This window comes from Streptomyces sp. NPDC044106 (genome assembly GCF_056433985.1).
The window spans coordinates 1-55419 of the sequence record NZ_JBWKFZ010000022.1 but is presented as its reverse complement, the minus strand read 5'-3'; the positions used below and the strand labels follow the sequence as shown (position 1 = coordinate 55419).

Below are 55419 nucleotides of genomic sequence, written 5' to 3'. Positions count from 1 at the left end.
GGGTGATGCCGCCCTTCTTCAGGCGCGCGCAGGCGGTGAGGAAGTCGTCCCAGGTCCTGGGGGTTTCGAGGCGGTGTTCGCGGAAGACCTCGGGGTTGTGGAAGAACACCCAGTACGCGAGGTTCATCGGCAGGCCGTAGACGCGCCGCCGGTGGGTGAAGGCGGTGCGCAGGGAGGCGTCGACCCAGCCCTTGGCGACGGCGTCGTCCCACTGGCGGGTCAGGTCGACGATGCCGCCGGTGCGTGCGAGGTCCTGGAGGCGGTAGCCCGACCAGTACTTGAGCATGTCGGGGGTCTTCCTGGTCCGCAGCGAGGACCGCACGATCTGCTCGAACGACTCCAGGAACGGAATGGCCTGCGGGATCAGCTGCGGCGCCCCCACCGACCTCATGGCCGTGCCCGCCGCGGCCATCGGCTTCTCCCACTGCGCGCTGTCACCGAGGACGGCCACCTTGCCCGCGGGCTGCCCCTCGGCGGCGCCGCAGGCGGTGGCGAGCCCGCCGACCGCGGCGGCCAGGAGCAGGGCGCGGCGGTCGAGGGCCGGTCCTTGCGGCGTCGGCCGTGCGAGCGGTGCCGGTGGTGCGAGCGGTGCCGGTGGCGCTGGGCGCGCTGGGTGACGACTACCTGACATGGATGACTCCCTCAGGTGTGCCTCAGCCCGTTGTTAGCGTTAACACGGACGCCTTGGAGCTTCACCTCGGGCACCGTCGATGTCAATGGGTCGCGAGCAGGCCGGTCCCCAACCTCCTTGCCACCCCGAAGGACCGGCCCGACGCGCCCGCGCGCCGGGGCGGCCGTAGCGTTGCCGCCATGTGCTGGAGCGCGACGGCCGACCTGGTCGCGGGAGCGGGCATCTCGGCCGTGGGGGTCGCCTCGGTGACGCTGGCGGCCCGCCGCCCCCGTGACCTGCCGTTGGCCGCGCTGCCGCTGCTCCTGGGCGCCCACCAGATCATCGAGGCCGCGGTCTGGCACCACGACGGCGGCACCGGACCCGCCACCGTCGCCTGGGCCGTCGTCGCACTCCCCCTGTTGGCGGTGTGGGTACCGGCGGCCGTGCTGTGCGCCGCGCCGCGAAACGCGCGCCGCCGGCTGCTCGTCCCGCTGGCGGCGGGGGTCCTGACGGCGACCGCGCTCGCGTACGCGCTGGCGACCCGCACCGTGACGGCCGAGATCCGCGGGCACACCGTCGGGTACGCCCTGGGCCTGCCGCAGCCGGCGCTGGTCGTCGTCGGCTACCTGCTCGCCACCATCGGCTCCCTGCTCCTCTCCGGTGACCGGGGACTCGTCCTGTTCGGCGTCCTCGTCGCCATCGGGGCCGCGGTCTGCGCCGCGCTGTGGCGGCAGGAGTACGTCTCGACCTGGTGCGCGATCGCCGCGGTGTGCTCCGTGGTCCTGGCGCTCTGGATCAGAGGCCGTCGTCGGCGGTCCTAAGCCGGGTCCAGGTCGGCGTGGACCAGGTCGTGGTCCGAGTACGGGGTGGGGTGCACGCCGTGGCCGAACGGGACGATGTCCCGCAGGAAGATGTAGTCGAACTTGCTGCGCCAGTCGGTGGTCGGCTTGCAGATGCCGGTGGCCGCGGGGTGGCACTGGGGGTCGGCGTCCGCGGCCAGCGCCCATATCCGGGTGAGTTCCGGCGTGTCCGGCACGGCGTTGAAGTCGCCGAGAACGATCGCGCGGTCGTGCCGGGCGACGGCTGCGGCGAGCACCCGGGTCTGGCCCGCCCGGACCGCCTCTTGCCGGCGTTGGGCGAGGTGGGTGTTGAAGACTCGCACGGACCGGCCGCCCACGGTGGTGGTGACTGCCAGGTACCCGCGGTCCTCGGATCCGCCGTCGGGGTACTCCACGTTCTCGCGGTCCGTCATCGGCGCCGCCGAGAGGATCGCCTGGCCGAAGGCGCCCGGGCTCCACGGCCACCCCCCGCAGCGGCTCCGCTTGTGCAGCACCGCCCCGTACTCGACGTGGTAGTCCAGCCCGTAGAGGATCCTCAGGTAGTCCCGGATCCGCTCGACGTCACGCACACACGCTTCCTGCAGGCCGATGACCTGAGGCGCGTACCTGGCGATCTCCGCCGCGCGGCCGATCTCACTCGCGTCGCAAGGGTTGCAGACGTTCCAGGTCATGACGCGGTTCGGTACGACGTCCCGGTCGCCCGCGACGGGCAGTGACCCGGCGTGGAAACCGCCGCTCGACGCGCTCGGGCCGACCAGCACCAGACATGCCACCGCCATGGCGCCCGCGAGCCACCGCGTGCCCTTTCCGAGCACCCCGCCCCCTCCACTCCCCCACGTGCACATGCGCACCCGTGGCATCTGCCGTCTCCCTGCCAGAGGCTATGTGACGGATCGTTGTTTGGTCTCGTCCGGAAAGGACACTCGAACGGCAGGAGCGGCTGATCCTCGGGATGCCGGTCCGGGTAAGCGAAAACCTGTGTTTCAGGTGTCGATCAGGGAGTCGTGCGTGAGCAACGAAATGTGGAGTTACGTTCCGACCGCCGGGCACGGCCCGGACGCCGATCTGACGGGCTACAAGGTCGAAGCCGCGGACGGCCACATCGGCAAGGTCGACAAGCATTCCGACGAGGTCGCCAACCAGTACATCGTCGTCGACACCGGCGTATGGATCTTCGGCAAGGAGGTTCTGCTGCCCGCCAGTACCGTCACGGCCATCGACCACGAAGCCCGGCGGATTCTGGTCTCGCTCACCAAGGAGCAGATCAAGGACGCGCCCGAGTTCGACAAGGAAAAGCACTTGGGCGACCCCGCATACCGCGACCAGCTCGGGGGTTATTACAGCAGCTCGGGCCACTGATTCCGCTCTGCGGTTTCACCCGTCAGGCGTACACTGAAAAGAGTTCTGAGGGTCGGAGGATCCATGATCGCACTCGGTATCATCTTGCTCGTCATCGGCCTGCTGACAGGCATATCCATCCTCTGGACCATCGGCGTCGCACTCGTCGTCATCGGTGCGGTGCTCTGGGTCCTCGGGGCGGTCGGACACTCGGTGGGCGGTCGCAGGCATTATTGGTGAATGTCAGCGGAGCCTGTGAACCGGTGACATCCATTGGTCCGTGGGAAGGGGGCCGGAGCAATTGCTCCGGCCCCCTTCCCACGGACCAATGGGCTGACTGACACATTTTGTCGTCAGTGATGACCGTGCGCGGTGTCGGAAGCGCCTCCGAAGAGCCGTGCGACCGCACGGAACGGCAGGGTGACCACCGTCGCAATGGCTCCACCGATGGCACGGAAAACGTCTGCAATGGCCTTCAGCATGATGGGCCTCCATAGAGCTCTGGCTCGATAGTGGTCAATTGCTGTGCGTCGCCGCACAGCCTCGCACCAGTCGGTTGCCCCGTCGGAACCCGACAAAACTGGCCGCAATCCCGCACCCCGGCCCACTCCCTCCGGCATGCCGGAATGTGTGTTCTGGCTCAGGCTGGTTAAACGAAGTCGTCACAGATCATGTTCGGACGAGGGAGCAGCGCGCCATGGGAACCGATGTGTTCCATTCGGAAGTGCCCATGACGGTGAACGGCAAGGGCTGCGGGCCCGTCGTGGACCACCGTTCGACCCTGCTGGACGTCCTGCGCGAGCAGCTCGGCCTGACAGGCGCCAAGAAGGGCTGTGATCACGGCCAGTGCGGTGCCTGCACGGTCCTCGTGGACGGGCGCCGCGCCAACAGCTGTCTGCTGCTGGCCGTCGCCTGCGAAGGATGCGACATCACCACCGTCGAAGGGCTGCGGGACGCCGACGGCGAGGCACCGCACCCGCTTCAGCGGGCTTTCGTCGAGCGCGACGCCTTCCAGTGCGGGTACTGCACGCCGGGTCAGCTCTGTTCGGCCGTCGGCGCCATCGCGGAGGCCGAGGCGGGCCGTGCCTCCTACGTGACGGAGCCGGGCACGGCCACCGGCCCACCCGTACCGCTGACCAAGGACGAGATCCGCGAGCGGCTCAGCGGCAACCTGTGCCGCTGCGGCGCCTACCCGCACATCGTCGAAGCCGTCGAGGACGTGACCCCGTGAAGACCTTCAGGTACGTGCGCGCCCACAGCGTCGACGAGGCGACCGCGGCCCACGCCGGCCGCCCCGCCGCCCGCTACCTCGGCGGCGGGACCAACCTCGTCGACCTGATGAAGCTGGGCGTTGAGCGGCCCGAGACGCTGATCGACGTCAGCCGGCTGCCGCTGGACTCCGTGGAGGAGCTCCGCGACGGCTCCGTCCGCGTCGGCGCGGCCGTGCGCAACAGCGACCTGGCCGCCCACCCACTGGTCCGCGACCGCTACCCCGTCCTCGCGCAGGCATTGCTCTCCGGCGCGTCGGGCCAGCTGCGCAACATGGCCACGACGGGCGGCAACCTGCTCCAGCGCACCCGCTGCCCCTACTTCCAGGACCTCGGCAAGCCGTGCAACAAGCGTGAGCCCGGCAGCGGCTGCGGCGCGCGCGAAGGCGTCGACCGCGACCACGCCGTCCTCGGCCACTCGCCGCACTGTGTGGCCACTCACCCCTCCGACATGGCGGTCGCACTCGCCGCACTCGACGCCCAGGTCGAACTGCGGGGCCCCCGGGGCTCCCGCACGCTGCCCGCCGCCGAGTTCCATCGGCTGCCCGGCGACCGGCCGGAGAAGGACACCGAGATCGCGCACGGCGAGCTCATCACCGGGGTGACGCTGCCGCCCTCGACCGCGAACCTGCCCTCGGCGTACCGCAAGGCGCGCGACCGGGCGTCGTACGCCTTCGCGCTCGCGTCCGTGGCAGTGGTGCTCGACGTCGAGGACTCCGTCGTACGCCAGGTACGGATCGCGTTCGGAGGCCTGGCCCACCGGCCGTGGCGCGCCCTGCGGGCCGAGGAGGCGCTGACGGGTGCCGCGCCGACGGACGAGGCGTTCCTGCGCGCCGTCGACACCGAACTCTCCGCCGCCGAGCCGCTGCGGGAGAACGCCTTCAAGGTGCGTCTTGCCCGCAATCTCGCGTGCGACGTGTTGCGGCGCCTCGCCGACTCGCCCCGCTCCCCCGGCACGTCCGCGTCCTGACCCCGCCCCCGCCCGTATCCGCTTCTCAGGGAGAACCTCATGCCGGACACCGTCAGTGCTCTCGGGGCGCCCGCCGAACGCAGGGAGGGCCCCGACAAGGTGACCGGGACCGCCCGCTACGCCGCCGAGCACTCGCCCGAGGGCTGCGCCTACGCCTGGCCGGTGCCCGCCACGGTGGCACGCGGTGAGGTCACGGCCGTCGACGACGAGGAAGCCCTCGCGCTGCCCGGCGTCGTCGCCGTCCTCAGCCATCTGAACGCGCCGAAGCTGGCCGAGCCGGACGACGCGACCCTCGCCGTGCTGCAGAACGCCCGGGTGCCGCACCGCGGCTGGTACGTCGCACTCGTCGTCGCCGACACCCTGGAGGCGGCACGCGAAGGCGCCGATGCCGTGCGGGTCACCTACGCGGAGGAGTCCCACGACGTCACCCTGCGCGCCGACCACCCCGACGCCTACGTACCGGAGGACTCCGACGGTACGTCGGGAGAGCACACCCGCGGCGACGCCGAGAAGACGTTCGACGCCTCGCCCGTACGCGTCGACGTGAACTACACGGTGCCGCCCCTGCACAACCACCCCATGGAGCCGCACGCCGCGACGGCGCGCTGGCAGGACGGGCACCTGACCGTGCACGACTCCAGCCAGGGTGCCACCACGGTCCGCGGCGTCCTGGCCAGTCTGTTCGAGCTGCCCGAGGACCGAATCACGGTCGTCTCCGAGCACGTCGGCGGCGGCTTCGGCTCCAAGGGCACGCCACGGCCGCACGTGGTGCTCGCCGCCATGGCCGCCCGGGTGACCGAGAGGCCGGTCAAACTCTCCCTGCCCCGGCGGCAGTTGGCGACGGTCGTGGGGCACCGTTCCCCGACGCTGCACCGGTTGCGGCTGGCCGCCGAGCCGGACGGCACGCTGACCTCCGTGATCCACGAGGTCACCTCGCACACCTCCCACGTCAAGGAGTTCGTCGAGACGGCCGCCGCCGCGACCCGCGTCATGTACCCCTCGCCGCACGCCCGCACCACCCACCGCGTGGTCCCCCTCGACGTGCCGAGCCCCTCCTGGATGCGCGCCCCGGGCGAGGCTCCCGGCATGTACGCGCTGGAGTCGGCGATGGACGAGCTCGCCGATGCGGCCGGCGTCGACCCCGTCGAACTGCGGCTGCGCAACGACACCGACACCGAACCCGACAGCTCCCGGCCGTTCAGCAGCCGCCATCTCGCCGAATGCCTGCGGGAAGGCGCCCGCCGCTTCGGCTGGTCCGAGCGCGACCCGCGCCCGCGCACCCGCCGGGAAGGGCCCCTCCTGGTGGGCACGGGGGTCGCCGCGGCCACCTACCCGGCCTCCGCCTCGCCTTCCCAGGCCGCCGCCCACGCCTGTCCGGACGGCAGCTTCGTGGTCCGGGTCAACGCCACCGACATCGGCACGGGCGCCCGCACCGTGCTGGCCCAGGTCGCCGCCGACGCGCTCGGCGTCCCGGTGGAGCGGGTGCGCACCGAGGTCGGCAACAGCGACCTGCCGTCGGCACCACTGGCCGGAGGTTCCATGGGCACGGCCTCCTGGGGCTGGGCCGTGCACGAGGCCTGTACGCGGCTGGCCGAGCGGCTCGCCGGACAGCAGGGGCAGCAGCTGCCCCCGGAGGGCGTCAGCGCCACGGCCGACACGACGGGCACCGCCGACGCCGAGAGCGACTACGCCAGCCATGCCTTCGGCGCCCACTTCGCCGAGGTCACGGTCGACACGGTGTCCGGCGAGGTCCGGGTGCGCCGTCTCCTTGGCGTCTACGCCGCGGGACGCATCCTCAACGCCCTCACGGCCCGTTCGCAGTTCATCGGCGGCATGACGATGGGCCTGGGGATGGCGCTGACCGAGAGCAGCACGATGGACGCCGCCTTCGGCGACTTCGCGGAGTCCGACCTCGCCTCCTACCACGTGCCGGCCCACGCCGACGTGCCCGTGATCGAGGCGCACTGGATCGATGAGGACGACCCGCACCTGAACCCCATGGGGAGCAAGGGCATCGGCGAGATCGGCATCGTCGGGACGGCCGCGGCCATCGGCAACGCGGTGCACCACGCGATCGGCGTACGGCTGCGCGAACTGCCGCTCACCCCGGACCGCGTCCTGACGGCGCTGGAGGACGACGACTGAGCCGACGGCGTAGGCAACCGTCGGGGCGGCGGGGCCCGGGCCCGGGCCTGGGTCCGGGCCTTGAGAACGTAGCCGTCAGGAGGCGGAGCGAGCCCTCGCCCGGCTCATCCGCGTCCAGGTCAGAAGCTTCTCCGCCGACCAGGTGTTCACGACCCGCTCAGCCGGAACACCGCACTCCTCGGCCCGCTCGCACCCGATGATCTGCCAGTCCAGCTGGCCGGGCGCGTGGGCGTCCGTGTCCACGGAGAACAGCGTTCCGGCCGCCACGGCCCGGCGGAGCAGCCGCCGTGGCGGGTCGAGCCGCTCGGGACGGCTGTTGATCTCCACCGCCGTGCCCGCGTCCGCGCACGCGGCGAACACCGCGTCGGCGTTGAACTGCGACTCCGGCCTGCCGCGGCCGACGACGATCCGTCCGGTGCAGTGCCCGAGGACGTCGGCCCGCGGATCACTGACCGCGGTGACCATGCGGCGCGTCATCGCGGCCGCGTCCATGCGCAGCTTGGAGTGGACGGACACGACCACCACATCGAGCCGGTCGAGCAGCTCCGGCTCCTGGTCGAGGGAGCCGTCGTCGAGGATGTCGCACTCGATGCCGGTGAGCAGCCGGAAGGGCGCCCAGCGCTCATTGAGCGCGGCCACCACCTCCAGCTGCTCGCGCAGCCGGTCCGGTGAGAGACCGCGGGCGATGGTGAGCCGCGGCGAGTGGTCGGTGAGCACCGCCCACTCATGGCCGATCTCCCGCGCCGCCCGGCCCATCTCCTCGATGGGGCTACCGCCGTCCGACCAGTCGGAGTGCAGGTGGCAGTCGCCACGCAGCAGGGCCCTCAGGTCGGCGCCGCCCCCGGTGATCGGCTCGCGCGCCTCGTCCTCCAGCCGCTCCAGGTACGCCGGCACACCACCGGCCAGCGCCTCGCGGACCACGCCCGCGGTCTTGGGCCCGATCCCCTTGAGCGACTCCAGCGAGCCGTCGGCGGCCCGGCGCTCGGCCTCGCCCTCGGCCAGTTCCCCGACCACGGCGGCGGCGGTCCGGAATGCCTTCACCCGGTAGGTGGGGGCGCGTCCGCGTTCCAGCAGAAAGGCGATGCGTTCCAACGCCTGAACGGGCTCCATCGGCACCTCCGGCCTCCGGGACTGCGGCGTACGTGCGCTCCGGAGACCGGCACCGGCCGCGCTCCAGAGGCTCTGGCACTCTCCAGCGTGGCGCAGTCGCGGGCGCGCGGCGCGGCGAGGGGCGCCGGTGGGGCTTTGGGGTGGGACCGGAGCTCAGGCCGCCAGGCCGGGCGTGTCGTCGTAGGCCATTGCCGACAGTTGCGCCGTGGCGGCCTCGATGGCGGCTTCCACATTCCGCGTACCGGTGGATACGCACAGCGTGTACGAGACGTCGTCCAGTCGACGACGGATTTCGGCAGAGTCCTCGGCGGCCTGCCGGGCGCGCAGGGTCGCGTAGGTGTTGAGCAGTCCGTCCAGAATCGCCGGGTTGGGCCTGAGCACGCTGTGCTCCTTCCACGATGTGAAATATCACTGGGTTTCTCTTCTGTACCCGCACTTCTGTGCCATACGCATCCGGAAAATTCCGGCGTCCGGCGGCTCTGCTCGCGGTCCGGCGGCCCGGCATTCGTGGGGGCGTTACTCCCTCTGCGGCCGACCGGAGGCGAACGCTCCGTCGGATGGTGAGGATGAGGCCATGGCGAACACCACCACCCGGGCCGGAACGCGGCGGGCCGACGGCCTCGACGCCGTCACCACGCGCTGGGCCGCACGCGATGTCTCCTCGGCGCACGGCCGTCTGCGCGACGCCTTGATCTCCTGGCGGACGTCTCTGCCTCCGGCCTTCCATATCGAGGCTCCGGCTCCGGCTCCGGCTCCACGCGACGATCACGTGCGGCTCGTGATCGCCCCCGCCGCGCCGGGCACGCCCGACGACGCCCTGCTCCTCCACCTCAGCCCCGCCGAGGTGGAGGAGCTCATCGCGCGGCTCGTGCGATGAACCCCGATCACGGGGTATACGGCTTCCGGAATCGGAAGAATCGAAAGGCGGAACCCCCATGGCCCAGACGCAGGACGTCGTCGAGCTGATCCTTCAGGACCACCGCACGATGGAGGACCTCTTCCGCGACATGCGCAACATGGAGGCCGACCGTGCCGCCGCGCTCAGCGAGTTCGCCGACCTGCTGATCGCGCACGCCCTCGCCGAGGAGGCGGAGGTCTATCCGGCACTGCGCCGGTACAAGAACATCGACGACGAAGAGGTCGAGCACGGCGAGGAAGAGCACGAGGAGGGCAATCAGGCGCTCCTGGAACTGCTCGAGGTCGAAGACGTCGGCTCGGACGAGTGGGACGAGAAGCTGGAGAAGCTCGTCGAGGCCATCAACCACCACACGGACGAGGAAGAGCGCACCATCCTCAACGATGCCCGCGAGAACGTCGCCATGAAACGGCGCGAGGAACTCGGCTCGGCCTTCCTCAAGGAGCGCGAGAAGCAACTGGCCGCCCACCGCGGGAACGTGGACGACATCCGCGCCATTCTCCGGAAGTGAGGGACGGCGGGGGAAGCTGTCTCCCCCGCGCGGGCATACGGATCAGCGGCCGATACGCCGGGGCGTGACCACCCCGGCGTATCGCCGTACTGACGTACCGACATACCCGCACACCCAGGTACCCCCGTACCCGAAAGAGCGAATTCCGGCGGGCGGCACTTCCTCCTCCGGTGCCGCCGCGTCCGCTCGCACAGGGCTTGTCACCCGGATGCCAATCGGCACCACGCGGATGCGCATGCGTGTACGTAGTGAGCCGTCTCATCGTGCACTACGTTGCACACACCCACCTCTGGAAGCCGGCCCCCGCCCTCCCCTGGCTTCCCCCTGCCCGGAGGAGAACTCCCATGCGCATGCCCGCTCCCCGTCGCACCGTCGCGGTCCTCGCCGCCGTCACCGGCATCGCCGCGCTCGGCCTCGGCGCGGGCCCGGCCGCCGCAGAGACCGCGGAACCATTGCGCTACGTCGCCCTGGGGGACAGTTACAGCGCCGGTTCGGGCGTGCTTCCCCTCGACGCCGAGGCACCTCTCCAGTGCGCCCGCACCTCACGGAACTACCCGCACCTCCTGGCGGCCTCGCTGGGCGCGAGACTCACCGACGTGACGTGCGGCGGGGCGCAGACCAAGCACTTCACCACGTCCCAGTACCCGGGCGTGGCCCCACAGTTCGACGCGCTGAAGAGCGACACGCAACTGGTGACGCTCACCATCGGCGGCAACGACAACAACACCTTCATCAGCTCGATCCTGGCCTGCGGCAGCGCGGGCGTCCTCTCCGGCGGCAAGGGCAGCCCCTGCAAGGACCACTACGGCGACAGCTTCAAGGACCAGGTCGAGTCGAAGACGTACCCGGCGATCAAGGCGTCGCTGAACGAGATCAGGGCGAGGTCGCCGCGGGCGAAGGTCGCGGTCCTCGGCTATCCGTGGATCACTCCGGCGCGGTCCGTGCCGGGCTGCTTCGCCAAGATGCCGATCGCGGAGGGCGACGTCCCCTACCTCCGTGATCTGGAGGCCACCTTGAACGGCGTGGCGCAGCGCGCCGCCGCGAAGGCCGGTGCCACGTTCGTCGACATGGCCGCGGCGTCCGACGCGCACGACGCCTGCCGTCCGGCGGGGCAGCGCTGGATCGAACCGGTGCTCTTCGGCACGAACTTCGTGCCCGTGCACCCCAACGCGGCCGGCGAGGCGGGCATGGCCGAGCAAACAACCGAAGCCTTGTCCTGACCCGCCCTGCGCGCGGCCCGGAATTGAGGGCTGCGATCCTTGTCGGGTGACCGGGATCAAGTGGCGTACCAGCAAGAACCGCTCCGCGCGGACCGATGAGACCCTTTCCGCGCGGACCGGAGGGAGCCTCGCGTGGACTGACGGGAACTCCGCCGCGCGGCCGACGGGCACCGCGGCGGCCCGGGCCCGACGGCCCGTGCGCATCACTCTGGGCGGCGCGGTGCTCCTCGCCCTTCTGGCCGGCTGCTCGACCGGCGGTTCCGGCGCCCCTGAGTCCGAGAGTCCCGCGGCCCGCCCGCACGGGGGCGAGGTCCGCCAGCCACCGGTCGACGCCGCTTTCGACTACCAGCTGGGTGGCCCGTACCCGCCTGGGCCGAAGGTGCGGGCCGTCTCGCGCGACCGCACCGCCGAGCCCGTCCCTGGCCGCTACAACATCTGTTATGTCAACGCCTTCCAGGCCCAGCCCGGCAAGGAGGCGACTTCCTGGTGGGAGCACGAGCACCCCACGCTTCTCCTGCGGGACGACGAGGGGGAGACGGTCGTCGACGAGGACTGGGATGAGCCCTTGCTCGACATCTCCACGCCGAAGAAGCGCACGGCCCTCGCCGACATCGTCGGCAAGTGGATCGACGGCTGCGCGAAGGCGGGCTTCGACGCGGTGGAGCCCGACAACCTCGACTCCTACGAGCGCTCCGACGACCTGCTCACCCCCGACGACGCCGCGGCCTTCGCCCGCCTCCTCGCCCGTCGCGCGCACGGCCAGGGCCTGGCCATCGCGCAGAAGAACACCACCGACCTGCTGGACCGGCGCAAGCGGATCGGCTTCGACTTCGCCGTGACGGAGGAGTGCGCCCACTACAAGGAGTGCCCCGACTTCGCGTCCGCGTACGACGGGAAGGTCTTCGACATCGAGTACGTGCGCAAGGACTTCGACGCCGCCTGCCGCACCTGGGGCAGGAAGCTGTCCATCACCCTGCGCGACCGCGACGTCCGGCCCGCGGGCGAGGACGGTCACGTGTACCGCCACTGCTGAGCCGCCCGGTGGGCCCGGGGCGGGGAACGGCTCCCTCAGCGCTCCCCCGCCCCCGCCCCCGCCACCAGCGCCGCCAGCTCCTCCGCCGTGCGCGGGCCCTCGCCCGCGTCGGCCGCCAGGCCGTGCGTGCGCAGGAGTTCGGCGACCGCGATTCCCCACGGCAGGTGCAGGCCGGCCTGGGTGAGCAGGTCACGGCGGCCCAGCATCTCCGCGACCGGTCCTGTCCGCACCCCGGCGGGGGTGAGCAGCGCCGCGTCGTCGGCCCAGCGCAGGGCCAGGTCCACGTCGTGGGTCGCCATGACCACCGTCGTGCCCGCGTCCCGCAACCGTTGCAGCGTGGCGAGGAGACGCTCCTGGCCGTCGGGGTCGAGTCCGGCGGTCGGCTCGTCAAGGACCAGTACGCGGGGGCGCATCGCGACGGCGCCGGCGATGGCGGTGCGTTTGCGCTGGCCGTAGGAGAGCAGGTGGGTCGGGCGGTCGGCCAGCGCGGTGATGTCGAGCGCCGTGAGCGCCTCGGCGACCCTGGCCCGCACCTCCGCGTCGGACAGGCCGAGATTGAGCGGCCCGAAGGACACGTCCTGCTCGACGGAGGCGGCGAACAGCTGGTCGTCGGGGTCCTGGACGACCAGCTGCACGGTCGTGCGCAGCCGGGTCAGGCCCTTGCGGTCGTACGTCACGGGGACGCCCTCGACCGTCAACCGGCCCGCGGCGGGCCGCAGTCCGCCGCTGAGCAGCCGCATGAGGGTGGTCTTGCCGCTGCCGTTGCGGCCGAGCAGGGCGAGGGCGCGGCCCTCGACGACATCGAAGTCGAGGCCGCTGAGCACGGTGGGCCCGTCCTCGTACGCGTAGGACGCGGCGCGCAGGGCGACCACCGGGTCGCCCGGTCCGCCGCGGGCGCCCGGCTCGCGCAGAACCCTCGGCTCGGTCATGGCAGGAACCTTTCCAGTACGAGGGTGAGGGCCACCAGGCCCACGAGGAGTGCCGCGCCGACGGCCACGAAGGGCCGCGAGATGCGGGCGTCGGGCACGAGGACGCGCAGTGTGCCGTCATAGCCGCGTCCCGCGAGCCCGGCCTGCAGACGGCTCGCCCGGTCGAAGGCCCGCACGAACGCGGTGGCGCCGAGACCGGCCAGGGAACGCCAGGTGGCGGCGCGAGTGGTGTGACCGAGCCGGGCGGCCTGGGCCTGCCGGATCCGGCTCATGGAGTCGAGGAGCAGGAAGCTCATCCGGTAAGTGACGAGTGCCACGTCCACGACCGGTGCGGGCACGCCCGCCTTCACCAGCCGGGGCAACAGGTCCGACATCGGTGTGGTGAAGGCGAAGAGGAGCACGCCGAGGGAGGCCGCGGAGGTGCGCAGGAGGAGGCCGCCCGCGCGCGCCGGGCCGCCGTCGGCGAACGTGACGAATCCGTCGGGACCGCCGAGTTGGACGAGCAGCGTCAGCGCGCCGGTGACACAGAAGCCGAGCGGCACCCGGTAGGCGCGCCACAGTTTGCGAGGGGGCACGCCCGCGGGGCCGAGCAGCAGGACGAGCGCGGTGACCAGGACGAGCGCGGCGCCCGGCCAGGGCGGCAGCGAGATGGCCAGGACGGTGAGGCCGAGCCCGAGCACGGCCTTGTCCACGGGGTGGCGGCGGCGCCAGCGACTGCTGTGCGCCGCCGCGTCGATGGGCAGCACGCCGGATCAGACCTGCTCGGTCTCGGGCCGGGCGCCCTCGGCGTCGGCCTGCGTACCGGCCGCCTGCTCCGTCCGCTCCTGCTGAGTTCGCGCCGGCTCCGCGCCCTGGCGGCGCCCCTTGCGCAGCCCGAAGTAGTACGCGAGCACACCGGCGCCGAGGGCCGCCTGCAGGGCGAACAGCGCCGATTCGATCTCCCCGGACGGGGGTTCGTACAGCGGGGAGAACCACGGCTTGTAGTCCGGCTCGATCTCGGTGATCGCCGTCTCGGCCTGCGAGTCGGCGCCGGTGAACGGTTCTTCCTTGTCGTCGCCGAGCCCGAGGGCCAGGGGCAGCACCGCGAGCGCGGCGACGACGACGAGCAGCAGGATGTTGATCTTCGCGTTCCGGCTCATCAGGCGCTGGCCCCCGTCTCCGTAGTGGTCGTGGTCGTCGTCGTCACGGTCTGCTTCCGCTTGCCCTGCAGCAGCACGCCGAGCCGGGTCAGCTCGCCCTTGCTGGACTGCACGAGCAGCCGCATCACCAGGACGGTGAGCAGTCCTTCGCTGACCGCGAGGGGGATCTGGGTGACGGCGAAGATGCCGCCGAACTTCCCCAGCGCGCCGAGGAACCCGCTGCTGGGGTCGGGGAAGGCGAGCGCCAGCTGGACACTGGTGACGCAGTACGTGGACAGGTCGGCGACGAACGCCCCGAAGAACACGGCGACCATGAGCGGCACGTCGTACCGCTTGAGGAGCCGGTAGACCGCGTATCCGGCCCAGGGCCCCACGATCGCCATCGAGAACACGTTGGCGCCCAGGGTGGTGAGGCCGCCGTGGGCGAGCAGCAGGGCCTGGAAGAGCAGGGTGATGGTGCCGAGCACCGTCATGATGGGTGGCCGGAACAGGATCGCTCCGAGCCCGGTTCCCGTCGGGTGCGAGCAACTGCCCGTGACGGACGGGATCTTCAGTGCGGAAAGGACAAAAGTAAAGGCCCCGGAGGCGCCGAGGAGCAGGGTGCTCTCCGGGTGCTCCTTGACCTCACGGGTCAGGGAGCGGACTCCGTGGACGACGAACGGCGCGGACGCTACGCCCCAGGCGATCGCGTGCGCCGGCGGGAGGAAACCCTCGGCTATGTGCATGGCTCGGCAGACCCTCTCCAGCACCTCGTGGATGGACAACGCGCCCTGGCCGGTCTCCTGGCTGACGGGTCGTACCGACCGGACTCCGCCTTCCCGGGTACGTGTGCACCCAGTGGCTGCCGCGAGGGCTGGAGCCGGACTTCCCGATCACAGTGGCGAGGGCCGCACCGGCATCACACCGGATTTCCCGAGCACCAAGGCGTGGTGACATTAGTGCGCAACTGATCTGCTGACAACTCGCGCCATGGTGGTGGGGGTGGCAGACGCGGGCGCGTGTACCACCGCGTGCGCCCCTGTTCAGAGGCTGTACACGGGCATTGCTCAGGGCCGGTCGTCCGGGGGCGGGGGCGGCTTCGGGGCACCGCGCGGAGGCGCGATCTTCGCGTACGCAACGGGTGAACCCGCGGCGGTCCCGGTCGCCGACGGCAAGCCCGCCCTGTGCGCGGGGAGCAGGGCGTCGCGGTGGGCTCCGGGGTCCCAGCCGGTCTCCACGACGCGCTTCTGGAAGACGACCGCGCCGAGCAGGACCGCCGCGCCGAGCAGCAGCATCAGGACGACTCCGCCGGTCCCGCCCGTCTTGGCCGCGTAGCCGGTGAGCGTGCCGAACCAGCCGAAGTCGGCGTCGCCGAAGGTCGTGTTCTCCTCGCCGAAGGCGCCGAGGACCTTCAGGAGGAGGGCGGGCAGGAGGGTGATGAGGACGCCGTTGACGAAGGCGCCGAGGGCCGCGCCGCGACGGCCGCCGGTCGCGTTGCCGTAGACGCCCGCCGCGCCGCCGGTGAAGAAGTGCGGGACGAGGCCGGGCAGGACGAGGGCGAGGCCGAAGGCCGGGTGGAAGACCCAGGCGAGCAGGCCGAGGCTGACAAGACCGCCGGTGAAGCTGGCGATGAAGCCGACCAGGACGGCGTTCTGTGCATAGGGGAAGACGATGGGCGCGTCGAGGGAGGGCACCGCGCCGGGCACCAGTTTGCGGGCGATGCCCTGGAAGGCGGGGACGAGTTCACCGAGGATCGTGCGGACACCGAAGAGGATCACGGCGACGGCGATGCCGAACTGCAGGCCCTGCATGACCGACTGCATGACGTAGTCGCCGACACCGCTCGCGCCCGCGGCCCCGTGCTCGCCGAACGCCTTGAACGCCTCCTCCTTTCCCACCTTCCCGAGGAAGACCAGGGACATGATCACGTAGATCAGCACCATCGACAGGGCGGTCGCCACCATCGAGTCGCGCAGGAAGCGCAGCCCTTCGGGGAGGTTCATCTCCTCGGTGCTGCGACTGCGCCTGCCCACCAACTGCCCTGTCGCGCCCGCCGCGATGTACCCGGCCGTCCCGAAGTGGCCGATCGCGACGCTGTCGTTGCCGGTGACGCGCTTGGTCCAGGGGTGTGCGAAGGCGGGCAGGGCCACCAGCAGGATGCCGAGCAGGACTCCGCCGACGACGACCACGACCCATGACGGCCGGCCCGCGACGGCCAGGACCATCGTCAGCAGGGTCGCCATGAACAGCATGTGATGCCCGGTCAGGAACACGTAGCGCAGGGGGGTGAAGCGGGCGAGGGCCAGGCTGATGGCGAACCCGAGGATCATCAGCCAGGCGACGCGGGCGCCGTACTCCTGCTGCGCGATGCCGACGATCGCCTCGTTGGTGGGGATCACGCCGTGCGCTCCGGTCGCGCCCTGGATCATCTCGCCGAGCGGGGCGAGGGCGCCGACGACGAGCGTGGCGCCCGCCCCGATGAGCAGGAAGCCGAGCGTCGCCTTGATGGCGCCGCCGACGACCTGCCCGGTCGGCTTCCGCAGCGCGATCAGGCCCGCGGCCGTGATGAGGCCGATGAGGTAGGCGGGTTGGCTGAGGATCTCGTTGACGAGAAACTCGGCGATCGACACGAGCCGGTCCATGGTGGTTCTCCTTGCCCGGGGGCCGGGCCGTCAGACGTCGCAGGTGCCCCTCAGACGTCGTAGATGTCCCTCAGACGACGTAGGTGATCCTCATACGTCGTAGGTGTCCCTGAGCACGCGGTCGGCCTCGGCCGCGCTGGTGAAGTCCTCGACGACCTTCACCGGTACGCCCACGTCACCGAGGGCCCCGGCGATCTCCCGCGAGGTGAGGATGGCGACGGCCTCGTTGGCCTTGCCCTTGGCCGAGATGGTGTCGGTCGCCTCGACGGTGACGTACCGGCTCCACCCCCAGTGGTCCAGGACGCCTTCGAGCGTCTGCTTGAGGAAGAGACTCGTACCGACCCCGTTGCCGCACACCGTCAGGATCTTGTGCGGCTCTCCGCCACGCGCCGCATCCTGCCGCGACCCCGCGTCCTCTTCCTGCCGCGCTCCCGCCTGCGCTCCCCCGCCTACGAGGATGGCGCGCACCGCCTGCGGGGTCGCCGCTTCCCGCAGTGCGCGCGCCGTCCCGGGGTCGGCGAGCATCCTGGCCAGGCCGCCCATCGCGGCGGTGTGTTCGGACGCCTCCTCGGCGGCGAGACCGACGACCAGCCCGACCGGGTCGTTGGCCTCGTGCCCGAACGCCACCGGAGCCGCGAGCCGCACCCAGGACATGCCGGTGCGCAGGACGGCGGCCGAGGGCCGGGCGTGGGCGAAGGCGAGTCCGGGCGCGATGACGATGTAGGGACCGTTGTCCAGGACGTTCTGGATCATCTCCGCGGTGTACGCGTCCGTGGCGGCGCCCGTCGCGACCATCAGGTCACCGGCGCGCCGGACGGCCTCGCGCCAGTCGGCCGCCGGGGCGTCGAGGAGCACGGCTTCCACGGGGAGGATCTCGCTCAGCGCTGCCATGCACATGATTCTCGCCGACGGAGGAGGTCCGGGGCGCACGGGGCGGTGCCGCACCACGTTCACCCGCGCCAACGGTGAGCCGATGCCCTTAGCCCCTGGTCAGGTCAGGTCCGGATGGTCTACGTGGACCGCCAAGACGGGCGGGCCGGTCGGGGCACTCCCTCTGAAGGGATGTCCCGACCGGCCCGCCCGTACTTGACCGGCACGCCCGTCCTCGACGGTGCGGTCCTACCTGCTCACGGGGGCGAGCTCGCGGTCCTTCTCGTCGGCCTCGGGCCACCCCGTGTCGCCGAGGTTCTTGTGCAGCTTCTCGCCCTCCACGTCCACGTTGGGCAGCAGCCTGTCCAGCCAGCGCGGCAGCCACCAGGCGGACTTGCCGAGCAGGGCGAGGACCGCGGGCACGATCGCCATGCGGACGACGAAGGCGTCGAAGAGGACGGCGACGGCGAGACCGAAGCCCATCATCTTGATCATGTCGTCGTTCTCCATGATGAAGCCGGAGAAGACGCTGATCATGATGATCGCGGCCGCGGCCACGACCCGTCCGCCGTGGGTGAAGCCGGTGACGACCGACTCCCCGGAGTTCGCCCCGTGGACGTACGCCTCGCGCATCCGCGTCACGAGGAAGACCTCGTAGTCCATCGCCAGGCCGAAGACCACGCCGATCATGAAGATCGGCATCATGCTCATGATCGGGCCGGGCTGGTCGACGCCCACGATGTCCGCGAGCCAGCCCCACTGGAAGACCGCGACCACGGCGCCGAGCGCGGCGGCCACCGAGAGCAGGAAGCCGAGCGCCGCCTTGAGCGGGACGAGGACCGAGCGGAAGACGAGCATCAGGAGCAGGAAGGCGAGTCCGACGACCAGGCCGAGGTAGGGCAGGAGGGCGTCGTCCAGGGTCTGCGAGAAGTCGATGGTCATCGCGGTCTGGCCGGTGACCAGGATCTCGGAGCCGGTGTCGGATCCGATGCCGTCGGCGGTCGAGCGGATCGACTTGACCAGTTCCTCGGTCTCGTGGTCGCTCGGCCCGGTCTTCGGGACGACGTTCATGATGGCGGTGTCGCCGGCCTTGTTGGCCTGGGCCGGGGTGACGGTCGCGACGCCCTTGATCTTGCCGATGGAGTCGCCGACGGTCTTGGCGGCGGCCGCCACGCCGGAGTCCTTGCTGACGGTGACCATCAGCGGGCCGTTGAAGCCGGCGCCGAAGGACTCGGACAGCATGTCGTACGCCTTGCGCTGCGTGGTGTCCGGCGCCGACGTGCCCTCGTCCGGCAGACCGAGTTCCAGGCTGGCGGCCGGGACGGCCACGGCGCCGAGGCCGATGACGGCGACCATGAGCACGGCGAGCGGGTGGCGCAGCACGAAGCGGGCCCAGCGGGTGCCGAGCTTCGGCTTGGCGTTCGGGTCGGCCAGTTCGCTCGCGGACTTCTTGCGGTCCTTGCGGCGCAGCACCTTGCGGCCGGCGAAGCCGAGCAGCGCGGGGATCATGGTGAGCGCGATGAGGACGGCGATCACGACGGTGCCTGCCGCGGCCAGGCCCATCTTGGTGAGGATGGGGATGTTGACGATCGAGAGGCCCGAGAGGGCGACGACGACGGTCAGTCCGGCGAAGACCACGGCGGAGCCCGCGGTTCCGGTGGCCCGGCCCGCCGCTTCCTCCGGGGTCCGGCCCTCGGTGATCTCCGCTCGGAAGCGGGAGACGATGAAGAGGGCGTAGTCGATGCCGACGGCGAGGCCGATCATCATCGCGAGCGTGGAGGTCGTGGCGGAGAGGTCGAGAGTGCTGCCGAGCGCCGCGATGCCGGAGATGCCGATGCCGACGCCGATGAGCGCGGTGAGGAGCGGCATGCCCGCGGCGACCAGCGAACCGAAGGTCAGGATCAGGACGACCGCGGAGATCGCGATGCCGATGAGTTCGGCGCTGCCGCCCATCTCCTGTTCGGCCATGACGGCGTCGCCGCCGGTCTCCACCGTAAAGCCCGCGTCGCGGGTCTTGTCGGTCGCGTCGGTCAGCGCGTCACGCGCCTTGTCGGTCAGCTCGGTGGCCGCCACCTTGTAGGTGACCGAGGTGTAGGCGGTGGAGCCGTCCTTGCTGACGGTCTGGGCCTTGTAGGGGTCGTCGACGCTCGACACCTGCGGGCCCTTGCCTATCGCCGCGACGAGCTTCTCGACCTCGGCCTTGGGCTTGGCCGAGTCGATCTTCTCCCCTTCGGGGGCGCGGATCACTACGCGGGCGCTCGCTCCTTCGGCGCTGGCGTCGGGGAAGCGCTTCTCCAGCAGGTCGAAGGCCTTCTGCGACTCCGTACCCGGCATCGAGAAGGAGTCCTCGGGCGGGGCGGGGGCGGCCGAGGAGGCGAAGATGGCCCCCGCCAGCGCCACTACCCAGAGCAGCGCCACATAGCGGCGCCGCCGGAAGGCGAGGCGGCCTAGTTTGTACAGGAACGTAGCCACGGCGAAGGGGACTCCCGTCGGGTTCGGCAGCAGGAACGCCCCTCTTCCGCCGTGATCGGCGCACGTCAGGGTGTTCAGCAGGATTCCTCTCCATCCTCACTGCCGATTGCGCGGAACAAGTCCGCCTGCGAGCCGGACTATCGGCCCACGGCCGTTGTAGTGCACCGTGCGCGAAGTCATCCCATGGGAGGAGGGCCGATCTCCTTTTCTAGTTCACAGGGTGCAGTCACGTGTCAATGATTTCTTCATCATTGGCGCGGAATTGCCCATTCCCTTTTTGCCGTCCGGCGCCTTCGGCGATTTACCTGCATCATTCACGCATCGTTATCGGTGCCGGGCGACGGCGTGAACGGCCGATGGCCTGTTCTCGTCGTCCGGTTGACTCGTTCCGGAGTCCTAGGACCGACGGAGGGCGCGGGCGCCGTCCGAGGCCCGAGCCGGGTTCCCCGCCGCCCCGCCACACTGGTCTCCATGGACACCGAACAGATCGACGCGTACCTGCGGCGCATCGGCGCCGACCGGCCCGTCGCCCCCACCTCGCGGGCCCTGCACGACCTGCACCTGGCACACCTGCGCGGCGTTCCCTTCGAGAACCTCTCGATCCACCTGGACGAGGACATCGAACTCAGCGACAAGGCACTGGTGTCGAAGGTCGTGGACGCGCGCCGAGGCGGCTTCTGCTACGAACTCAACGGCGCGTTCGCCGCCCTGCTGACGAGCCTCGGTTTCGACGTCGCGCTGCTGCAGGCCCGGGTGTACGACGACGCGGGGCAGCCCGGCATCCCCTACGACCATCTGGCGCTGCGCGTACGCACCGAGGACGGCGGCGACTGGCTGGCGGATGTCGGCTTCGGGGCGCACAGCCAACTGCCGCTGGCCTTCGGCGACCGGGGCGAGCAGGCGGACCCGGACGGCACGTTCCGCGTCACGGAGACTCCCGAGGGCGATCTGGCGGTCTCCCGGGACGGCAAGCCGCAGTACCTCGCCGAGCCGAGGCCGCGCGCCCTGACCGATTTCAAGGTCGGCGCCTGGTACCACCGCACGTCGCCCGACTCCCACTTCACGCAGTCCCTGGTCTGTTCCCGCCTGACCGGCACCGGCCGGATCACCCTCAGCGGCCGCAACCTGACGACCACCGTGGCCGGCGAACGGCAGACCACCGAGCTGACCACGGAGGCCGAGGTGCTCGCGGCGTACGAGCAGCACTTCGGCATCGTGCTCGAACGGGAGCCGCGCGTGCGCGAGCTCCGCTGACGGGCGGATGACGCGATCCGGTCGGCACGGGGCGATGAGTTCCGGGCACCGCGACGGTCCACATAGGCAGAACCACATAGGCAGAGCCACATAGCCGGACATGGAGAACGCGGGCAGGACCGCGCGTACGCGACAGGAGAGCATCATGCCCAGGATCACGCCCAACCTCTGGTTCGACCTGCAGAGCGAGGAGGCCGCCCAGTTCTACGTCTCGGTCTTCCCGAACTCTGAGATCAAGAAGGTCTCCTACTACGGAGAAGGCGCCCCACGCCCGGCCGGCACCGTCCTGACAGTGGAGTTCGTGCTGGACGGGCAGTCCTACACGGCGATCAACGGCGGCCCTGACTTCACCTTCAACGAGGCCGTCTCCTTCCACATCGACTGCGCCGACCAGGCAGAGGTCGACCACTACTGGACGAAGCTCTCCGAGGGCGGCGAAGAAGGGCCCTGCGGATGGCTGAAGGACAAGTACGGCCTGTCGTGGCAGGTCGTACCGGCCGTGCTCGGCGAGCTCATCACCGACCCGGACCCCGAGCGGTCCCAGCGCGCCATGCAGGCGATGCTCGGCATGAAGAAGCTGGACGCCGCCGCGCTGGAGGCGGCGGCCGACGGCAAGGTGTAGCGGCCCCGGAAGCACGGGCGCGGAAGCACGGGCCCGGAAGCACGGGCGAGATCCGGCCGGTACACGGCCGGGGCCCGTCCTACATCTTTCGCGCCACCACGAGGCGCCAGTGGGGAGCCCCGTCGGCGCGCCGCCCGAACTCCTCCAGGGGCCGCAGCCGCACGTCGAACCCCGCGTCGACGAGATCCGCCCGCACACCGCCGAGCGGGAACGTCCGGTAGTACATGACGAACCGCGGGCGCCACAGCAGGTTGCGCACGCGCATCACGCCGTCGAAACCGCGCAACGCCCAGTACCAGCGAGAGGTGAAGCCCTGCGGCGCGCCGATCGGGAAGGCGAAGAGGCCGCCGGGGCGCAGTGCCCGGTGGACGCCGGCGAACAGGGCGGGCCGCTCGGCGGGCAGGAAGTGGCCGAACGCCCCGAAGCTGACGGCCAGGTCGTAGCCCCCGGTGAAGGGAAGGGCGCGGGCGTCGGCGCGCACCCAGTCGACCGCGGGGCCGCCGGGGCCGGGCTCGGGCACCGCCTGTGCCGCGGCGGCCAGCATCCCCGCGCTGAAGTCCACACCGGTGATCCGTTCGCGGCACAGCGGCAGCAGCGCCCCGACGCCCGCGCCGGTCCCGCAGCAGACGTCGAGGCCCGCGTCGAAGGGTCCCAAGGGGCACAGCACGTCGGCGGTCGCCGCCAGGAACCGGCCAGGCGTACGAAAGGGGGTGTGGTCGAACTTGGGGGCGAGCAGGTCGTACCCGTGCTCGGTGGACGACAGCGCCTGAACGGCGAGCTCACGCAGCGTGGGACCCTGGGAGGTGAACATCGGCTCCAGGGTAGCCAGGGGGACGGCCGCGCGGGTCTCCGCCCGGGCGGCGACGTGGCCGGATAGCGCCAGGAGGTCTACCGGGGGGCGGTACGGGTCGGGTAGAGGTGCACTTTCGCCCCAGACCCGTTCTTCGCTCCCGGAGGTGCCCCATGGCCACAGACCGGAACAGGACAAGGACCGCATCGGGCAAGACCCGATTCGACGACATCTACGACCAGCCGGACCCGCGCGCCTACTTCCGGACGCTGGCGCCCTACGAGTACGAGATCCCGCAGCACGCCCAGGCCGTGTTCCGCCGCACCCGCGACCTGCGGGCCCGGCAGCGGTCCGGCGGCGAGGGCCCCGTGACCGTCCTCGACCTGTGCTGCTCGTACGGCATCAACGCGGCGCTGCTCAACCACGATCTGACCCTCGCCGACCTGTACGCGCACTACACCTGCGACGAGGCGGCGGCCCTCACTCCGCACGAACTCGTCGAGCGCGACAAGGAGTTCTACGCCTCACGGCGCCGCCCCGACGCCACCCCGGTCATCGGTCTCGACATGGCGGAGAACGCCACCCGCTACGCACTCGACGCGGGACTGCTCGACGAGGCGTACGCCGAGAACCTGGAGCGGCATCCGCCCAGCGACGGGCTGCGCCGCGCGGTCGCCCGCACCGGCCTGATCACGGTCACCGGCGGTATCGGCTACATCTCGCACCGCACCTTCGACGCCCTGCTGGGCTGCGCGCGGGAGCCGGTGTGGGTGAGTGCGTTCGTGCTGCGGACCGTGCCCTACGACCGTATCGCCGAGACCCTGGCCGCACACGGCCTCACCACGGTGACGGACTCCTCGCGGACCTATGCGCAGCGCCTGTTCACCAGCCCCGAGGAACGTCGCGACGCCGTCCGTCAGGTGATCCTCGCGGGCGCGGACCCCACGGGGTACGAGTCGGAGGGCCGCTATCACACGCGGCTGCACGAGTCGCGGCCGCGCACCGACTGATCCCCGGGCCGCGCGCGCGTCAGAACGTCAGGGCGTAGCTGATCCCGGGGCTACCGGAGAGCCGGACCTCGCCGACCGGCTCGAAGCCGGTGCGGGCCAGCACGGCTTGGGAGGCCGGGTTGTCGTGCGTCGTCGCGGCGCGCAGTCCCGCCAGCCCGTAGGTGGTGACGGCAAGTTCGCAGACCTGTCGGACGGCCCAGGTGGCCAGGCCCCGGCCCGCGGCCTTCTCCGCGATCCGGTAGCCGAGGTCGGCGCGGCCGTCCGCCACGTCGACCAGGTTGACCCGCCCGACGACCTCACCGCCGTCTCCCACCAGCACGTGGAAGTAGCAGATCCCGGCGTCCTGTTCGGCGATGAGCGCGCGCAGGCGGTCGTCGAAGTCGCGGAAGTAGGCGTCTGTGCGGTCGGGCACCGAAGCGGCGAAGTAGGCGCGGTTCGTCTCCTCGAAGGAGAGCAGCGCGGGCGCGTGGTCGGGGCGAAGGAGCTGGATGTCGGGGGTGGTTACAGGCGTGGGCATGGCAGAACCTTACGAACTCCGCGACCGGGGCTCGACTGCATTTCGCGGGGCCGAGCGAGCGGGCGCCGAGGTATGGAGGGAGCACTCCGGGGCAGACGGGCCGGAATGTTGACGGCAGTGGCGTCAGAGGCGCTGGCGTCGGCGCCGGCGGGGAAGTTGTCTGAGGTATGGACGTCTGAGGTGCAGACGTCTGACGTGTAGATGTCTGAGGTGCGGGTGTCTGACGTGTGGATGTCTGAGGTGCGGGTGTCTGAGACGCAGACGTCTGACGTGCAGACGTCTGACGTGTAGACGTCTGAGATGCAGACGTCTGACGTGTAGACGTCTGAGATGCAGACGTCTGAGATGCAGACGTCTGAGATGCAGGAGGCTGCGTGTTCGACGGCTTCGAGTTGATGCGGTGTGAGGGCGACGGCGTTCGCCTGAGGGTGCGTCACGGCGGCAGCGGCCCGCCGGTGCTGCTTCTGCACGGTCATCCGCGCACGCACGCGACCTGGCACCGCGTGGCCCCGCCGCTGGCCGCGGCCGGCCACACCGTGGTCTGCCCCGACCTGCGGGGCTACGGCGAGTCGGACAAGCCGCCGACCGACGAGCTGCACCGCCCGTACTCCAAGCGCGCCATGGCCGACGACTGCCTGGCGCTCATGCGCCGCCTCGGGCACGAACGGTTCGCCGTCGTCGGGCACGACCGGGGCGCGTACGTGGCCACCCGTCTCGCCCTTGACCATCCCGGGGCCGTGTCCGCCCTCAGTGTGCTCGACGCCGTCCCCATCTGGGAGGCGCTGCGACGCTGCGACGCCGCGTTCGCCGCGAGTTGGTGGCACTGGTTCTTCCTCGGCCAGACCGACAAGCCCGCCGAACGCGTCATCAACGCCGACCCCGACGCCTGGTACAAGGCCACCCGCGAGCAGATGGGCGCCGAAGCGTACGAGGACTACCGGCGCGCGATCCACGACCCGGCCACCGTGCACGCGATGTGCGAGGACTACCGGGCCGGTCTCGGCATCGACCGGGAGCACGACGACGCCGACCGGCGGGCCGGCCGGCGCGTCGACTGTCCCCTACAGGTGCTGTGGGCCACCCGCGACGACATGACCGACCTCTACGGTGACGTGCTGGGCGTCTGGCGCGACTGGGCGGGCGGCCGGCTGGAGGGCGGCCCCATCGCCTCCGGGCACCACATCGCCGAGGAGGCGCCCGAAGCACTCGTCGTCGCGCTCCGGGAGTTCTGGCGGTGACCGAAGGCCGGGGGCCGGTGTACGACCGGGAGAACTAGCGCGTCTGCAGGGCCCCGCCCGTCCACGCTGCGCGCAGCGCCTTCTTGTCCACCTTGCCGACCTTCGTCGTCGGCAGCCGGTCGAGCAGGACCGTCTTGCGGGGCGTGTACAGCTCGCCCAGCTCGGCGGTCACCGCCGCGCCGACCGCGTCCGGGTCCACGTCGGCGTCCTCGGCCGTGGCCAGGAAGATCTGCACGGCCTCGCCGTACTCCTCGTCCGGCACGCCCAGCGCCGCAGCGTTGCGCACACCGGGCAGCGTGAGCAGGAAGTCCTCAAGGACGCGGGAGTAGACGTTGTCGCTGGTGCTGCCGGTGACGATGATGTCCTTGGCCCGGTCGACGAGGTAGAGATACCCGTCGGCGTCGAGGTAGCCCATGTCGCCGGTGCGCAGCCAGCCGTCGCGCAGCGCCTCCGCGGTGCGCTCGGGGTCCTCGTAGTAGCCGAGCATGACCGTCTCGCCCCGGACGCACACCTCGCCGACCTGCCTGGCGGGCAGCGCCTCCGTGCTACCCTCGCCCCGGATCTCGATCTGGACGTCGGCGATGGCGCGACCGCAGCTGCGCCAGAGCTCGGGCCGCTCGGCGCCCGCCCAGGCGATCTCCTCGGCGCCGTACGCGGCGATGCCGAGCGCCTCCGACTGCCCGTAGCCCTGGCTGAGTACGGGGCCGAAGAGCTCGACCGTCTGCTGCAGGCGGCTGGGCGAGGAGGCCGCGCCGCCGACGGCGATCCGGCGCAGGTCGGGAAGTGCGCCGGGGACGCACTCCGGGTGGTCGAGCAGCGCGTACAGCATGGGCGGTACGAACATGGTGGCGGTGATCCGCTCGTCGCGCAGCACCTGGAGCGCCGCGCCCGCCTCGAACTCGGGGAGCACGACGAGGACGGAACCCGTCACCAGCGCCTGCAGCGAGGTGAGATGGCCGCTGCCGTGGGTGAGCAGCGTCGCGGCGAGCACTCGGTCCGTGCCCTCGGACATGGCAGGGAAGACCGAGGGGCCTGAGCCCTCCGAGCCGTCCCCCACCAGGTGTGTCAGCACGTCGTAGAGCCGGTGGCTGTGCGCGGCGAGCTTGGGGCGTCCCAGGGTGCCGCCGGTGTAGAGGACGGTGACGGCCTCGTCCGGCTCGGGGGCGGGCACGCCCTCGGGGCGTTCCGTGGGGCACTCGGCCGCCACGGCCAGCAGGTCCGTGCACCGCTGTGCACAGGGGCCGAGGCTGAGCAGCACGGGTGCGTGGACGCTGCGGCCGGCCGCGTCGGCCGCCCGGTCGGCGAAGAGCGGGTCGGTGACCACGGCGCGCGCCCTGGACTGCTCGACCAGCGCGGCGAGTTCGCCCGGCCCCGGCTCCGGCGGCAGGAACACGACGCGGCAGCCGATGAGATGGACCGCGAGCTGCACCAGGACGGAGTCCACGCGGTTGGCCAGGAACAGTCCCACTCCGTCGCCGGGCCCGAGCCCCTGCCGACGAAGGGCGTGCCCCAGGCTGAACAGCCGCCGCCGAGCCTGCCCCCGGGTCAGCCGCTGCGCACCCTGGACGAGCGCCTCGGCGTCCTCGTCCTCGTGCCAGTGCTCCAGGATCTGGTCCACGTACGTCCGCGGCTCGAATGTTTCCCGTGCGTTAACGATCATGAACATATGCAAACATGCCCGGCCGGAGCCGCGGCGTCACGGGGGGCGACTTCGGCCATCGACCGGCGGAGTATTATGCCCCGGCTTGAGGCGGTCGGTCGGCTCGCGGAAGTCGGCGTGGGGAGCGGCTGCTAGCGTCCGGCCACGTGAACGACAGCGTGTATGTGGGCAACGCGGGCAAGGATGCCGCACTCGACCGGGGCTGGGTCCTGGGGCATTTCAAGGAACCCGGCGATCCGCGGCACAGCGAGGCCGTGGAGATCAAGTGGGGTGTTCACCCCAAAGGCGATGAGCGCTTGCGGTGGGTGGAGGGCGAGGAACGCACGGCCCTCCTGGTCCTCATCAGCGGCCGCTTCCGCGTGGAACTCCCCGGCCGCAGCGTACTTCTGGAGCAGCAGGGCGATTACGTCGTGTGGGGGCGCGGGGTCGACCACTCGTGGATCGCGGAGGAGGAGTCGGTGGTGCTGACCGTTCGGTGGCCGTCCGTGCCCGGTTACGCGGTACCGGAGGACGAAGTCGAGGCGCGACCGCTGCCCTGACCCGGGGCAGCAATCATGACGACTGGAAATTGCCGCTTACCCAAGTGGTGGAGCGGTCGACCCGAGGCGGAGGCGCCGGGTCGACCGCTCTTCGGCAGGCGCTACGAGGCGTCCCGCACCGTTCCGGTGACCACCGGGCCCGGCTGTGCCTCCCACCTCTCGTTGTAGACGTAGAGCTGGGCCTTCAGGGATTCGGCCGGTTCCCGCACCCGGTCCTTGACGGTGGGTACGCGCACCTCGGCGCTCTTCTTCCCCGCCGGCACGGTCAGGAACAGGCCCCCGTCCGGGCCGTTCCCCACCTTGGACAGCGGCCGCTCCGGACGCGGCGACACACCGAACTGCTCCTTCAGCCAGCGCGGGTCCATGTCCAGGGTGGACAACTCCTTGCCGCTTTCGACCGGTTGGAAGGAGAGGCTGGCCGTCACGTCCAGATCGACGGGCTCGGACAGCGTCATGCGCCAGGTCAGCGGCTTGCCCTCGGTGACCCGGTCCGCGACGGGCTTCAGCGTGACCTTCGGCATCGGGTCGTCGTTCCGGGCCGTCACCCCGCCGTGGTGGGAGCCGACGACCGCGCCGCGCACCGCCTTGACGAGCGTGTCGTGTGCGACGTCGGAGCCCCAGCGGGTGTTGCCGCGCACCTCGACCGGCACGTCGACACGCTCACCCGCACGCACCGTCACCGTGCGGGGCGCCGCCCCGCCGTCGGCGGGGTCGAGCGGGAAGAGCCGGACCTGGCCGCTGCCCTTGCCCGAGACGGACACCGGCACGCGGTAGGTGCGCACGCCCGAGTCGCCTTCCTCGACGGTCAGTCGGCCGACGTCGACCCGCGGCAGCTCGGCGGGCCGCACCGCGGGGGTGCCGGGGCGCCAGCCCCAGGCGTCCATCAGCCACGCCTTGCCGGAGCCGGTGCGCGGGGTGAGTTCGAGGGACTTCACGTGCTTGAGGTCCAGCTTGCCCCGGACCGCCGCCGACAGCGGTACCCGGACCTCGCGCCCCCAGTAGGAAGCGGTCCGGTCGCTGCCCGGCAGTCCGTCGACCCGGACCCCGCCGAGCTTCGCCCGTCGGCCCGAGGCGTCGACGAGGGACACGTCGAGGCGGGTCCCCGTGGTGTTGGGCGGAACGATCACCCGCAGCGCCACGTCCTTGGCCTTCGCCAGGGAGACCGGGCGCGCCGGACTCACTCGCACCGGTGAACCCGCCCGCGACCAGCTCATGGCCACGGCGTCACGGCCCGGTTCCGGGGCGACCTCCCAGCGGGCGAAGTGCGGTGAGGACCCGGACGCCCCGTCAGGCAGGCAGGCGTGGGCCGCGTCCGCGGCCACCTGGGCGCACACCCGGCCGCCCGTGACCTTCGTCGAGGAGTCCGGCAGCAGCGCCCCCGTGCGGTGCGCGCCGACGGCGTGGGTCAGCACCCGCGCGGGGCCCGCCGAGGGGGCACGCCGGTCCGAGCCGTCGAGGAGGGGACGCACCCGGTCGTCGCCCGCGACGAACAGCCGGGCCGCCGCGGCTATGTAGGTGGCGCCGGCGGCCTGCTGCTGCGAGGCGGTCAGCCGGGTCGCGGTGCCCTTCGAGCAGACCGGGTCGGACCCGCCCTCGGAGGAGAAGTCGTCCTCGGCGGGCGCGCTGGCCTGCCCCGGGGTCCACTCGCTGTTGAAGAAGTTGTGGTTGGCGCCGACCACGTAGGCGGCGCTGTGCAGGGCGGCGCCGCGGCTGACGCCGCGCGTGCCGTCGACGTAGATCTCGCCCTGCAGATCGGACACGTCGCCGTCGCAGCCCGGCAGGATCGTCGTGGAGGGGACGTCGGGGACCGGGTTCTGCCCGAAGACGGTGGGGCCTATCAGGACGTTGCCGCGTATCTTCCAGCGCACCGGTCCGCGGTACCCGTCCTGGTCGGCGGGCGGTCGGTAGAGGCTGTCCAGCGCGGCGCGGTTGACGCCTTCGCCACCCCGGGAGTGTCCGACGAGGAGGACGCGGGACAGGTCCGCCGGTGCGACGGCGCGCACCGCGGCCGGGGCGGTCGACCGCTTGTCGGCCCACTGTGCCCAGCGGGCGAGGTGCAGCCGCACCAGCGACGAACGGGCCTGCGCGCCACCGTCCTCGGCGACGTCGTCCTGGCCGTTGATGCCGTTGGCGGCGATGGACACCGTGACGTACCCCTGCGAGGCCAGGAGCTTCTGGGCGCGCAGGTAGCCCGCGTGGCTCGGCACCGGCTTCGTACCGCCCGTGCAGGGCCAGCCCATGCCCTCCCCGTCCCCCGCGCCGTAGCAGGTGTAGTGGCGGCCGTGCAGGAAGAGGGCCAGCGGCCGCTTGCCGGGCGCGTCGGCGGGGCCGACCACCTTGGCCCGCATCTCCACCGGGGCCGGGAACCCGGGCAGGCGTACCGACTTGAGCGCGTACTCACCCGTGACAGTGCGGTAGCGGCCCGGGACTCCGGGGTCGACCTTGTTCGCGGGCGGAAGCGCCGCGGAGCCCGTCGGCGGCGCGGCGAGGCGACCGCGCGACCGCTCGTCGGCCCCGGCCTCGTCCAGGCGGCGTCCTGCCGCAAGTACCTTCAGCTTCTTGGCGTCACCGAGGCGCGCGCCGTTCAGCGGCAGCCGGAACGAGCGTCGGTCCCGCGCGGCCACGGGGTGGCCGAGGAGCTTGTCGCCCGAGTAGAACTCGATCCGAGCGTCCCCCATGGGCACGGGGTCGGGCGAGGCCCACACGAGCTGTTCGCCCGCGCCCTCACCGGTCAGCCGCCAGCCCTCCGGCAGGCCCTTGCCGTCACTCCCGGCCGACGCGGGCGCGGGAGGCGGGGAGCCGGCGGTCGGCCCGGCCTGCGCTGCGCCCGGCGAGACCGCCGCGAGCGCGAGCACCGCCAAGGCCGTGGTCGCCACGCGTGCGACACCTCTCAACGTGGTCCTCCTCGTCATCACACACATCAGGGCGCACGGACGAACTCATGTGCCCCGCTTACTCCTTCGATGACGGAAAACGATGGCCATGAGTTGCCTCTCGGTACCCATGGGCAGCACGCGCGAGCAAAAATCACGGGCAGCGAGAGACGGGTGACGCACAGGAGAGGGGCGCGCCACGGGAGCCCCCTGCCCGAGGCGGGGGGACTGCCTGCCAGGATGCGGTCATGCACATCTACGAAGAGCGGCTGAGCGTGCCCCGCTCCTGGTGGGGACTGATCGCGCTCGGCGGGGCGGGGTTGGCGGTGGGGGCGATGCCTTTCGGCGTGTTCGCCGCGGTCACGGTGGCCGCGGTCGGCATCGCGGTGTCCGCCGCGATCGTGCACGTACACGGCAGTGTGCGCATCCTCGTGACGCCGGGCTCCCTCGTCATCGGCAAGCGGGTCATTCCCATCGAGGCACTCGGCACGACGGAGATCCTCGACGAGCGCGAGGCCTTCGAGTGGCGCACGGTCAGGGCGAATCCGTACGCGCTGCTGCTCCTGCGTTCCTACGTCCCGACCGCGCTGCGCATCGAGTTGCGCAACTCCTGGGGAGGCGCGCCGTATGTCTATGTGTCGACACGGCAGCCGATGAACCTGGCGGCCGTGCTGGCGTTCTCGCGCGGCTGACCGGCGCGCCGCCGCCTCGCCCTGGACCGGAGCGCCGGCCGACCGCACGCTGGTTTTCGTGATCACACCAGCGACTGACTCCGTGGCCGGATCCCCCTCCCCCCTCCCCTGGTACGCGCGGCCTGCCGCCCGCGCGTGGACGTGCGCCCCGCCTCCGCCGGGCGCCCGGGACTTCCACCTTTCACTGCCCGAGTACGCACCGACCGCACTGCGCGAACTACCCGCGCTCGCACGGGAGTTGTCGGTGACGAGGGTCTTCGTCAAGGACGAGTCGACGCGCCTCGGCCTGCCCGCCTTCAAGGCGCTGGGCGCCTCCTGGGCGATCCACCACATCCTGACGCGCGACGCGAACGACGCGTCAGGGACCGTCGACAACCGGCCGCTGCGACTGGTCACCGCCACCGACGGCAATCACGGCCGGGCCGTGGCCCGCACGGCCGGGCGGCTCGGTCTGCGGGCGCACGTCTTCGTCCCGGACGGCGTGCACCCGGAGGCGGTGACCGCCATCGAGGGCGAGGGCGCAGAGGTCACGCGGGTGTCCGGGTCGTACGACGCGGCGGTGCGGGCGGCGAAGGACGCGGCCGTGACGCCCGGCGCGGTGCTCGTCCAGGACATGGCGTGGGACGGCTACGAGGAGATCCCGGCGCTGGTCGTCGAGGGGTACGCGACCCTGTTCACCGAGGTGGACGCCCAACTGGGCGCCGCGGGCGTGGAGTCGCCCAGCCTGGTCGCCGTCCCGGTGGGGGTGGGGTCGCTCGCCCAGGCGGCCGTCACGCACTACCGCGGCGGACGGACCGCGGGCCCCCGGTCCGGTGGAGCCTCTCCGTCCCTGCTGTCGGTGGAGCCGGTGGGAGCGGCGTGCGTACTGGAGAGCCTTCACGCGGGACGGCTCACGAGCGTGCCGACCGACGTCACGGTCATGGCCGGGCTGAACTGCGGTACGCCCTCCACCCTCGCCTGGCCCGTGCTCCGCGACGGCCTCGACGCGGCGGTCGGCGTCACGGACGCCGACAGCATGTCGGCCGCGCGCGACCTGGCGGACCTGGGAGTCTCGTCCGGTCCGTGCGGCGCCGCCGCCCTGGCCGGGGTGCGCGCCGCACTCACCGGCCGGGGCAGTGATGGCCGCCGCGCCGCGCTAGGGGTCGGCCCCGAGGCGGCTCTCGTACTGATCAGCACCGAGGGCGCGACCGCCGACACACGGCAGCCGGAGGGCCGGACGCGGCACCAATACGTACAAAAATGACGTATTCAGCGATGATTTCCAGTCGATGCAGATCGTCGAAGCCTGAACCAATTTGCGGTTTCCGCAGGTCAGTGGATAGTTCTTGGTTATACCACTGCCAGAAGTCCATATGCTGGACAGGTGGTACGGGGCCACCTCCACCGCTCCTGAGCTGCCCGAACGGGCGTACTAACACCGCTCACCGGACCGGCACATCCGGAAATCGACCATCCGCATGGCATTCACTCTCCGCACCGGTAAGACTCCTCACCGCAGTCATCACCAACCGAATCGATCGAAGGAGAGTCCACCATGCGTCGCACCCTCAAGGCCGTAGGAGCAGCCGCGGCAGCGGCCACCTGCGTCCTCGCCGCGACAGCAGGCACCGCGCAGGCCGAGGCCCCGAAGACCATGAGCCTCTACGCGCCGTCAGCCCTGGTGTTCACGGTCGGCCAGGGCGAGGACGCCGGCTCCGCCACGGTGGAGCGCGCCGTGACACTCACCTGCGCGCCGCGCCCCGGGGGCAGCCACCCCGCGGCGGCGGTCGCGTGCGCCGAACTGAACCAGGTCAACGGTCAGTTCTCCGCGCTGGTCGGCTCCTCGTCCGACGCCATCTGTACCAAGGAGTGGCAGCCGGTCACGGTGACCGCGGCCGGCGTCTGGAACGGCAAGCACGTCGCCTGGTCCAAGACCTTCGCGAACCGGTGTGAGATGAAGGCTGGTCTCGGAGAGGGTGTCGCACTGACCTTCTGAGGGACCAGACCCTGAACCACACTCAGGGGAGTCCCGGTGACCTTTCGTGGGGGAAGGCGGCCGGGACGCGGGGCGGCCCCCGGTGTCGGGCGACACCGGGGGCCGTAGTGTTTCCCCCCACGCGCACCCGCAGCTACGACGTGGCCTGAGCGCCCGGTATCCGGCTGTCCCTGTTCAGCTCGCCGAGTCTGCTCAGGACGCGGGCACGCAGCAGCTCGTACTCCTGGCGGCAGCGGCGGATCTCCGGCGGCCGGACGACGGGGACGCCGTCCGTGACGGTCTCCCCCGGCAGGAACTGGCCGCGGGTGAGGTCGATCTCGCATCCCGAGGCCAGGCGGTTCCACCAGTGGTACCCCGTCCGCTCGCCGTCGACATGGACCTCGCCCAGGAGCAGCTCGCCCCCCAGCAGGTCGTTCAGGACGAGCGCGGTGACGCCGCACTGGTCCCTCTCGGGGTTGTCCGGGGGCCAGCTCTCGCCGGAGCCGGGGTCGGCCGTGTCCGCGCCCCAACTGCCGCGCAGCGCCGCCTCGATGTCGGTGAGTCGCAGTGGTGTCATGCCGACCACCCTCGCATCCACCACTGACAATCCTCAGTACGGTCGGTCGCCCGCGATGGCGACGCGCTCCGCGACGCGGCGGTGCGGGGCGTAGTCGTCGACGGCGTAGTGCTGGGTGGCGCGGTTGTCCCAGAAGGCGACGTCGCCCCGCTGCCAGTGGAAGCGCACCTGGTACTCCGGCACATGGGCCTGACGCACCAGGTAGCCGAGCAGGCGGTCGCTCTCCTCGCGGTCCATGCCCACGATGTGCGTGGTGAAGGAGGTGTTGACGAAGAGCATCCGCCGCCCGGTCTCCGGGTGCGTGCGCACCACGGGGTGAGTGACCGGGGGGAAGCGGTCCTGGAGCGGGGCGAGCTTGTCGGGACCGTAGAAGCGGGCGAAGCCGGGGATGAAGTCGTGCACGGCGTACGCGCCGTCGACGCGTGCCTTGACGGGGTCGGGAAGGTTGTCGTACGCGACCGCCATGTCCGCCCACATCGTGTCCCCGCCGAACGGCGGCACCTCGTGCAGCTGCAACACCGCGCCCAGCGCGGGGCGTTCACGGAAGGTGACGTCCGCGTGCCAGACGTTCTCGTAGGTGGGCGTGGCGCTGCCGCCCTTGTCGAAACGGACGACGTCGTCGGCGGAGCCGCGGGCGAGCAGGGGGTTGGTCTCCAGGTCGCCCCAGTTGAGGGCGAAGGCGCGCTGCTGCTCGGAGGTGATGCGGGCGCCGCGGAAGAAGAGGACCTTCCACTCGAGGAGGGCGCGGTTCAGCTCCTCGCGCAGGGCGGGCGTCAGGGGGCGCGCGAGGTCGACGCCACGGATCTCGGCGCCGATGACGCGGCCCTGCGGCACGACGTCGAGGAGTTCGTAGGGGCGCTCCTGCCAGTCGTCGGGCAGGCGGCGCAGCGTACGGCGGCCCTCGTACATGCCGTCGGCGGGGACGCGGGCTTCGCGCAGAGCTGCGGGCAACGGAGTCTGCGGTGCGGCAGTCATGGGATGTGATCCTTCACAGGGCGGAAACGGGCGGACGGCCGTGCGGAGCGGGGACTCCGTACAGCTAGCGGCCCGATCGCTCGCACCCGCGCCGCCACGGGACGTTGAACGTCCGTACGGCGGCGGTCAGGTGCTGGATCATGGTCGTCATTGTGGGGCGCCGGCCGCTGCGGGTCAACCGTCCGCTGACGGCGCCCGTGGCGACCGGCGGCCACCGGTTCAGGCCTGTCGCTCCTGCCGGGGCTTGCGCAGCACTCCCCCGTACTCGTATATCCCCTTGCTGGACTCGGTCGTGCCGAGGAACGGGGCCAGGTCGGGGTGGACCGGGGCGAGCGGCGGCTGGTCGGGGTCGGGGCGCCAGTCGACGAGGTTGACCACGCCGGGCTCCACCGGTTCGAGTCCTTCGAGCAGTACGTCGACCTCGGCGGGCGTGCGGGTCTGCCAGGGCACGCCGCCGCCTGCGATGTGCGCGGTCATCGCCGCTCCGCGCTCCGGGTCGTCGGCGACGACCTGCGAGAAGCTCAGATGGCTGCCGGGCGCCGCGCGGTCGATGATCGTCCGCAGGATGCGGGCCGGGTCGTCGGCATCGGTGAGGTGGTGCCCCACGGAGAGGAAGAGCACGGCGACCGGCTCGTCGAAGTCGATGAGGCGCGCCACGTCGGGGTGTTCCAGGATCGCCTCCTGGTCGCGCATGTCACCCATGATGACCGTCGTGGACGAGTCGTCGGCGAGCAGGGCGCGGCCGTGCGCGAGAACGATCGGATCGCTGTCGACATAGACGACGCGGGCGTCGGGGGCGAAGCGCTGGGCGACCTGGTGGACGTTGTCGTCCGTGGGCAGTCCGCAGCCCATGTCGATGAACTGGCGGATGCCCGCCTCGCGCGTCAGATAGCGCACCACGCGGAAGAGGAATTCGCGGTTCTGTCGGGCGATGTCGACGACCTCGGGGAACGAGGGCACGGTGGAGAGGATGAACTTCCGGTCCACCTCGTAGTTGTCCTTGCCGCCCAGCATCCAGCCGTAACCGCGCGCCGAGGTCGGCACGTCATAGGGAATCGACATCGTCTCGGGCTGGTTCTCACTCTCCACGGCGCGTTCTCCACCTCTCCCACGACATGTACGGAACGTGTTCCTGCGGCGACACTATCCGGTGATCCACGTTCGGGTGAACCTACTGGCGAATCTCCAACACACTTGCGGGGAAAGGCGGTTGGCGGTTGCCGCTACCCCCGTGTGCGTCCTGGGCAGCGGTACGCGCTGTGGCGTGTCCCACCCGCCGCCCCCCGGGCGCTCCGGATGACGGATGATCGTGGCGAGAGCCATCCGCACCACCGGACCCGTACCACCCAGAGAGGACCTCCCCATGGAAGACCGCTTCGACGTCGTCGTGCTCGGAGCAGGACCCGGCGGCTACGTTGCCGCCATCCGCGCCGCCCAGCTGGGCAAGCGGGTGGCAGTCGTCGAGGAGAAGTACTGGGGCGGTGTCTGCCTCAACGTCGGCTGCATCCCGACGAAGGCGCTGCTGCGCAACGCCGAGCTCGCCCACCTCTTCACGCACGAGCAGAAGACGTACGGCATCAAGGTCGACGGGCAGGTGTCCTTCGACTACGGCGAGGCGTTCAGCCGCAGCCGCACGGTCGCGGACGGCCGGGTCAAGGGCGTCCACTTCCTGATGAAGAAGAACGGCATCACGGAGTTCGACGGCCGGGGCACCTTCCTCGATGCGAACACGCTGCGGGTCGCCAAGTCCGACGGCACGACCGCCACGATCGGCTTCGACAACTGCATCATCGCCACCGGTGCCACGCCGCGTCTGCTGCCCGGCACGAGCCGCAGCGAGCGGGTCGTGACGTACGAGGAGCAGATCCTCGCCGACACGCTGCCGCGCTCCATCGTGATCGCGGGCGCCGGCGCCATCGGCATCGAGTTCGCGTACGTCCTGCACAACTACGGCGTGAAGGTCACCATCGTCGAGTTCCTGGACCGTGTCGCGCCGCTGGAGGACACGGACGTCTCCAAGGAGCTGGCCAAGCAGTACCGCAAGCTCGGCATCGACGTCATGACCTCGACCCGCGTCGAGTCGATCGACGAGTCCGGCGAGCAGGTCCGGGTGACGGTCACGGGCAAGGACGGCAAGGAGCAGGTCCTGGAGGCCGACAAGGTCCTCCAGGCGATCGGTTTCGCGCCGAACGTCACCGGCTTCGGTCTCGAGGCGACGGGCGTGGCGCTCACCGAGCGCGGCGCGATCGACGTCGACGGCCGTTGCCGTACGAACGTCCCGCACATCTACGCCATCGGCGACGTCACCGCGAAGCTGATGCTGGCGCACACCGCCGAGGCCATGGGCGTCGTCGCCGCGGAGACGCTCGCGGACGCCGAGACGATGGAACTCGACTACCCGATGATCCCGCGCGCGACGTACTCGCAGCCGCAGATCGCCAGCTTCGGCTGGACGGAGGCGCAGGCCAAGGAGAAGGGCTTCGACGTCAAGGTCGCGAAGTTCCCCTTCCAGGCGAACGGCAAGGCGCACGGCCTGGGCGACACCGTCGGCTTCGTGAAGATCATCAGCGATGACACGCACGGCGAGATCATCGGTGCCCACCTGATCGGCCCCGACGTGACCGAGCTGCTGCCCGAGCTCACCCTGGCCCAGCAGTGGGACCTCACCGTCCACGAGGTGGCGCGCAACGTCCACGCGCACCCGACCCTGGGCGAGGCCGTCAAGGAAGCGGTGCACGGCCTGGCCGGACACATGATCAACTTCTGAGGCGGCGCCGGGCGCCCCGCCGGAACGCGAACGACCGGAATCCGGTGGTTCGAGTGGCGGGGCCGCCCGGTCCGGCCGATGCTGGGCGGAACACGACTGATGTGCCTCGGGGGCGAGGAGAGGCAGTAGCCGATGTTCTCTGCACTGGGCCGATTCGTGGTGCGCCGCCCTTGGTGGATCATTCTGGCGTGGGTGGTCGCGGCCGGCGCGGTGATCTCACTGGCGCCGAAGCTCACCTCCAGCAGCGACGAGGCGAGTTTCCTCCCCCACCACTACGAGTCCATTCGCGCCGCCGATGTGCAGGAGAGGGACTTCCCCCGGCAGCGGAACATCGGCGCGATCATCGTCTTCCAGCGCTCCGACGGCGGGAAGCTGACGGCCGCCGACTCCGCCGACGTCAGACGCGTCTCCAAGGATCTGCAGGACCGGAAGATTCCCCAGGTGCAGGCCGTCGTGGTGAGCGGGGTCTCGCCCAACGGGCTCGTGCAGACCTCGGCTGTCGCGATGCCGAAGCTCACCGACCCCGAGGACACCGCGCAGCAGGACGCGGTGAAAGAGCTGCGGGCCGGTCTGAAGCCGGAGTTGAGGGGCACGGACCTGTCGGCCGGAATCACCGGCTCCGCAGCGCAGGCGCTCGACCAGAGCGACGCGTCCGAGCGGGCGGGCCTGCTCGTCGGCGCCGGCACGATCGTCATCATCATCGTGCTGCTGCTCGTCATCTTCCGCAGCCCCATCATCGCGCTGCTGCCCGTGGTCCTCATCGGTCTGATCTCGCCGATGGCGACCGGCCTGATCGCCTCCGCCAACAAGGCCTTCGACATGAAGGCGGACTCCTCCATCCAGCAACTCCTGACCGTCGTCCTGTTCGGCGTCGGCACGGACTACATCCTGTTCCTGCTCTTCCGCTACCGGGAGGCGCTGCGCGCGGGCGAGGATCCCAAGCACGGCATGGTGTACGCCGTCGAGCGGGTCGGCGAGGCCATCACGTCGGCCGCGGGCGCCGTCATCGTCGCCTTCGCCGCGCTGACGCTGTCCTCGCTCGGCATGCTGCGGTCGATGGGCCCGGCCCTGGCCATCGCCGTGTTCGTGACACTGCTCGCCGGCCTCACCCTCGTCCCCGCGGTGGTCTCGCTCCTCGGCACGAAGGTGTTCTGGCCGTCCAAGTCCTGGCAACAGGAGCCGCACGGCACGGGGTTCACCAGACTCGGGACGTCCATCGCCCGCAAGCCCGCCGTCTGGGCGCTGGTCTCCGCGCTGTTCATGGGCGCGCTCACGCTCGGCGCCCTCGGCTACAAGGCCAACTTCGACCTGGCGGGATCCTCGCTGCCGAAGGGCAAGGAGTCGATGGCCGCGCTGGACGACCTCCAGAAGGGCTTTCCCGCGGGCACCACGGACCCGACCTCCGTCTATCTGACGTCCACGACCGACCGCCCCGTCAGCCAGTCCGCGGCCGCCGCCTTCCGCGAGCGGCTCTCCGGCGTCGGCGGGGTCGGTGAGGTCGCGCCCCCGCGCCTCAGCCCTGACCGTACGACGGCCTCGTACTCCGTGATCCTCGCCGACCCGCCCGCCTCCGACAAGGCGCTCTCGACCGTCAAGGACCGGCTGCGGCCCGCCGCCCACAAGGACGCGCCGGCCGGGACGCGAGGACTCGTCGGCGGCACCACGGCGGTCTACGTCGACATCAACAAGGCGGTGGACCGCGACTATTCGGTCGTCTTCCCGGTGGCGGCGCTGGCCATCATGGTGATCCTCGGCCTGCTGCTGCGCAGCCTGGTGGCGCCCTGGTACCTGATGCTGTCGGTCGCGCTCGGCTTCGGCGCGACCCTCGGCGCGACCTCGTTGCTCTTCCAGCGGATCGGCGACCAGCCCGGCCTGATGTTCATGCTGCCGGTGATCATGTACTTGTTCGTGGTGGCGCTCGGCACCGACTACAACATCCTCATGGTGTCGAGGCTGCGCGAGGAGGCCCGCGAGGGCCGCAACCCGCACGACGCGGCGGGCACGGCGGTACGCCACTCGGGGCCGACGATCGGTTCCGCGGGCGTGATCCTCGCGGGTACGTTCGCGACGCTGATGCTCGCGGGCAACTCCACGCTCTCCCAGATGGGTTTCTCGCTCTCCTTCGGCATCGTCATCGCCGCGTTCGTCATGGCGCTGATCTTCACGCCGGCGCTGACGGCCCTCATCGGCCATGCCGCGTGGTGGCCCGGCCACGGGGACGAGCAGCGGAAGCGGAACGGGGACGGGGCCGGGGACGTAGGCCAATTTGCCTCCACGCGAAAAGTGTGAGCACAGAATCCTCCACCCCTCCTGCCGCCATTGCTCACAACCAGAACGAAAATGCAAGTGAAATCGATAAACCGCCGGAAGTCGATAGCCTAGGAAGCGGACGGAAAAGTCAAGTCCATTGACGGGCGGTAAGAAAGCCGCCTATCCGAGGCCTCTACCAGCGACTATTGGGTGTTAGGCTTTCTCGTCGTCCAGGGCTGATCCGCTTTCCCCTGCTTTCCGCAGCGGTACACCATGGCCCTCTCACACCGGAATGGAAGCCGACCTTCCACACCCGTTTCCCGTTCCGGCGAAATGTGTCCACGCCTCGTTCTGGAGCTCTTTCATGTCTACTGACAGCCCCGCTGTCATCTCCCCCGCGCCGGCGGACACGTCCGGCGCCCCGCCCGGCGGCCGTCACCTCGGTCTGGCCCTCTTCGTGATCGCCGCCGCCCAGCTGATGGTGGTGCTCGACGGCACGATCACCAACATCGCGCTGCCCAGCATCCAGACCGCGCTGGACGTGTCCGACGCCAATCTGGCCTGGATCGTCAACTCCTACGCGCTGGCCTTCGGCGGGCTGCTGCTGGTCGGCGGGCGGGCCGGGGACCTCTTCGGACGGCGCCGGATGTTCCAGGTGGGCATCGCCGTGTTCACCCTGGCATCGCTGCTCGGCGGGCTCGCCCCGAACGAGGGCCTGCTCATCGGCGCGCGCATCCTCCAGGGCGTCGGCGCTGCGATCGCGGCCCCCAGCGCCCTGTCGCTGATCGCCACGACGTTCCCCGAGGGCAAACCGCGCAACAAGGCCATGGGTGTCTACGCCGCGATGGCCGGGATCGGCGCCACCGTCGGCCTGCTGCTCGGCGGCGTCCTCACCGACGCCCTCGACTGGCGGTGGGTGTTCTTCGTGAACATCCCCATCGGCCTCGCCGTGCTCGCCGGGACCAGGACGCTCGTCGAGGCCGAGCGGCACCGGGGCCGCCTCGACCTTCCGGGCACCGTCACCGGCACGGGCGGCCTGATCGCCCTCGTCTACGGCATCACGCGCGGCGGCGAACACGGCTGGACCAACGGCCTGACCCTGACCTGCTTCGCCGTCGCAGCCGTCCTGCTCAGCGCCTTCCTGGTCATCCAGAGCCGCGCGGCGGACCCGATGATGCCGCTGCGACTCTTCAAGGACCGCAACCGCTCGGGTTCCTACGCCACGATGCTGTTCATCGGCGCCGGCATGATGGCCACCTTCTACTTCCTCACCCTCTACATGCAGCTGATCCTCGGCTACAGCGCGGTCAGGACCGGCTTCGCCAACCTGCCGTTCAGCCTCGGCATGGGTGTCGCGGCCGCCCTCAGCGCCAAGCTGGTCACCCGCCTCGCTCCCCGGGCGATCGCGGGACCCGGTCTGCTGGTGGCCGCCGCGGGCATGTTCTGGTTCGCCACGCTCACCCCCGACTCGTCGTACGCCGGACATCTGATGCCCGCGATGTTCGTCACCGCGCTCGGCCTGGGCATGGGCTTCGTGCCGATGACGCTGGGCGCGGTCAGCGGGGTCGACCACCAGGAGACCGGCATAGCCTCCGCGCTCCTGAACACCGCCCAGCAGATCGGCGGCGCCCTGGGCCTCGCCGTACTGGCCACCGTTTCCACCTCGGCGGCCAACGACCGGCTCCCCGACGCGGCCGCCTCCTTCTACCGGGGCCTCGCCACCGACGACCACGGCCTGGTGGCCAGGGCGGCCGATGCGCTGACGCACGGCTACACCCTGGCCTTCGTCGGCGCGGGCATCATGTTCCTGGCCGGCCTGCTCGTCACCGGCCTGGCCATCACCGCCGGAAAGCAGGAGATGACCGAAGGCGCGGCACCCGTCCACATGGGGTGACCTCCCGCCCGCGACCAGCCGGTTGACGAGTTGCGTCTCCGTCAGCCGGCTGAGGGTGTCCAGTCGCCGAGCCAGTCCGCGGCCTCCTGCGCCGCGGCCTGCGCGTCCGTCAGGTGCGGGCGGTCACCGCTGGGACCGCCCGCACCCGGACCGCTGTTCCGGTACTCGGCGAAACGGTCGTCCTTCCACGAGAAGCCGCCCATGTCCGTCCAGGGCGCCGCCTTGACGGCAGCGCCGAGCCTGCTGTCGCGGATGGTGGTCTGCGGATCGAGCGCCGCGTCGCCGCCCGCGTGCCACGGCCGGCCGAGGAAGAAGCTCCGCGCGGCCACGCCGCCGTCGATGGTCGACCGGGTGATCAGGAATCCCTTGCGTCCGGCGGCCGTGCTGGGCGCGGTGACGTATCCGGCGGAGCTGCCGTCCCAGCGCTTCTTCAGCGAGAGGACGGACCTGTCGATCACCGCTGTGGCGCGGCCGAAGACGAAGTCGGTGTTGCCGACTACGTAGGAGTCCGTCATGCGGACGCGGCCAGGCCTGTCCTTGGCCGCGGTGTCGAGGAGCAGCGTGTCCTGGTCGCCGCTGACGATGACCGAGTCGAGGCGGACCCGGTCGGCGGCCGTGCGCAGCGCCACCGCCTGCACTCCGTCCAGGTGCTGGTTCCTCGCCTCGTCGAAGTCGTTGGAAACGGTGAGGTTGCGGGCCCGGAAGTCATCCGCCTCCACGGTGAAGGTCGCGCTGCCGCTGGTGCCGTACTTTCCCGAGCCGTCCGGCTTCCGCGTTCCTGCGGCGTTCCCGAAGACGACGACGGTGTCCTTGCGGCTGCCGCCCGTCCCTTCGACCGTGACGTGGGGCTTGTCCGACGGGACCCTGACCGTCTCGCGGTACGTGCCGGGCGCGACCTGGATCACCACGCGGGAACTGTTGCCCGCGGGAACGGCGTCGATCGCCTTCTGCACGCTCGTGAACCGGCCACTGCCGTCCTTGGCGACGGTGAGGGTGGCGCGGGTCCGGGTCCCGGCCGTCGTGCCGAGCGGATTCCGCGGCCCGGCGCCGGAGTTGAGGAGTGCGGGGACGTCGGCCGCCTTGTCGAGGGTGTAGTCGTAGTACGCCTTCGGATCGAACGCCGTACCGCCGCTCTCGTTGCGTCCGCTCGTGCCGGAGAAGACGTTGCCGCGCTGGACGAGGGCGGCGGTGGTGTCCTTGATGACGGGGTTGTGGACGCCGTCGAAGTAGCTGTTCTCCAGGACCATCTTCGTCCTGCCGCGCGCGTAGTCGCCGTACGACGAGGTGATGTCCGTGCCCGGGTCGTCCTGCAGGTAGTTGTTGTAGAGGTGGGCGTGGGCGACGTTGTCCGTGGAGGGATTGCGCTGCTCGGTCTCGCGGAACCAGTTGTGGTGGATCGTGAGGTCCGCGGTGGTGTTCTCGGTCCAGCCGATGCCGAAGGTCTTGTTGTTGTCGCTGAGCCTGTTCCAGGACACCGTCACGTTGGTGGTGTCCTTGCGGCTGTCGATCAGGCCGTCCGCCATGTGCCGCAGGTCGTTGTGGTCGATCCAGACATGGTGCGCGCCGTCCATCTGGACGGCGTCCCAGTCGTGCTCCTTGTCGTTCCAGACGCCGTGATACGAGTCCCGGATCGTGAGGTTCCGGATGATCACGTTGTGGACGCCCCGACCGAGGAAGAACCCGCCGCCGACGATCTGCCCCGAGGTGCCCGCCCCGACGATCGTCTTGTCCGAGGCGACCTTGATCTCCCTGCCCTTGGGCTCCATGGCGATCGTGGCCGCCACGACGATGACGTACGGCTCGGGGGCGGTCGCGTACTTCTCCAGACCGGCGAGGGTCCGTACGGTGACGGTCCTGCCGTCCCGTCCGCCGTACGTCCCCCGCTGGCCCAGCGCGTCGACCGACGCGAAACCGTCGGCGACGTCGTCGGCCCGGACCGGCCCGGAAGCGGTCGCGGCGGCGGCCCGGCGAGGCGCCGGGGCGTCCTGCCCGGCCGCACCGAAGGCCGCACCGAAGGCCGTGCCGTAGGCCAATGTGCCCGCGACGGCGAGCGCCACCGGGACGCCGACCAGCAGGGGAATCCGCCGTTTGCGGTGTCGCGCCGTGCCGTGCAGCTCAGTCATGTGTCGCTTCCTGTCTCTGGGCGGTGGGGGGGGACCCGCCTCCGTACGGAGGCACTGGCCGCTGATCAGTCGCCGTCGAGCCCCGAAAGGTTGCCGCCCCGCGCGAACCGCGCCGGCGAATCCCTTCGCGTCCCTTCGCGCCAGGAACGCTTCGCCGTCCGTCGATAGGATTTGCGCGTCAGCCCCTTCCGCCACCCCGACCCGGAAATTCCTTCCCGAGGCTGTCGAGAAAGCGCCGTCCGCTCCGACGTCCCCTGCGAAAGCCGCCCACCAGGGGCGACGGCGCAGCTGAGGAGCGAAGTCATGAAGTATCTGGTGATGGTCCAGGGATCGCAGGCCGACTACGAGGCGATGGCGGGCAAGCCCTCCACGGACAGACCGGTCTGGAGCGAGAAGGACTTGCAGGCGATGTTCGCCTACATGGGCGAGATCAACAACGACCTCGCCGAGTCCGGCGAACTCATCGACGCGCAGGGACTCACCGAGCCCGCGCGGACCCGCCTCGTCAGCCAGGACAAGGACGGCCGCCCCGTGATCACGGACGGTCCCTACGGCGAGACGAAGGAGGTCCTGGCCGGGTACTGGCTCCTGGAGTGCCAGAGCCTGGAGCGGGTCACCGAGATCGCCCGGCGCGTCATCAGCTGCCCCGGACCCGAGGGCCACGTCGAACCGCCCGTCGTGATCCGGCCGGTCCAGGACGCCTCGGGCGGCGAGTGTTGAGACGTACGACCGAGGTCGAGGACCTGCTGCGACAGCACGCGCCGCAGGTCCTCGGCGCGCTCGTACGCCGGTACGGGCACTTCGGCGCCGCCGAGGACGCCGTACAGGAAGCGTTGCTCGCCGCGGCCCGGCGGTGGCCCGGACAGGGCCCCGACAACCCGCGCGGCTGGCTGATCAAGGTGGCCTCGCGCCGCCTGACGGACCAGCTGCGCGCCGACGAGGCGCGGCGGCGGCGCGAGGAGGACGCTGCGCTGCTCACCCCCCGGGACGCGCTCACCGCTCCCCCGCCGGGCGAGAGCCGCGCCCCGGCGGACGACGACACCCTCACGCTGCTGTTCCTCTGCTGCCACCCGGAGCTGACCCCGGCCGCGCAGGTCGCCCTGACGCTGCGCGCTGTCGGAGGACTCACCACGGCGGAGATCGCCCGGGCGCATCTGGTGCCCGAGGCGACCATGGCCCAGCGGATCAGCAGGGCCAAGGGGAAGATCAGAGGCATGCCGTTCCGGCAGCCGGGCCCCGAGGACCGCGACGCGCGACTCGCGGTCGTCCTCCAGGTGCTCTACCTGATCTTCAACGAGGGGTACACGGCGACATCCGGTGACGCGCTGCACCGCGCGGACCTCGCCAGGGAGGCGATCCGCCTGACGCGCTCCGTGCGCCGTCTGCTCCCCCACGAGGGCACGGTGACGGGCCTGTTGGCGCTGATGCTGCTCACCGAGGCGCGCACCGCCGCACGGACCGGGCCGCACGGCGAGCTGATCCCGCTCGACGAGCAGGACCGGAGCCGCTGGGACCGGCGGGCGATCACCGAGGGAACGGCACTGGTCGAGGAGGCACTGGTGCAAGGCCCGCCGGCCGTCTACCAGTTGCAGGCCGCGATCGCCGCCCTGCACGACGAGGCCCCGAGCGCGGAGGCCACCGACTGGCCCCAGATCCTCGCCCTGTACGACCATCTCGTGCGCCGCACTCCCGAACCCATGGCGGCGCTCGGACGCGCCGTGGCCTGTGCGATGGTGCACGGGCCGCAGGCCGGTCTCGATGAATTGGGCGCCCTGGAGGGCAGGCTGGCGGGCCATTACCGGCTGGAAGCCGTACGCGCGCATCTCCTGGAGAAGGCGGGCGACGTCGAAGGTGCCCGCGCCGCGTACCGGTCCGCGGCGCAGGGCACTCTCAGCCGCCCCGAGGCCCACTACCTGCAGAGGCGCGCCGCCCGTCTGGCACCCCGAGAGGCTTGAAGCCATACCTTGGAGGGATGCAAGAAAACCCGAGGATTGACTTGGGTTTTCACCGTGCACCAAGATCGCTTCCGTCCGGGTAACGGCCCGGCGGAGGGCCTTCGACCCTGGAGCCGGGCATCCGGCCCCGGTGCGCGGACTCCTTGACGCGGCAGGAAAGGTGACGTGTGGAAGCGCTGGAGATGGTGGCTGTCGGGGCCGCCGGTGTCGCGGCCGGCGGGCTCAACGCGGTAGTCGGGTCGGGCACCCTCATCACCTTCCCCACCCTGCTGGCCTTCGGCTTCCCACCCGTGCTCGCCAACGTGTCCAACAACATCGGCCTGGTACCGGGCACGCTGAGCGCCGCGTACGGCTATCGCAGGGAGATGAAGGGGCAGTTCAGGCGCCTGGTGCGGTTCGGCACGGCCTCCCTGATCGGCGGGCTGACCGGCGCCCTGCTCCTTCTGGAGCTGCCCGCCGACGCCTTCCAGGCGGTGGTCCCCGTCCTCATCCTGACCGCATGCCTCCTGGTCCTGCTGCAACCCCGGCTGGCCCGCAGGCTGAAGGACCGCGAGGGCGGCGGAAAGAACGACGGCGGCATCCCGATGTGGTGCGGAGTCCTCGCCACCGGCGTCTACGGAGGATATTTCGGAGCGGCCCAAGGGGTGCTGCTCATGGGCCTGTTCGGGGCCTTCCTCCTGGACGACCTGCAGCGCCTCAACGCCGCGAAGAACGTTCTCGCCTCGCTCGTCAACGGCGTCGCGGCCGTCCTCTTCATCGTGGTGGCCGACGTCGACTGGACGGCCGCCGGGCTGATCGCCCTCGGCTCGACGGCGGGCGGCCTGATCGGCGCGCGCTTCGGCCGGAAGCTGCCTCCGGTGGCGATGCGCGCCTTCATCGTCGTAGTGGGGGTCACGGCTTCACTGATCATGATCGTGCGCCAGGGGCACTGACCGGCAGGGACAGGGATCGCAACGAGGAAACACAGGCGTAACGCAGCTCACACTCAGGAGCCCGCGTCCCGGAAACCCAACCGCATGGTTTATCGTTGAACATGATGTGACCCCGACCGAGATTCCCCCGTCCGGTCGGGGTCGCATTCCAATCCCCAACCGACACCCTGCCCCGGCGGCATTCACGCCTTCGAGGGTGAATATGCCAACCACAGCGCGCCACACACGCCCGACCGGCATCATGCGTCCATGGACGGTGCCAAGCCTGTGCAGGTCTTGTTCACGCCCGACGAGTACGCCGCGATCCTGCGCCACGCGGATCATCTCGGGATGCCGGTAGCCGAGTTCGTCCGCCGTGCCGTGACCCTCAGGGCCGAGGAGCAGCCCGGTCCGTGCCAGGCGTCCGACAGCCGGCGCGGAGCCGCCGTACCGCCGGTCAAGCGCGGCCTCAATCCGGACGGGACGCCCGCGCTCCAGCGGTTCCTCGACACGCTCGCCGCGTCGTCGGAGCCCGATGGGTGACAGGCGCCCCCAGGGACGTCAGGTGAGGACGATCTCCGGCTCGTAGAGGTCCAGCCAGAGCGCCAGGTCGAGCGTCCGTTCCAGGTCGCGCCGGGAGGCCTGAGTGATCTGCGGCGCATCGCGCTCGGCGGCCCGGGCCGCCTGCTCCCTGTCCACGAGCGCGAAGACCGGGTGGTCGGGCCGGGCGAGCAGGTCCTTGACGTGCCGCTGGAGAGCGACCGCGTACTTGGGGTCCTGCGTCGAGGGATACGGGCTCTTGACCCGGTCGTACACCGACCGCGGCAGCACATCGGCCGTCGCCTCGCGCAGCAGGGTCTTCTCCCTGCCGTCGAAGGACTTGAGCGACCACGGCGCGTTGTACACGTACTCCACGAGACGGTGGTCGCAGAACGGCACGCGCACCTCCAGGCCGACGGCCATGCTCGCGCGGTCCTTGCGGTCGAGCAGGATGCGTACGAATCGGGTCAGGTGCAGATAGGACATCTTCCGCATCCGGAACTCGAAGTCGCTCTCGCCGTCCAGTCGCTCGATGCCCGCGACTGCGCTCGCGTAGCTGTCCTTGATGTACGCGGGCAGGTCGAGCGCGGCCGCCACCTCGGGGCGCAGGACGCCGGAGTCGTCGCCGAAGTGGTCGGCGAACTTCACCAGCCAGGGGAAGGTGTCGGCCGTGCGCGCCGTCTCGTCGAAGAACTGCAGGTAGCCGCCGAAGACCTCGTCCGCGGACTCCCCGGAGAGCGCGACCGTGGAGTGCTCGCGGATGGCGCGGAACAGCAGATAGAGGGAGGCGTCCATGTCGCCGAAGCCCATCGGGATGTCCCGCGCGCGGATCATCCTGGCGCGCACGTCCGGGTCGGCGAGGGCGTCCGAGTCAAGGACGATGTCACGGTGCTCGGTGCCCGCCGCCTTCGCGACGTCGTGCACGTAGGGGGTGTCGGGCGTGCCGCGCAGTTCGTCGGCGACGAAGTTGTCGGCCTGACCGACGAAGTCGACAGCGAAGCTGCGTACCGTCTCGCCCGCCTCGGCCAGTTGCCGCGCGGCGAGCGCCGTCATCGCCGAGGAGTCGAGGCCACCGGAGAGCAGCGTGCAGCGCGGTACGTCCGAGACGAGCTGGCGGCGCACGATGTCCTCGAGGAGCTCGCGCACCCTGGCCACGGACGCTTCGCGGTCGTCGGTGTGCGGCCGCGTCCGCAGTGTCCAGTAGACGTGTCGGCGCAGCCCTGAGCGGTCGACGGTGACGACGGTGCCCGGCTCGACCTCGCGCATGCCGTCCCACACGGCGTGACCGGGCGTCTTGACCGTGGCGAACAGCTCCCGCAGGCCGTCCAGGGTGACACGTCGGCGGGCCAGCGGGTTGGCCAGGATCGCCTTGGGCTCGGAGCCGAAGAGGACGCCGTCGGGGGTCTCGTAGTAGTAGAAGGGCTTGATGCCCATGCGGTCGCGGATCATGACGAGCCGGTCGTCGCGGGCGTCCCAGATCGCGAAGGCGTACATGCCGTTCAGCCGCTCGGCGAGGGCCTCGCCCCATTCGAGGTAGCCGCGCAGCACGACCTCAGTGTCCGACTCGGTGGTGAACCGGTGGCCGCGGCCGGTCAGTTCACGGCGGAGTTCGGTGTAGTTGTAGGTCTCTCCGGAGTAGACGAGGGCGACGGTGCCGGTCGGTGTCTCGACGGTCATGGGCTGGCGTCCGCCGGGCAGGTCGATGATCGCCAGTCGGCGGTGTCCGAGCCCGGCGGGCCCCCCGGTCCAGGTGCCGCGGTCGTCGGGACCGCGGCAGGACATCGTCTCCGTCATGGCGTCCAGAGTGGTGGACTCGGCCGTCAGATCACGGTCGAAGGAGACCCAGCCGGTGATGCCGCACATGCGCATTCCTTCCGCTTGCCGCACTAGATGTATCTAGCACCTACATCTGCAGCGTGTGCCCGCGAACGCATACGGTCAACGGCCCTGCACGGGCGGCCATGTCGCCCACCCCGGCCATTTCAGCCGCACTTTGCCGAGGCGAAAGGACACGACGTACGCGCGACCGGGCCAGTCACCCCGCCGGACACGGGAGCGACACCCGCGACGGAAGGGAAGATTCCGGCCACGGGCAAAGACTTGTCAACGATCCTCGGCGTCCCGCGCCACGGCGGCGCGCAGCAGTTCCTCCGCGTCCGCACGCGCCTGACCGAGGGCTCCGGGGAAGACCCGCAGCCCGTGCGCCACGAGGCCGCCCTCGTGCAGCAGCATCAGCGTCCGCCCGAGACGGACCGCCCCGCGCGGCGTGAGCTCCTCGGCGAGCCCGGTGAAGAGGGCGAGCATCCAGGCCTTCTGGCCCGTGATGATCGGGTACGCGGGGTGGGCGGGGTCGCTGATCTCGGCGTGCGCGTTGACCATGCCGCACCCCTTGGCGAGGCGCCCCTCGGCCCAGTCGCGCAGGGCGTCGAAGACGGCGAGGATCCGGCCGTCCGGCGTGCGGGCCGCCTCCAGGTAGGGGGCGAGGAAGGCGCGCCAGCGCTCGTCCCGGTCGGTGAGGTACTCGACGACGATCTGTTCCTTGGAGCCGAAGCGGTCGTAGAGGGTCTTCTTCGTCACGCCGGCCTCGGCGGCGATCAGGTCCACGCCGACGGCGTGGATGCCGCGCTCGTAGAAGAGCCGCCCCGCGGCGTCGAGGGCGCGGCGCGCCCCCGGCGTCATGACGATGCGCCGCGGCGCGACCGCCCCGCTCCCGGCGCCGCGCCGGTTCTCACGCTCGCGCCCGTTCTCCGCCTCATGCCGGTTCTCGGTCATGCCTCCATAGTAGACCGATCGGTATACCGGCCTGTATACCGATCTGTATACTCGGCACGACGCCAGGTAGACAGATCTGTTTACCCGGCTCGCCCGCCTCGGGCCTGTCTGACGAGGAGGAATCCATGAACGTCCTGCTGTCGACCGCCTTCGTGCTGACCTGGAGCTCCGGGTTCATCGGGGCGAAACTGGGCGCGGGCAGCGCGTCCGCGGTGACCGTGCTGATGTGGCGCTTCCTGCCGCTCGCCGTCGTCCTCGGGCTCGTCGCCCTGCTGCTGGGCCGGGCCTCCTGGCGGGGCCTGACCACGCGCGACGTGGGACGCCAGGCAGCCGTGGGAGCGCTGTCGCAGAGCGGTTACCTGCTCACCGTGTACTACGCCATCCAGCTCGGCGTCTCCAGCGGTACGACCGCGCTGATCGACGGCACCCAGCCGCTCGTCGCGGGCGCCCTCGCCGGGCCGCTGCTCGGCCACTACGTCTCCCGCACGCAATGGGTCGGCCTCGGTCTCGGAGTGACCGGGGTCGTCATCGTCACGGCGGCCGACTTCGCGGGCGGTGGCGACGCCGCGTGGTGGGCCTACCTGGTGCCGTTCCTCGGCATGTTCTCGCTGGTCGCCGCGACGTTCCTGGACCGGCGCGCGCCCCGCGCGGTCGGCCCCGCGGTGTCGCTGACGGTGCACTGCGTCACCAGTGCCGTGGTCTTCACGACGCTCGCACTGGTGGCGGGCGCCGCGACGCCGCCCGCCGAGACGTCCTTCTGGGCGGCGATCGGATGGCTGGTGACGCTCTCCACGTTCGGGGGCTACGGCCTGTACTGGCTGATCCTGCGGCGCTCCGGGGTGACGCAGGTCAACACGCTGATGTTCCTGATGGCACCGGTGACGGCTCTGTGGGGCGCCCTGATGTTCGGTGAGCCCTTCGGTCCGCAGACGATGGCGGGCCTTGCGGTCGGGCTCGCGGCGGTGGCGGTCGTACGGCGCGGAGCCGGTGCGCGCCCTGCCGCCAAGTCGGCGGCGCGGGTCACCCGGGCGTCAGCAGAGCCTGCACCGCGGGTGCGTACCGGCCGGTGATCTCGGCGATCTCCGTGCCGCGCAGGTGCGGGCCGCGGGCGATGCCGTACATCACGCCGAGGCCGAGCAGCATCCCCACGGCGAGCTCGGCCCGCAGCCCCGCGTCCGGGCCCGAGAGCCGCTCGCTCAGCCGCTGGGCCACCTGGGTACGGAAGTTGGCGCGCAGGACGTCGCCCTGCTCACCGTGGAGCGGGGCGAAGACGATCCGCAGGATCGGGTCGGCGCCCCGCTCGGCCTGGCCGGTGAGCAGCTGGTGGACCATGTGGCGGCCGAGGTCCGCGAGGGGCGCGTCGAGGAAGCCGTCGGCGTCGGCCTCGAACGATATGATCCGGGAGAACAGCGCGTCCTTGTTGCCGAAGTACTTCAGAATCAACGGGGAGCTCACTCCGGCCCGTTCGGCCACCGCCTTGAGGGTGATGTCACCGTGCGCGTGCCGGGCGAGGAGGTGGCGTGCGGCGCACACGATGGCATCCTTGGTCGCCTCGGCGTCCCTGCGGACGGCGGGTGGCGGCGGTTCCGGGTCCGCGCCGGTGCCCGTCCGTGATGACGCGCTCACCGTGGTCCCGTTCCCTCCCGCCATGGTCATCTCCCTTCCAGGGTGGCCCTGTGCGCGGACCCGCCGGGCCGGCTGTCCACGATGCGTACGGCATAGCCGAGCGCCATGAACAGGGCGCCGGCGGCCAGGGTCACCCTGGGGCCGCGCGCCGTCGAGACACGGGCCGAAACCGGCGAGAGGACCAGCATGACCACGCCGTTGGGCAGCAGGCACAGGCCGGTCGCCACGATCGACAGCTCCAGGCCGTAGCCGCTCGCGGCGGGCGCCTGCACCAACTGCGCGGTCACCAACGAGTACGCGTAGAAGGCGAATCCGGCCAGCAGGGCCATCACGTGCGGGAGCGCCACGCGTCGCCCGGAGGCCAGGCGCACATCCACCAGCGGCTGCTCCGCCCGCAGTTGCAGACGCCACCACACGAGAGGATGACGACCGCCCCCGCGAGAAGACCGAGGACCGGGCCGCTCCCCTACCCCCACTGGCCGCCCTGCGACACCGCGAGCAGCAGGCAGATCAGACCCGCCGCGAGTCCCAGCGCGCCCCACGTGTCGAACCGCCCCGGCGAGCGCACCGGCGACTCGCGCACGGCCCACCCGGCGAGCAGGAGCCCGCAGGTGCTCAGAGCCTGTGTCATATCCCCGGTCGGATCAGTGGGCGTCGTCTGGTGCGTGCGATCGCAAGGCGCCGGGAAGTCCTCGTAGCAGAGCTACTAGGGCTTTTCGGCAACGCGGCGAGCGTGCGTGCCAGGCGGCGACCACCCGGCCGGGGATATGACACAGGCTCTCAGCGCCGCTGTCGCCCAGAACATGGCGTGCCAGTCGGCGTACTGCACGATCAGCGCGGCCAGCGGCAGACCGAGCGCGGCCCCGATGCCGACCGTCGAGCTCATCAGGGCGACCGCCGACGCGGTGCGCCGCGGCGGAAGTATGTCGCGCAGGATGCTGATGGACAGCGGCACCACCGCGGCGAAGGCGCCTTGCAGGGCGCGCGCCGCGATGAGCAGCCGGATGTCGGACGTGAGCGCGCAGAGCACCGAGCCGCCGGCCATCAGAGCGAGGGCGACGAGCAGCACGCGGCGCTTGCCGTACATGTCACCGGCCTTGCCGAGGACGGGCGTGAGGACAGCACCGGACAGCAGTGTCGCGGTGACCAGCCAGGACACGGCGCCGGCCGAACTGCCCGTCAGCCGGGGCAGGTCGGGCAGCAGCGGGACGACCACGGTATGGGTGACGGCCATGAGGATCCCGCCGAAGGCGAGGACGGGGACGGCGAGGCGGGCACGCAGGCCCCTCGCGTCACCCGATATCCGAACGGCCCCCATGGCATCTTCCCCGGCGGGCTCAGGTGAATTCGAATTCACCATAGCGGGTGAATGGCCATTCACTCCGAGGAATTCGGCCAGGAATGCGTTGCGTATCCGGGATGGCGTTTCGTCGTACGCGCACTCCGGCAGCCCGCCGTGAGGTGGCCGTCAACCGCCCCACCGGCCGGGGCGGCGCCCGCCGGGGAGGGTTGCGTCGGACCGTCTCGGTCATACTGCCGCCCATGAACCGTCTCCGAATCGGCCTGGTGGGCACGGGCCCTTGGGCCTCCGCCACCCACGCTCCCGCGCTGGCCCTGCACTCCGGCGTCGACTTCAGCGGCGTCTGGGGCCGTCGCCCCGAGGCGGCGGCCGCACTCGCCGCCGCGCACGGCACGACGGCGTACCCGGACGTGGACGAACTGTTCGCCGCCAGCGACGCCGTGGCGTTCGCGGTGCCGCCCGACGCGCAGGCGCCGCTCGCCGCACGGGCCGCGGCGGCCGGCTGCCATCTGCTTCTCGACAAGCCGGTGGCCACGACGGTGGACGGGGCGCGCGAACTCGTGGCGGCGGTCGAGCGTGCCGGGGTCGCGTCCGTGGTCTTCTTCACGCTGCGCTTCGCCGCGGGACCCGCGGCCTGGGTGTCCGAACAGGCCACCGCGGGCGGCTGGTTCACCGGCCGCGCCGACTGGTACGGATCGTTCTACGCCCCGGACGGCGGCGCGGCGTTCTCCTCGCCGTGGCGCGCGAGCCGGGGCGGGCTCTGGGACGTGGGCCCGCACGCCCTGTCGATGCTCCTGCCCGTGCTCGGCGACGTGAGCGCCGTGACAGCTGCGGCCGGCCCCGGGGACACGGTCCATCTGATCCTGCGCCACACCGGCGGGGCGTCCAGCACGGCGGCGCTGAGCCTGACGGCGCCGGTCAAGTGCGCGGGGCTGGCAGTGGAGTTGCGCGGTACGAGCGGGACAGCCGTGCTGCCGCCGTGGGAGGAGGCGGGCGACGCGTTCCGGACGGCGATCGAGGAACTCGCCGAGTGCGCGGACAGTGGCCGGGCGCATCCGTGCGACGTGCGGTTCGGCCTGCGGGTCACGGAGATCCTGGCACAGGCGGAGGAGTGCGTCACGGCCACGTGATCGCCCGGGACCAACCACGGGCGGTCGGTACCGTGGCCGCTACGTAATGGCGAGTGACGGCACCGACCGCAGCCGGTGGCCCTACGAAACCGGTACAGGAAGAAGAGCCGTGTGGTCCTGCGCTGCTCTGATTCCGCCCACGCAGACCGGAATACGAACAGTTGTCCCACACGCTTCCCGTGTCGGCCCTATAGGCCTAGGGGGTACCCAATGCCGGGGAATTTCAGCCATTCTCAAGCTCCCCGGACAAGACGCCCCGCTGTTGTGCACGGTCGCCGTCCGACGATCAAACCTGCAGGTCGGTGACCCCGCAAGCTCCATCATGCCCGAGTGACTGATCGTTTTCTTCGGGCAATGTTTACTACCAAAGCCGATGTGAATATTTAGACTGATCACGCTCCAACTCGGCGTGCATCAAGAGGGATTACCCACCATGAACAAGACGGCGCTCCGCGCTCTGCTCCGCGAACGACGCGCCCTCATAGCCCCGGAATCACACGGCTTCGCCCGCCCGACGGGCCAGGGCCGACGCGCGCCCGGCCTGTCCCAGCACCAGGTCGACCAGTTGCTCCACCGCACGTTCGGGACGTACCACCGTCTCGAATCCGGCAGCTATCCCAACCCGCCGACCTCACTGCTCCGCGACGTGGCCCGTCTCTTCGGGTTCAACGAACAGGAGTGGGTGTCCCTCTGTCGCTACGCGCTGCTCCAGGACCCGCCAGGACCGCTGCATCTGTCCTCCGGCAAGGAGGTGCCCGGGGTCTGGCAGGAGGCCGTCGACGGAATCGGGCACATGGCCTACGTGACGGACGCGTCCTGGGAGATGCTCGCCCACAACGCGGCCTTCGCCGACATGTTCCCGAACGGCAAGGTCCCGGCCAACACCCTGCGGTGGATGCTCCTGGACCCGCACGGCCGCGAGACCCTGATGGACTGGCGCGACGCCTGGGCCCCGATGGTGCTGCAGCAACTGCGCGCGGCGCTCGCCACCAGGCCGGACGACGACATTCTGCGGCAGATCGAGAAGGAGATCCTCGCCGACCCGGAGGCCGCCGGCCTCTACACCACGGGCAGCTCGCACCCTCACTCCGACAGCGACGAGCGCCCCCTGATGCACGCCCTGGACGGACCCGGCTGGGTCACCATGTGCGCGGCGCAGCCCCTGACGGCGCCCGGCTCCCGGCTGATGATCCTGGTGTTCCACCCCGGCGCGCGGCGCGTCCACGCCCGCGTGCCCATTCTCCGCTCCGGCTGACACACCCCGACCGGCCACGGGCGGGACGATCCGCTCCATTCCCGTACGACGCCGGCGCGGCACGCGCGAGCCACCCCGGGGATCTCGCACAAACCTTCGACGCTTCGGCGCCCTAGGGGGCGTCTTCAAAGATCGTCTTGCGTGATGGATCATGTTTGCCGTGGTGCGCCGTCATGAACTCTCCGATGATGAATGGGCCGTGCT

Annotated in this window: 51 protein-coding genes, 1 pseudogene and 1 riboswitch (1 of these 53 only partly in view); of the genes and pseudogenes, 28 read left to right on the top strand and 24 right to left on the bottom strand. The window is 71.0% G+C overall.

Features of this window, described 5'->3' with window-relative positions:
• Positions 1-631, bottom strand: partial view of an ABC transporter substrate-binding protein gene (locus AC07DI_RS31950; protein ID WP_478907885.1) — the beginning only. The gene continues 725 nt to the left of window position 1, outside the view; only the first 631 of its 1356 coding nucleotides appear in the window; it begins with the start codon at positions 629-631; its stop codon lies beyond the left edge, outside the window.
• Positions 632-810: 179 nt separating this feature from the next.
• Here AC07DI_RS31950 and AC07DI_RS31945 point away from each other — a divergent pair, with 179 nt between their 5' ends.
• Entirely contained in the window at positions 811-1431 is a 621-nt protein-coding gene (locus AC07DI_RS31945) for a DUF6629 family protein (RefSeq protein ID WP_478907883.1), read from the top strand.
• Here the strand turns inward: AC07DI_RS31945 and AC07DI_RS31940 are convergent.
• On the bottom strand, positions 1428-2294 hold the full coding sequence (locus AC07DI_RS31940; protein ID WP_478907975.1) for an endonuclease/exonuclease/phosphatase family protein: 867 nt from the start codon (positions 2292-2294) through the stop codon (positions 1428-1430). The two genes, AC07DI_RS31945 and AC07DI_RS31940, sit on opposite strands and share 4 nt — an antisense overlap.
• Before the next feature lie 163 nt (positions 2295-2457).
• Between AC07DI_RS31940 and AC07DI_RS31935 the strand changes: the two genes are divergently transcribed.
• Together AC07DI_RS31935 and AC07DI_RS31930 are read left to right on the top strand one after the other, a co-directional pair.
• The gene (locus AC07DI_RS31935; RefSeq protein WP_384258883.1) at positions 2458-2808 is read left to right on the top strand and encodes a PRC-barrel domain-containing protein; all 351 of its coding nucleotides are present in this window, start codon (positions 2458-2460) and stop codon (positions 2806-2808) included.
• A gap of 63 nt (positions 2809-2871) precedes the next feature.
• Entirely contained in the window at positions 2872-3027 is a 156-nt protein-coding gene (locus AC07DI_RS31930; RefSeq protein WP_384258885.1) for a DUF6131 family protein, read from the top strand.
• Between the two features lie 113 nt (positions 3028-3140).
• On the opposite strand, the gene AC07DI_RS31925 is transcribed toward AC07DI_RS31930, so the two are convergent.
• Positions 3141-3269 (bottom strand): LPFR motif small protein, encoded by a 129-nt coding sequence (locus tag AC07DI_RS31925; protein WP_252102819.1) that lies wholly within the window; start codon positions 3267-3269, stop codon positions 3141-3143.
• 215 nt (positions 3270-3484) lie between these two features.
• On the opposite strand from AC07DI_RS31925, the gene AC07DI_RS31920 reads away from it, so the two are divergent.
• Genes AC07DI_RS31920 through AC07DI_RS31910 form a run of 3 tightly spaced genes read left to right on the top strand, consistent with a single transcriptional unit; the run spans position 3485 to position 7170 of the window.
• Positions 3485-4018, top strand: a complete 534-nt coding sequence (locus AC07DI_RS31920; RefSeq protein ID WP_478907880.1) for a (2Fe-2S)-binding protein — start codon at positions 3485-3487, stop codon at positions 4016-4018.
• The gene (locus tag AC07DI_RS31915; protein WP_384252581.1) at positions 4015-5025 is read left to right on the top strand and encodes an FAD binding domain-containing protein; all 1011 of its coding nucleotides are present in this window, start codon (positions 4015-4017) and stop codon (positions 5023-5025) included. Before AC07DI_RS31920 ends, AC07DI_RS31915 begins: the two co-directional genes overlap by 4 nt.
• A 39-nt stretch (positions 5026-5064) precedes the next feature.
• Positions 5065-7170 carry a xanthine dehydrogenase family protein molybdopterin-binding subunit gene (locus tag AC07DI_RS31910; protein WP_384252584.1) on the top strand — a complete coding sequence of 702 codons (2106 nt, stop codon included), beginning with the start codon at positions 5065-5067 and terminating at the stop codon, positions 7168-7170.
• Positions 7171-7245: 75 nt separating this feature from the next.
• Here AC07DI_RS31910 and AC07DI_RS31905 read toward each other — a convergent pair whose 3' ends face one another.
• Positions 7246-8280 carry a PHP domain-containing protein gene (locus AC07DI_RS31905; protein ID WP_478907877.1) on the bottom strand — a complete coding sequence of 345 codons (1035 nt, stop codon included), beginning with the start codon at positions 8278-8280 and terminating at the stop codon, positions 7246-7248.
• 153 nt (positions 8281-8433) lie between these two features.
• Positions 8434-8661, bottom strand: coding sequence for a DUF5133 domain-containing protein (locus tag AC07DI_RS31900; RefSeq protein ID WP_384252588.1), 228 nt, complete (start codon positions 8659-8661; stop codon positions 8434-8436).
• Between the two features lie 193 nt (positions 8662-8854).
• On the opposite strand from AC07DI_RS31900, the gene AC07DI_RS31895 reads away from it, so the two are divergent.
• The 4 genes from AC07DI_RS31895 (at position 8855) to AC07DI_RS31880 (ending at position 11960) form a co-directional block, all read left to right on the top strand.
• Complete coding sequence (locus AC07DI_RS31895; RefSeq protein WP_384252590.1) at positions 8855-9157, top strand: hypothetical protein; 303 nt, start codon at positions 8855-8857, stop codon at positions 9155-9157.
• A gap of 58 nt (positions 9158-9215) precedes the next feature.
• The gene (locus AC07DI_RS31890; protein ID WP_384252592.1) at positions 9216-9707 is read left to right on the top strand and encodes a hemerythrin domain-containing protein; all 492 of its coding nucleotides are present in this window, start codon (positions 9216-9218) and stop codon (positions 9705-9707) included.
• A gap of 344 nt (positions 9708-10051) precedes the next feature.
• On the top strand, positions 10052-10927 hold the full coding sequence (locus tag AC07DI_RS31885) for an SGNH/GDSL hydrolase family protein (RefSeq protein WP_478907872.1): 876 nt from the start codon (positions 10052-10054) through the stop codon (positions 10925-10927).
• A gap of 196 nt (positions 10928-11123) precedes the next feature.
• Positions 11124-11960 (top strand): endo alpha-1,4 polygalactosaminidase, encoded by an 837-nt coding sequence (locus AC07DI_RS31880; RefSeq protein WP_478907973.1) that lies wholly within the window; start codon positions 11124-11126, stop codon positions 11958-11960.
• Between the two features lie 35 nt (positions 11961-11995).
• On the opposite strand, the gene AC07DI_RS31875 is transcribed toward AC07DI_RS31880, so the two are convergent.
• The 7 genes from AC07DI_RS31875 to AC07DI_RS31845 all read right to left on the bottom strand — a co-directional run bounded on the left by AC07DI_RS31875 (position 11996) and on the right by AC07DI_RS31845 (position 19991).
• On the bottom strand, positions 11996-12889 hold the full coding sequence (locus AC07DI_RS31875; protein WP_478907870.1) for an energy-coupling factor ABC transporter ATP-binding protein: 894 nt from the start codon (positions 12887-12889) through the stop codon (positions 11996-11998).
• Complete coding sequence (cbiQ, locus tag AC07DI_RS31870; protein ID WP_478907868.1) at positions 12886-13635, bottom strand: cobalt ECF transporter T component CbiQ; 750 nt, start codon at positions 13633-13635, stop codon at positions 12886-12888. The genes AC07DI_RS31875 and cbiQ overlap by 4 nt, the downstream gene beginning before the upstream one ends.
• Positions 13636-13641: 6 nt before the next feature.
• Positions 13642-14028: an energy-coupling factor ABC transporter substrate-binding protein gene (locus tag AC07DI_RS31865; RefSeq protein ID WP_478907866.1), complete on the bottom strand. Its 387-nt coding sequence runs from the start codon at positions 14026-14028 to the stop codon at positions 13642-13644.
• Entirely contained in the window at positions 14028-14753 is a 726-nt protein-coding gene (locus AC07DI_RS31860) for an energy-coupling factor ABC transporter permease (protein WP_384252605.1), read from the bottom strand. The genes AC07DI_RS31865 and AC07DI_RS31860 overlap by 1 nt, the downstream gene beginning before the upstream one ends.
• Positions 14754-14783: 30 nt before the next feature.
• A riboswitch (cobalamin riboswitch) is annotated at positions 14784-14967 on the bottom strand.
• Between the two features lie 107 nt (positions 14968-15074).
• Positions 15075-16649, bottom strand: a complete 1575-nt coding sequence (locus AC07DI_RS31855) for a PTS ascorbate transporter subunit IIC (protein ID WP_478907864.1) — start codon at positions 16647-16649, stop codon at positions 15075-15077.
• A gap of 90 nt (positions 16650-16739) precedes the next feature.
• Entirely contained in the window at positions 16740-17540 is an 801-nt protein-coding gene (locus AC07DI_RS31850) for a PTS sugar transporter subunit IIAB (protein ID WP_478907862.1), read from the bottom strand.
• A 228-nt stretch (positions 17541-17768) separates the two neighbouring features.
• On the bottom strand, positions 17769-19991 hold the full coding sequence (locus tag AC07DI_RS31845; protein ID WP_384252612.1) for an MMPL family transporter: 2223 nt from the start codon (positions 19989-19991) through the stop codon (positions 17769-17771).
• Positions 19992-20462: 471 nt separating this feature from the next.
• Between AC07DI_RS31845 and AC07DI_RS31840 the strand changes: the two genes are divergently transcribed.
• Positions 20463-21245, top strand: coding sequence for an arylamine N-acetyltransferase family protein (locus AC07DI_RS31840; protein ID WP_478907860.1), 783 nt, complete (start codon positions 20463-20465; stop codon positions 21243-21245).
• A gap of 145 nt (positions 21246-21390) precedes the next feature.
• Positions 21391-21867: a VOC family protein gene (locus AC07DI_RS31835; protein ID WP_478907858.1), complete on the top strand. Its 477-nt coding sequence runs from the start codon at positions 21391-21393 to the stop codon at positions 21865-21867.
• Positions 21868-21946: 79 nt separating this feature from the next.
• Here AC07DI_RS31835 and AC07DI_RS31830 read toward each other — a convergent pair whose 3' ends face one another.
• Positions 21947-22678 carry a class I SAM-dependent methyltransferase gene (locus AC07DI_RS31830; protein ID WP_478907856.1) on the bottom strand — a complete coding sequence of 244 codons (732 nt, stop codon included), beginning with the start codon at positions 22676-22678 and terminating at the stop codon, positions 21947-21949.
• A gap of 152 nt (positions 22679-22830) precedes the next feature.
• On the opposite strand from AC07DI_RS31830, the gene AC07DI_RS31825 reads away from it, so the two are divergent.
• Positions 22831-23667, top strand: a complete 837-nt coding sequence (locus tag AC07DI_RS31825; protein ID WP_478907855.1) for a hypothetical protein — start codon at positions 22831-22833, stop codon at positions 23665-23667.
• A gap of 19 nt (positions 23668-23686) precedes the next feature.
• On the opposite strand, the gene AC07DI_RS31820 is transcribed toward AC07DI_RS31825, so the two are convergent.
• Entirely contained in the window at positions 23687-24184 is a 498-nt protein-coding gene (locus AC07DI_RS31820) for a GNAT family N-acetyltransferase (RefSeq protein WP_478907853.1), read from the bottom strand.
• A gap of 374 nt (positions 24185-24558) precedes the next feature.
• Here AC07DI_RS31820 and AC07DI_RS31815 point away from each other — a divergent pair, with 374 nt between their 5' ends.
• Positions 24559-25422: an alpha/beta fold hydrolase gene (locus tag AC07DI_RS31815; RefSeq protein WP_478907851.1), complete on the top strand. Its 864-nt coding sequence runs from the start codon at positions 24559-24561 to the stop codon at positions 25420-25422.
• A gap of 34 nt (positions 25423-25456) precedes the next feature.
• Here AC07DI_RS31815 and AC07DI_RS31810 read toward each other — a convergent pair whose 3' ends face one another.
• On the bottom strand, positions 25457-27082 hold the full coding sequence (locus AC07DI_RS31810; protein ID WP_478907849.1) for a class I adenylate-forming enzyme family protein: 1626 nt from the start codon (positions 27080-27082) through the stop codon (positions 25457-25459).
• A 146-nt stretch (positions 27083-27228) separates the two neighbouring features.
• Between AC07DI_RS31810 and AC07DI_RS31805 the strand changes: the two genes are divergently transcribed.
• A complete protein-coding gene (locus AC07DI_RS31805) occupies positions 27229-27621 on the top strand; it encodes a cupin domain-containing protein (protein WP_478907847.1) in 393 nt (130 codons plus the stop codon).
• Positions 27622-27722: 101 nt separating this feature from the next.
• Here AC07DI_RS31805 and AC07DI_RS31800 read toward each other — a convergent pair whose 3' ends face one another.
• The gene (locus tag AC07DI_RS31800) at positions 27723-30533 is read right to left on the bottom strand and encodes an alpha/beta hydrolase (RefSeq protein WP_478907845.1); all 2811 of its coding nucleotides are present in this window, start codon (positions 30531-30533) and stop codon (positions 27723-27725) included.
• Positions 30534-30742: 209 nt separating this feature from the next.
• On the opposite strand from AC07DI_RS31800, the gene AC07DI_RS31795 reads away from it, so the two are divergent.
• The 3 genes from AC07DI_RS31795 to AC07DI_RS31785 all read left to right on the top strand — a co-directional run bounded on the left by AC07DI_RS31795 (position 30743) and on the right by AC07DI_RS31785 (position 33161).
• Entirely contained in the window at positions 30743-31186 is a 444-nt protein-coding gene (locus tag AC07DI_RS31795) for a DUF3093 domain-containing protein (RefSeq protein ID WP_384252640.1), read from the top strand.
• Between the two features lie 58 nt (positions 31187-31244).
• On the top strand, positions 31245-32429 hold the full coding sequence (locus AC07DI_RS31790; RefSeq protein ID WP_478907843.1) for a diaminopropionate ammonia-lyase: 1185 nt from the start codon (positions 31245-31247) through the stop codon (positions 32427-32429).
• Between the two features lie 291 nt (positions 32430-32720).
• Positions 32721-33161: a subtilase-type protease inhibitor gene (locus AC07DI_RS31785; protein WP_478907841.1), complete on the top strand. Its 441-nt coding sequence runs from the start codon at positions 32721-32723 to the stop codon at positions 33159-33161.
• Between the two features lie 133 nt (positions 33162-33294).
• Here AC07DI_RS31785 and AC07DI_RS31780 read toward each other — a convergent pair whose 3' ends face one another.
• The 3 genes from AC07DI_RS31780 to AC07DI_RS31770 all read right to left on the bottom strand — a co-directional run bounded on the left by AC07DI_RS31780 (position 33295) and on the right by AC07DI_RS31770 (position 35781).
• On the bottom strand, positions 33295-33717 hold the full coding sequence (locus AC07DI_RS31780; RefSeq protein WP_384252645.1) for a YunG family protein: 423 nt from the start codon (positions 33715-33717) through the stop codon (positions 33295-33297).
• Between the two features lie 33 nt (positions 33718-33750).
• Entirely contained in the window at positions 33751-34626 is an 876-nt protein-coding gene (locus AC07DI_RS31775; protein ID WP_478907971.1) for a TauD/TfdA dioxygenase family protein, read from the bottom strand.
• Positions 34627-34911: 285 nt separating this feature from the next.
• Positions 34912-35781, bottom strand: a complete 870-nt coding sequence (locus tag AC07DI_RS31770; protein WP_384252648.1) for an SAM-dependent methyltransferase — start codon at positions 35779-35781, stop codon at positions 34912-34914.
• A 274-nt stretch (positions 35782-36055) separates the two neighbouring features.
• Here AC07DI_RS31770 and lpdA point away from each other — a divergent pair, with 274 nt between their 5' ends.
• The 3 genes from lpdA to AC07DI_RS31755 all read left to right on the top strand — a co-directional run bounded on the left by lpdA (position 36056) and on the right by AC07DI_RS31755 (position 41603).
• Complete coding sequence (gene lpdA, locus AC07DI_RS31765) at positions 36056-37459, top strand: dihydrolipoyl dehydrogenase (RefSeq protein ID WP_478907838.1); 1404 nt, start codon at positions 36056-36058, stop codon at positions 37457-37459.
• Between the two features lie 132 nt (positions 37460-37591).
• Positions 37592-39748, top strand: a complete 2157-nt coding sequence (locus AC07DI_RS31760) for an MMPL family transporter (RefSeq protein WP_478907836.1) — start codon at positions 37592-37594, stop codon at positions 39746-39748.
• Between the two features lie 325 nt (positions 39749-40073).
• Positions 40074-41603 (top strand): MFS transporter, encoded by a 1530-nt coding sequence (locus tag AC07DI_RS31755; protein WP_478907834.1) that lies wholly within the window; start codon positions 40074-40076, stop codon positions 41601-41603.
• Positions 41604-41644: 41 nt separating this feature from the next.
• Here the strand turns inward: AC07DI_RS31755 and AC07DI_RS31750 are convergent, their stop codons facing one another.
• Entirely contained in the window at positions 41645-43726 is a 2082-nt protein-coding gene (locus tag AC07DI_RS31750) for a pectinesterase family protein (RefSeq protein ID WP_478907832.1), read from the bottom strand.
• A gap of 303 nt (positions 43727-44029) precedes the next feature.
• Here AC07DI_RS31750 and AC07DI_RS31745 point away from each other — a divergent pair, with 303 nt between their 5' ends.
• From AC07DI_RS31745 to AC07DI_RS31730, 4 genes are all read left to right on the top strand, one after another.
• Entirely contained in the window at positions 44030-44446 is a 417-nt protein-coding gene (locus AC07DI_RS31745; protein ID WP_384252662.1) for a YciI family protein, read from the top strand.
• Positions 44440-45681 carry an RNA polymerase sigma factor gene (locus AC07DI_RS31740; protein WP_478907830.1) on the top strand — a complete coding sequence of 414 codons (1242 nt, stop codon included), beginning with the start codon at positions 44440-44442 and terminating at the stop codon, positions 45679-45681. The genes AC07DI_RS31745 and AC07DI_RS31740 overlap by 7 nt, the downstream gene beginning before the upstream one ends.
• Positions 45682-45848: 167 nt before the next feature.
• Positions 45849-46613, top strand: a complete 765-nt coding sequence (locus AC07DI_RS31735) for a sulfite exporter TauE/SafE family protein (RefSeq protein ID WP_478907828.1) — start codon at positions 45849-45851, stop codon at positions 46611-46613.
• 249 nt (positions 46614-46862) lie between these two features.
• Positions 46863-47135 carry a plasmid mobilization protein gene (locus AC07DI_RS31730; protein ID WP_384252669.1) on the top strand — a complete coding sequence of 91 codons (273 nt, stop codon included), beginning with the start codon at positions 46863-46865 and terminating at the stop codon, positions 47133-47135.
• An 18-nt stretch (positions 47136-47153) separates the two neighbouring features.
• Here AC07DI_RS31730 and asnB read toward each other — a convergent pair whose 3' ends face one another.
• Positions 47154-48995 carry an asparagine synthase (glutamine-hydrolyzing) gene (gene asnB / locus AC07DI_RS31725; protein WP_478907826.1) on the bottom strand — a complete coding sequence of 614 codons (1842 nt, stop codon included), beginning with the start codon at positions 48993-48995 and terminating at the stop codon, positions 47154-47156.
• Positions 48996-49235: 240 nt separating this feature from the next.
• Positions 49236-49811, bottom strand: a complete 576-nt coding sequence (locus AC07DI_RS31720; protein WP_478907969.1) for a TetR/AcrR family transcriptional regulator — start codon at positions 49809-49811, stop codon at positions 49236-49238.
• Between the two features lie 218 nt (positions 49812-50029).
• Here AC07DI_RS31720 and AC07DI_RS31715 point away from each other — a divergent pair, with 218 nt between their 5' ends.
• A complete protein-coding gene (locus AC07DI_RS31715; RefSeq protein ID WP_384252674.1) occupies positions 50030-50974 on the top strand; it encodes a DMT family transporter in 945 nt (314 codons plus the stop codon).
• On the opposite strand, the gene AC07DI_RS31710 is transcribed toward AC07DI_RS31715, so the two are convergent.
• Positions 50925-51554 (bottom strand): TetR/AcrR family transcriptional regulator, encoded by a 630-nt coding sequence (locus tag AC07DI_RS31710; protein ID WP_478907823.1) that lies wholly within the window; start codon positions 51552-51554, stop codon positions 50925-50927. The genes AC07DI_RS31715 and AC07DI_RS31710 overlap by 50 nt on opposite strands.
• Before the next feature lie 44 nt (positions 51555-51598).
• Positions 51599-52848 (bottom strand): annotated as a pseudogene (locus AC07DI_RS31705) (MFS transporter); the annotation flags it as partial.
• Positions 52849-53072: 224 nt separating this feature from the next.
• Between AC07DI_RS31705 and AC07DI_RS31700 the strand changes: the two are divergent.
• Positions 53073-53960, top strand: a complete 888-nt coding sequence (locus AC07DI_RS31700; RefSeq protein WP_478907821.1) for a Gfo/Idh/MocA family protein — start codon at positions 53073-53075, stop codon at positions 53958-53960.
• Between the two features lie 433 nt (positions 53961-54393).
• The gene (locus AC07DI_RS31695; RefSeq protein ID WP_478907819.1) at positions 54394-55215 is read left to right on the top strand and encodes an MmyB family transcriptional regulator; all 822 of its coding nucleotides are present in this window, start codon (positions 54394-54396) and stop codon (positions 55213-55215) included.
• Positions 55216-55419: the final 204 nt, after the last annotated feature.

What these genes read in the sequence shown, in the direction of transcription:
- lpdA (WP_478907838.1), top strand. Translation starts at nt 36,056, where the DNA reads ATGGAAGACCGCTTCGACGTCGTCGTGCTCGGAGCAGGACCCGGCGGC.
- AC07DI_RS31925 (WP_252102819.1), bottom strand. Translation starts at nt 3,269, where the DNA reads ATGCTGAAGGCCATTGCAGACGTTTTCCGTGCCATCGGTGGAGCCATT.
- AC07DI_RS31835 (WP_478907858.1), top strand. Translation starts at nt 21,391, where the DNA reads ATGCCCAGGATCACGCCCAACCTCTGGTTCGACCTGCAGAGCGAGGAG.
- AC07DI_RS31785 (WP_478907841.1), top strand. Translation starts at nt 32,721, where the DNA reads ATGCGTCGCACCCTCAAGGCCGTAGGAGCAGCCGCGGCAGCGGCCACC.
- AC07DI_RS31945 (WP_478907883.1), top strand. Translation starts at nt 811, where the DNA reads ATGTGCTGGAGCGCGACGGCCGACCTGGTCGCGGGAGCGGGCATCTCG.
- AC07DI_RS31745 (WP_384252662.1), top strand. Translation starts at nt 44,030, where the DNA reads ATGAAGTATCTGGTGATGGTCCAGGGATCGCAGGCCGACTACGAGGCG.
- AC07DI_RS31715 (WP_384252674.1), top strand. Translation starts at nt 50,030, where the DNA reads ATGAACGTCCTGCTGTCGACCGCCTTCGTGCTGACCTGGAGCTCCGGG.
- AC07DI_RS31840 (WP_478907860.1), top strand. Translation starts at nt 20,463, where the DNA reads ATGGACACCGAACAGATCGACGCGTACCTGCGGCGCATCGGCGCCGAC.
- AC07DI_RS31890 (WP_384252592.1), top strand. Translation starts at nt 9,216, where the DNA reads ATGGCCCAGACGCAGGACGTCGTCGAGCTGATCCTTCAGGACCACCGC.
- AC07DI_RS31760 (WP_478907836.1), top strand. Translation starts at nt 37,592, where the DNA reads ATGTTCTCTGCACTGGGCCGATTCGTGGTGCGCCGCCCTTGGTGGATC.
- AC07DI_RS31855 (WP_478907864.1), bottom strand. Translation starts at nt 16,649, where the DNA reads ATGGACCGGCTCGTGTCGATCGCCGAGTTTCTCGTCAACGAGATCCTC.
- AC07DI_RS31885 (WP_478907872.1), top strand. Translation starts at nt 10,052, where the DNA reads ATGCGCATGCCCGCTCCCCGTCGCACCGTCGCGGTCCTCGCCGCCGTC.
- AC07DI_RS31820 (WP_478907853.1), bottom strand. Translation starts at nt 24,184, where the DNA reads ATGCCCACGCCTGTAACCACCCCCGACATCCAGCTCCTTCGCCCCGAC.
- AC07DI_RS31875 (WP_478907870.1), bottom strand. Translation starts at nt 12,889, where the DNA reads ATGACCGAGCCGAGGGTTCTGCGCGAGCCGGGCGCCCGCGGCGGACCG.
- AC07DI_RS31710 (WP_478907823.1), bottom strand. Translation starts at nt 51,554, where the DNA reads ATGGCGGGAGGGAACGGGACCACGGTGAGCGCGTCATCACGGACGGGC.
- AC07DI_RS31775 (WP_478907971.1), bottom strand. Translation starts at nt 34,626, where the DNA reads ATGTACGAGGGCCGCCGTACGCTGCGCCGCCTGCCCGACGACTGGCAG.
- AC07DI_RS31800 (WP_478907845.1), bottom strand. Translation starts at nt 30,533, where the DNA reads ATGACGAGGAGGACCACGTTGAGAGGTGTCGCACGCGTGGCGACCACG.
- AC07DI_RS31795 (WP_384252640.1), top strand. Translation starts at nt 30,743, where the DNA reads ATGCACATCTACGAAGAGCGGCTGAGCGTGCCCCGCTCCTGGTGGGGA.
- AC07DI_RS31830 (WP_478907856.1), bottom strand. Translation starts at nt 22,678, where the DNA reads ATGTTCACCTCCCAGGGTCCCACGCTGCGTGAGCTCGCCGTTCAGGCG.
- AC07DI_RS31720 (WP_478907969.1), bottom strand. Translation starts at nt 49,811, where the DNA reads ATGACGCCGGGGGCGCGCCGCGCCCTCGACGCCGCGGGGCGGCTCTTC.
- AC07DI_RS31730 (WP_384252669.1), top strand. Translation starts at nt 46,863, where the DNA reads ATGGACGGTGCCAAGCCTGTGCAGGTCTTGTTCACGCCCGACGAGTAC.
- AC07DI_RS31850 (WP_478907862.1), bottom strand. Translation starts at nt 17,540, where the DNA reads ATGGCAGCGCTGAGCGAGATCCTCCCCGTGGAAGCCGTGCTCCTCGAC.
- AC07DI_RS31695 (WP_478907819.1), top strand. Translation starts at nt 54,394, where the DNA reads ATGAACAAGACGGCGCTCCGCGCTCTGCTCCGCGAACGACGCGCCCTC.
- AC07DI_RS31860 (WP_384252605.1), bottom strand. Translation starts at nt 14,753, where the DNA reads ATGCACATAGCCGAGGGTTTCCTCCCGCCGGCGCACGCGATCGCCTGG.
- AC07DI_RS31895 (WP_384252590.1), top strand. Translation starts at nt 8,855, where the DNA reads ATGGCGAACACCACCACCCGGGCCGGAACGCGGCGGGCCGACGGCCTC.
- AC07DI_RS31910 (WP_384252584.1), top strand. Translation starts at nt 5,065, where the DNA reads ATGCCGGACACCGTCAGTGCTCTCGGGGCGCCCGCCGAACGCAGGGAG.
- AC07DI_RS31750 (WP_478907832.1), bottom strand. Translation starts at nt 43,726, where the DNA reads ATGACTGAGCTGCACGGCACGGCGCGACACCGCAAACGGCGGATTCCC.
- AC07DI_RS31825 (WP_478907855.1), top strand. Translation starts at nt 22,831, where the DNA reads ATGGCCACAGACCGGAACAGGACAAGGACCGCATCGGGCAAGACCCGA.
- AC07DI_RS31940 (WP_478907975.1), bottom strand. Translation starts at nt 2,294, where the DNA reads ATGTGCACGTGGGGGAGTGGAGGGGGCGGGGTGCTCGGAAAGGGCACG.
- AC07DI_RS31905 (WP_478907877.1), bottom strand. Translation starts at nt 8,280, where the DNA reads ATGGAGCCCGTTCAGGCGTTGGAACGCATCGCCTTTCTGCTGGAACGC.
- AC07DI_RS31755 (WP_478907834.1), top strand. Translation starts at nt 40,074, where the DNA reads ATGTCTACTGACAGCCCCGCTGTCATCTCCCCCGCGCCGGCGGACACG.
- AC07DI_RS31865 (WP_478907866.1), bottom strand. Translation starts at nt 14,028, where the DNA reads ATGAGCCGGAACGCGAAGATCAACATCCTGCTGCTCGTCGTCGTCGCC.
- asnB (WP_478907826.1), bottom strand. Translation starts at nt 48,995, where the DNA reads ATGTGCGGCATCACCGGCTGGGTCTCCTTCGACCGTGATCTGACGGCC.
- AC07DI_RS31930 (WP_384258885.1), top strand. Translation starts at nt 2,872, where the DNA reads ATGATCGCACTCGGTATCATCTTGCTCGTCATCGGCCTGCTGACAGGC.
- AC07DI_RS31920 (WP_478907880.1), top strand. Translation starts at nt 3,485, where the DNA reads ATGGGAACCGATGTGTTCCATTCGGAAGTGCCCATGACGGTGAACGGC.
- AC07DI_RS31810 (WP_478907849.1), bottom strand. Translation starts at nt 27,082, where the DNA reads ATGATCGTTAACGCACGGGAAACATTCGAGCCGCGGACGTACGTGGAC.
- AC07DI_RS31780 (WP_384252645.1), bottom strand. Translation starts at nt 33,717, where the DNA reads ATGACACCACTGCGACTCACCGACATCGAGGCGGCGCTGCGCGGCAGT.
- AC07DI_RS31700 (WP_478907821.1), top strand. Translation starts at nt 53,073, where the DNA reads ATGAACCGTCTCCGAATCGGCCTGGTGGGCACGGGCCCTTGGGCCTCC.